Source organism: Micromonospora sp. AKA38 (genome assembly GCF_027925725.1).
Lineage (GTDB): Bacteria > Actinomycetota > Actinomycetes > Mycobacteriales > Micromonosporaceae > Micromonospora.
This window is the reverse complement of the sequence record NZ_BNEI01000002.1, coordinates 57672-114728: the sequence shown is the minus strand read 5'-3', so window position 1 is coordinate 114728 and position 57057 is coordinate 57672. Positions and strand designations below refer to the sequence as shown.

Below are 57057 nucleotides of genomic sequence, written 5' to 3'. Positions count from 1 at the left end.
GTCCGCCGCGACCACGTACCGGCGGTGGGTCAGCGCCGCCCGGCGGCCCAGCGCCGACGCGACGTCCGCGAGCAACACCCCGGGGTGGGCGTCGAGGTGGTCGCGGAGCTGCCGGGTGGCGGTCTCCAGCGCCGCCGGGGTACGCGCGGACAGCATCAGCAGGCGCGGCCCCGGCGCGGGCGGGGCGACCGGGCCGGACGGCGCCGGCGGCTCCTCCAGCACCACGTGCGCGTTCGTGCCGCCCATGCCGAACGAGCTGACGCCGGCCCGGCGTGGCCCGTCGGCGACCCATGGCCGCGCGGCGGGCTCGAAGCGGAACGGGCCGGTCCCGACGTCGATCGCCGGGTGCGGCCGGTCCAGGTTCACGGCCGGCGGCAGCGTCCGCGTCCACAGGGCCATCACGGTCTTGATCAGACCGGCCACCCCGGCCGCCGCGTCGGTGTGCCCGATGTTGGCCTTGACCGAGCCGAGCGCGCAGAAGCCGCGCTCGTCGGTGCCGCGCCGGAACGCCTCGGTCAGCGCGGCCACCTCGATCGGGTCGCCCAGGCTGGTGCCGGTGCCGTGCGCCTCCACGTAGCCCACCGAGCGTGGGTGCACGCCGGCCGTGGCCAGCGCACGACTGATCACCTCGACCTGTCCGGCGACGCCGGGCGCGGTGTAGCCGGTGCGGCGGGCCCCGTCGTTGTTGATCGCCGAGCCGCGGATCACCGCGTAGACCGTGTCGCCGGCGGCGACGGCGTCGGCCAGCCGCTTCAGCACGACGACGCCCACGCCGCTGGACTCGATGCTGCCGCGTGCGTCGGCGCTGAACGGGCGGCAGTGCCCGTCGGGGGAGTAGATGCCGCCGTCGTGGAAGAGGTAGCCGCGCCGCTGGGCCGGGAAGACACTCACGCCGCCGGCCAGCACCACGTCGGACTCGCCGGCCAGCAGGCTCTGCCGGCCCAGGTGCACGGCCACCAGCGACGTGGAACAGGCGGTGGCCACGGTGACCGCCGGCCCGGTCAGGTCGAGCTGGTATGCGACGCGGCTGAGCAGGAAGTCCTTGTCGTTGCCGAGCGAGAGCTGGTGCTCGCTGAGCCCGCCGGTCAGCTCCGGATGGCCGCTGAGGTGGTCCAGCAGGTAGGAGCTGCGACCGGAGCCGGCGAACAGGCCGACCCGGCCGGGGTGGCGGGACGGGTCGTGGCCGGCGTGCTCCAACGCGTGCCAGGCGCACTCCAGCAGCAGCCGGTGCTGCGGGTCCAGCGTCTCCGCCTCACGCGGCGTGAAGCCGAAGAACGCCGCGTCGAACTCGTCGACGCCGGGCAGGAAGGTGCCGGTCCGGACGTACGCCGGGTCGTCGATGCGGGCCGGGTCCGCGCCGTCGGCGAGCATCTGCTCCACGGTGAACTCCTCGACCGACTCCACGCCGTCGCGGATGTTCGCCCAGAACTCGTCGACGGTCCGGGCGCCCGGGAACCGGCCGGCCATGCCCACCACCGCGATCGGCCCGTCCGCCGGGCCGGCGGACTCGGTCGCCGCGTGCACCGGCGGGGCCTGCGGCGCCACGCCGGTCGTGGTGACCGTGACCAGGTACGCGGCCAGCGACTCCACGGTGGGATGGCGGAACAGGTCGGTGGCGGTCAGCACGTCACCGAGCCGGGCACGCAGCCGGTCCAGCACGGCCAGCAGCCGCATCGAGTGGCCGCCCAGGTCGAAGAAGCTGTCCCGGGTGCCGACCTGCTCGACGCCCAGCACCTCGCGCCACACGTCGCCGACCAGGCGTTCCAGGCGTACCCGGTCGGCGTCCCACCGGTCGGGCGTCCCCGCCGTCGCGGTGCTCGTGCCGATCCGGTGGCCGGCCGGGGCGGCGCTGCCCGGGGCGGCGGGACCGGCCGGCGTGGCCGGTCCGACGGGGCGACGGGTGGCCGGGGCGTCGGCCGGCGCGGGCAGCGCGTCGGCGTCCACCTTGCCGTTGCCGGTCAGCGGCAGCGCGTCCAGCCGCACGAACGCGGCCGGCACCAGCCAGGACGGCAGCTCGGCGACGAGCGCGGCGCGCAGCTCCGCCGGGTCTCCCGGGTCGCCGGCCAGGTACGCGACCAGCCGCGGGTCGGTCGGGTCGTCCCGGCGCAGGTGGACGGTCACGTCGACGCCCGGCCGGTGCCGTCGGACCGCCGCCTCGATCTCGCCGCACTCCACCCGGTAGCCGCGCACCTTGACCTGCCGGTCGGTGCGGCCCAGGTACTCCAGGACGCCGTCCGGACGGCGACGGGCCAGGTCGCCGGTGCGGTAGAGGCGCGCGCCGGGCACCCCGGAGAACGGGTCGGGCAGGAACCGCTCGGTGGTGCGGTCGGGCTTGCCCAGGTAGCCCCGGGCCACCCCGGCCCCGCCGACGTACAGCTCGCCGACCACGCCCACCGGCACCGGGTTGCCCCAGTCGTCGAGCACGTGCAGCGCGGTGTTCGCGATCGGCCGGCCGATCGGCACCGAGCCGTCGGCCGGCGTGTCCGGCTCCACCTCGTACGCGGCGCAGCCGACCACGGTCTCGGTCGGCCCGTACTCGTTGACCAGCGCGGTCCCTGGCGCGTGGGTCCGCCACGGCGCGACCTGGTCGGCGCGCAGGTTCTCGCCGCCGATGACGAAGCACCGGGTGCGACCGGCCAGCTCGTCCGGGCGGAGCTGGTGGGTGACCAGTTCGAGCTGGGCGGGTGTGATCTTGACCAGGCCGAACGGCGTGGTGGTGTCGCGCAGCGCCTCGCCCAGCGCCGCCGGGCCGAGGTGCTCGCCGATCATCCGGACCGTGGCGCCGGCGGCCAGCGGCACCAGCAGGCTGGTCACGGTCAGGTCGAACCCGACCGAGGAGTGCAGCGGGACCACGTCACCGGCGCGCAGCCGGTACGCCTGGGTCGCCCAGCGCACGTAGTTGGCCACTCCCCGGTGGGTGACCATCACGCCCTTCGGCCGGCCGGTCGAGCCGGACGTGTGGATGACGTACGCCAGGTCGTCCCCGGTCGGCGCGGGCCGGCGACGCGGCCGACGCCGGGGTCCACCGCCGACGCGCGTCGCGCCGGCCCCGGGCATCGGCGCGTCCGGCCCCGGCACCAGCAGCGCCGTGTCGCCGGGCACCAGGTGCGCCAGTTCGGCGCAGGTGAGCACCACCGACGCGGCGGTGTCGTCCATCAGGTGCCGCAGCCGGGCCGGCGGGTTCGCCGGGTCCATCGGCACGTAGGCCGCGCCGGCCCGGAGCACCGCCAGCACCGCCACGGTGAATCCGACCGCGCGGGGCAGCAGCACGCCGACCAGGCCACCGACGCCGACGCCCCGCGCGCGCAGCGTCTCCGCCAACGCCTCGGCCCGCGCGTGCAGCTCCCGGTAGCTCAGCGTGGCGTCGCCGTCGGTCACCGCCACCCCGTCGGGGGTACGCCGGGACTGCTCCTCGATCAACGCGTGCACCAGCTCGTCCGGCTCGGCCGGCGTGGCGGTCCGGTTCCACTCGCCGACCAGTCGCCGGTGCTCCGCGGGGGTCAGCATCGCGACCGAGCCGACCGGCGCGTCCGGGTCGGTCAGCAGCCCCGCCAGCAGCGTCCGGAAGTGGCCGGCGAAGCGGGTCACCAGGTCGGCGTCGAACAGCTCGGTGCGGTACTCCAGCACGGTCCGCAGACCCCTGTCGTCCTCCCGGACGGCCACCGTGAGATCGAACTTGGCGGTCTCGACCGGCACCTCGACGGTGCTCACCTGGAGGCCGTCCAGGCGGGGCGGGGCGGTCTCCCGGCCGTACACGAACATCACCTGGAACAGCGGGCTGAAGCCGGCCCGGCGGGCCGGGCGCAGCGTCTCCAGCACCGTCGAGAAGGGCAGTTCCTCCCGGCTCAGCGCGTCGAGGACGGCGGCGCGTACCCGCTCCAGCAGCGTGGCGAAGGACGGGTCGTCGTCCAGTCGGGCCCGGATCGCGACGGTGTTCAGCAGCAGGCCGACGAGCCGCCGCGTCTCGGGGCCGCGCCGGCCGGACACCGGCGTGCCGACCACGACGTCCCGCGCGCCGGTCCACCGGGCCAGCAGCACGTGCAGCACCGCCAGCAGCACCATGTACGGCGACACCCGCGCCCGCCGGCAGTACGCGGCCAGTTCCTCGGTGGGCACGTCCAGCGGCACCGACAGCGTGCCGCCGACGCCGGACGGCGCCGCCGGGCGGGGACCCCGGGTGGGCAGGTCCAGCGCGGCGGGCGCGCCCGCGAGCTGCTCCCGCCAGTAGTCGAGCTGGGCGGACGCCTCCGGGCCGGCGAGCCACTCCCGCTGCCGGCGGGCGTGGTCGCGGCAGTCGCCCTCGACCGGGTCGAGGGCCGCCGGTCGTCCGGCCCGGTGTGCCGCGTAGAGCCGTTCCCACTCCTCGTGCAGCAGGCCCAGCGACCACTCGTCGACGGCGACGTGGTGGAACGTCAGCAGGAGCACGTGCTCCTCCGGCGCGCAGCGCACCAGGTCGGCCCGGAGCACCGGCCCGCGGGCCAGGTCGAGCGGCTCCCGGGCGGCGGCGCGCAGCCGGGCGTCCACCTCCCGGTCCCGCTGCCAGCTCGGCAGTCCGCTGAGGTCGTGCACCCGCAGCAGTCCCGGGCGCGGCTCGTGGACCACCTGGACGAGCCGGGTGTGCGCGCCGTCGTCGCCCGGGTCCGGCGTTCCGGCACCCGCCGCGGGTCGGTCGACGGCGGGGGGCGGCTCGGCTGCGAGCGTGGTCCGCAGCGCGGCGTGGCGGGCCACCAGGTCGTCGAGCGTCGCGGAGAGCGCCGCCACGTCGAGCGGGCCGTGCAGCCGGTAGGCCAGCGGCACCAGATAGCCGGCCGAGCCCGGGTCGAGGCGGTCCAACTGCCACATCTGGCGCTGCGCGGCGGTCGCCGGCGCGGGGCCGCCGGAGTGGGGCCGCGCCGGTGGGACGGGCACCGGCCGGGCCCGCAGGACGTCGGTCATCGCCTCCGCCTTCGTCGCTGCCGGCCGTCGCGTGGGTCGCATCCGGGCGCGGGCGGTCGCCGCGCCGGACCGTCCGGTCGGCCGGGGTGGTGGAAAGATCAGGATTCCTCGATGGGGAACCGGGTTCATCATGTCACCGACGATCTTTGTCCGCCGATCCCCGAATCGTGCCGCCGGTCGATGCTTTCGGTGTCGGGCGCTGCACGTTCGGCCAGTTCCCGGAGGCCGGTAAGAAATGTGATTGCGGCGGCTCGACGCGCACTCCGGGGCGGTCCCCGGGGTGATGTCGCCCGTATCGGTCATCGGGAGCTTCCGCCGCCTCGACACCATTGTGGAGGGATATGCCGGATGCGGTCGGCGGGCGGCGGCGAGCCCGTACCGACTGCTCATTGTGGCTGTTGACGGCGTCGTTGACAGCGTGATCTTCGATGGAATACGGTTCCTGGCGTAGCTGGCGCGGTTTCTGGCCGCCGACAATCGGTGTGCGCGTTCCGGCGTCGGCGTGCCGAATTTCCGCGACCGATTCGGTAATTGCTCCGACGCGCCCGCTGCTGTCGGATGTTCGGCGTTCGCCGAAAACGGTTTCCCCGCTCGGCGCTTTGTGTCGGCAGGTGACGCCCGACCGTCGTCCGCCGGTCACCGCCCCGCCCTCCGCCGCCGCGTCGACGACGGGATCGATCATGGCGGACGGGCCGGACGGCGCGGGACGGGCCGAAAGGCGCGACGGGGGCCCGGGCGGTAGGCGGGCGGCCAGCCGATCGGTGGAGCGGGGTCGCCGTGTGGCCGGAATTGATGACGAGCGGTCGATTACCGGTGCGGCAACGTATCGCGAGAACTCCTTGCCTCCTACGGTGACGTCCGGCACGCGGACGGAGGGAAGTCGGGAGCCACCCGAGGGGCGCCGTCCGGGCGGACAGGGAGAGTTGTCTCGATGCGAGTTTGGAGTCGCGCGGTAGCGGTGCTCGCCGCCGGCGCGGTCGTGGTGGCGGGGGTGCCGGCGTTGGCCGGCGTCGTCACCGTCACCGACGCCGGTGTCACCGGGCGCACCGGCGCCCAGGCGACGGGGGGCCGCGCCGCGCTCGGCGCCGCCCGTACGGTCGTCACCAGGGCGCAGGTCACGCCGGGGGACACCCGGCTGATGCCGAGCACGCCCCGCACCGACACGCCGCGGATCACCAACGGCGAGATCACCGACATCGAGGTGATCGGCAACCGGGTCTTCATCGCCGGCACGTTCACCTCGATCGCGAACGTCGGCGGCACGGCGATCGCGCAGAAGTCGCTGGCCTCGTACAACCTGGACACCGGCAAGGTGGACACCGGCTTCAAGCCGACCATCGACGGCGCTGTGGCAGCCGTCGAGGCGTCGCCGGACGGCACGTCGCTCTACATCGCCGGCTCGTTCAACACGATCAACGGCGTCACCAAGCGCAAGATCGCCCGGCTCAACCCGACCACCGGCGCGCCGGTGGCCGCGTTCACCGCGACCGCCAGCGCGCGGGCGACCGCGCTGGCCGTGAGCCCCACCGCCGTCTACGTCGGCGGCCAGTTCGCCACCGTCAACGGCGTCGCCCGCAGCGGCCTGGCCGCGCTGAACCCGACCACCGGCGCCGTCGACACCGCGTTCAACCTGCCGGTCACCGGTGGCATCGGCGTCGGCGGCATGCTCACCGTGCAGCAGCTCAAGCTCACCCACGACCGCAGCAAGCTGCTGGTCGTGCACACCGGCCGCCAGATCGCCGGGCAGGACCGCTACGGCGTGGCCCTGATCGGTACGGCCAGCAAGGCGCTGCTGCCGTGGCGGACCCGGCTGTGGGAGGACAACCTCTCCTTCGTCGGCGGCATCCAGCGCGTCTTCGCCGGTGACATCGCGCCGGACGACTCGTACTTCGTGGTCACCAGTGGTTCGGGCGGCGACCGGCCGCCGATCAACGACACCGCCATCGCGTACTCGCTGACCGGAAACGACCACGTCGAGCCGCTCTGGATCTCCCGGCACTTCGACAGCATCTACTCGGTCGCGATCACCGACACCGCCGTCTACGTCGGCGGTCACTTCAGCTGGCAGGAGTCGCCCACCTCGAACGTGCCGTGGCCCGGGCTGGACAACGTCGGCTACGGCACCGGCCAGGGCCTGAGCGGCTACGGCCTCGGCGACCAGGTGGTCCGCCGCGACCACCTCGGCGCGCTGGACCCGCTCACCGGCACCGCGCTGGAGTGGAACCCCGGCTCCAACTCGTACGAGGGGGAGAAGGCGATGCTGGCCACCGCGCGCGGTCTGCTGGTCGGCGGCGACGGCAACGTCAAGGGCGGCAAGACGACCGGTCGGGTCGCGTTCTTCGACCTGTCCAAGGAGCCGGCGCCGTCGGCGCTGGACACCACGGTCACCACGCCGATCGAGGGCGCGGTGAAGCAGGCCGGTGAGTCGTTCGACCTGGGTGGCCAGGCGCTCGCCCCGGCCGGCGTGTCCAAGGTCCAGGTCGAGGTCATGGACCGCAACAGCGGGCAGTACCTCCAGGCAGACCTGACGACCTGGGGTGCGTTCAAGTCGCTGAACGCCACGGTCGCCGCGCCGAACGCCACGTCCACCACCTGGAAGCTCCCGGTGTCGCTGCCGGCCGGCGTCTACCAGATCCAGGCGAAGACGGTCGGCCGCGACGGGGCCGGCGACACCACCAAGGCGATCAAGAAGATCGAGGCGTTCCGCTTCGACGACCTGCCGCCGGCCACCCGGATCACCGCGCCGACCGCCGGCCTGATCGCCACCCAGAGCTTCGTCGCCACCGGCACCGCGACCGACGACAAGGGCGTCAGCTCGATGATCTACTCGTTCCGCACGCCGGACAACCGGTACCTGCAGGACGACGGCAGCGTCGCGGCGGTCTACAACACGTTCCGGGGCGAGCCGGACGTGCTCGGCGCGACGTCCGCCACCTGGCAGTACGAGGTGACGCTGCCGACCGAGGGGCAGTGGCGGATGACCGCCACCGCGGTCGACACGGCCGGGCAGAGCGACCTGCGCGGCGACACCCGGGACTGGACCGTCTCGGCGACCGGTGTCCCGCCGACCGTGGCGATCACCGCGCCGGTGGCGATGACCCCGCCCACCGCCGCCGCGCCGTTGACCGTGGCGCCGGGCGCGACGGTCACGTTCGCCGGCACCGCCGCCGACGAGGACGCGCTGAAGTCGGTCGAGATCTACCTGCGCAACAACACCACCCGCGAGGCGCTGGCCGCGGACGGCACCTGGGGCGCCGACTCGGTCGCCGCGTACCACCGGATCTCCCCGACCAACCTCGACGCCGCCACGTTCGACTGGTCCTTCACCACGGTTCCGCTCACCCCCGGCGTCTACGACTTCCGGGTACGCGCCACCGACAGGCTGGGCCTGACCACGTCCAACACCAACCTGGGCCGGCTCACCGTCACCGCGCAGGTGCCCGGCGACGCCTTCCCGAACGGGCTGCTCAGCTTCACCGGGACCGACCAGAACGTCGACCGGCTGCACCTCGACCTGGCCGGCACGGCGACCGACGACAAGGGCGTGAAGGCCGTCCGGGTGGCGCTGCGCGACCTGGACACCGGCCGGTACGTCCAGCCGAACGGCACGATGGCCGCGGCGTTCGCCACGCTCGACGCGACGCTCGCCGCCCCGAACGCCACCAGCACCACGTTCACGCTCCCGGTCGACCTGCCCACGAAGGGCACCTACAGCGTCGAGGCGTGGGCGGTGGACACGGCCGGCCAGCAGGACGGCTCGACCAGTGGCGCCACCGCGAAGTACCTGGTCTACCCCGGTGACCTCGACCCGACGCTGGAGCCGAGCATCACGCCGGTCGAGGGCGAGGTCTACACCGGTGGCCGGATCGTGGTGACCGGCCGGGCGGTCGACGACGTCGGCATGCAGAAGGTGGAGTTGCAGATCACCAACGCCGCCGGGCAGGGCATGAACGCGGCCGGCACGTTCGGCCGGGCCGGCACGTGGATCGCGGCGTTCCTCACCAGCCCGGGTTCGCCGGGGTCGAACTTCGCGTACACGTCGCCGGTGGTGCCGGCCGGCACGTACACGGTGACGATCCGGGGCATGGACAACTACGGGCAGTACCAGCAGCCGGTCCGTACCGTCTCGGTGACCGTCGCCGACTGATCCCGGTCGGCCGCGGGCCGGTCCGCGTCGGTTCTCCCGACGCCGGGCCGGCCCGTCGCCGTCAGGGGCGGACGAGCCGCATCCCGGCGGTGGCCGGCCGGTCCATGGTGGCCAGCGCCGCGGGCGCGTCGGCCAGCCCGATGACGCCGGTGACCAGCTCGCCGGGGCGCAGCACCCCGGCGGTGACCAGCCGCAGCAGCTCGGGATAGGCGTGGGCGGGCATCCCGTGGCTGCCCCGCAACTCCAGCTCGTGGGCGATCACCAGGTCCATCGGCAGCGCGGGCCGGCCCTGCGCGGCGGGCAACAGCCCGACCTGCACGTGCCGGCCGCGCCGGCGCAGGCCCTCGATCGAGGCGACGCAGGTGGCGTGACTGCCCAGCGCGTCGAGCGAGAGGTGGGCGCCGCCGCCGGTCGCGTCCCGGACCGCGGCGGCCACCTCGCCGGGTCCGCCGAGCGCCGACCCGTCCAGGCAGACCGCGGCGCCGCTGCGCCGGGCCAGCGCCAGCGCGGCGGGCGTGACGTCCACGGCCACCACCCGGGCGCCGCTCGCCGCCGCGATCATCACGGCGGACAGGCCCACCCCGCCGCACCCGTGTACGGCCACCCACTCGCCCGCGGCCACCCGGCCCTGGGCGACCACGGCCCGGAACGCGGTGGCGAACCGGCAGCCGAGCGCGGCGGCGGTCCCGTCGTCCACCTCGTCCGGCAGCCGGACCAGGTTGACGTCGGCGTGCCGCACCGCCACGTACTCCGCGAACGAGCCCCAGCCGGTGAAGCCCGGCTGGGTCTGCCGCTCGCAGACCTGCTGGTCGCCGGCGAGGCAGGTGGGGCACCGCCCGCAGGCGCAGACGAACGGCGCGGTGACCCGGTCGCCCGGCCGCCAGCCGCGTACGTCGGCGCCGACCGCGGCGACGACACCGGCGAACTCGTGCCCGGGCACGTGCGGGAGCCGGATGTCCGGGTCGTGGCCCTGCCAGCCGTGCCAGTCGCTGCGGCACAGCCCGGTCGCGCCGACCCGGACGACCACCCCGTCGCGCGCCGGGACGGGGTCGGCCACTTCCCGCACCTCGGGCCACGCGTTGAACTCTTCGAACACCACCGCCCGCATCCCGCCATCCTCCCCGGCCCTGATGTGCGGAGGGCAAGGGGCAGGGCGCAAGTTGCGGGAAAGCGGCAGAAATATATTGATGCCGGCAAATCTTGACGCGTGTTCGTGTGGTGGCGCACGGTAAGGAAAGCGGCCGGTAGTGCAGGAGGCGGTCATGCGGTTGAATCCGTTCGCGGGAGCGTATCTCACCGATCCGGCCGGCGTCTGGGCCCGCCTGCTGGCCGCCGACGGCGGCGTGCACCACGACGACGAACTCGGATTGTGGCTGATCACCCGGCACGCCGACGTCCGGCGGGCGCTGGCCGACGCGCGGACGTTCGGCAACGCGCTCACGCTCGCCCCGGTGTACGACATCTGCCCCGAGGCGCTCGCCCTGGTCGCCGGCATCGACGCGCCACCCACCACCGCCGCGGCCGACCCGCCGGTGCACCCCCGCACCCGCCGGGCGCTGCGGGTCACGTTCGCCAACACCCCGGAACGGGTGGAGCAGCGCTACGGCCGGATCGTGCGTCGCCGGGTGGACGAGCTGGTGGCGCGGCTGGCCACCCGGGTCGGCGACGAGGTCGACCTGGTCCCGGCGTTCACCGCCGAGCTGCCGCTGCTGGTGCTGCTCGACATCCTCGGCGTGCCGGCGTGCGACGTGCCGCGCATCCGGGCCTGGGCGGACGGGCAGATCGCCCTGATCTGGGGCAGCCCCGACCCGGCCGAGCAGGTCCGGCTGGCCGGCGGGCTGCTGGAGTTCTGGCACTACTGCCAGGACCTGGTGCGGCGCCGGCTGGACGGCGGCGGTGACGACTACGTCGCCGAGCTGCTGGCGTACCGGGGCGGCGACGACGAGGTGCTGACCGTCGCCGAGGCGTCGAGCATCGTGTTCAACCTGCTGGTGGCCGGGCACGAGACCACGGCCGGGCTGCTCGCCCACGCGGTGGACCGGGCGCTGTCCGAGCCGGGCCGGTGGCGCTCGCTCGCCGAGCGCCCGGAGCGGGTCCCGGCGTTCGTCACCGAGACGCTGCGCTTCGCGCCCGCCATCGACGGCTGGCTGCGGGTCACCAACCACCCGGTCACGCTGGGCGGCGTGGCCATCCCGGCCGGGGCGCGCTGCCTGTTGCTGATCGGCGCCGCCAACCGCGACCCGGCGGTGTTCGGCCACCCGGACCGGTTCGACCCGGACCGGCCGGACGCGCACGACCACCTCTCCTTCGGTCACGGCCCGCATTTCTGCATCGGCGCGGCGCTGGCCCGGCTGGAGGCGGGCACCGCGCTCACCCGTCTCGCCGCGGCCCTGCCGGACCTGAGGCCGGCCCCGGGGCATCCCCGCGTCTTCCGGCCCAACCTGGCGTTCCGCGCGCACCGCGGGCTGCCGGTGACCGTCGCGCCGCCGGTGCCGACCGACCGCCGTCCGGTCGCGCGGCCGGTGGCGTGACCGGGCGGCGTCGGCGGACACGCAGCGCAGTCACGTCTTCACACCCGTACGCCGGTGGGTTAAGAATGACCCCCTGCGAACGCCCAGTCATCGCCCGTCCTCGATCTGCTGCCGATGCCGGTCCGGCGTCGCGAAGGTGAGCACATGGATCGCACGCCCGCGTCGAGCGCCGCTCCCTCCGCCGCCAGCCGCCAGTTCCGTGCCGAGCTGCGCCGCTGGCGGACCCGGCGTGGCCTGACCCAGCGGGCGCTGGCCGAGCGGGTGCGGTTCAGCCGGGAGACGGTCGCCGCGGTCGAGTCCGGCCGGCGGTTCGGCAGCCAGGAGTTCGCCGTCCGGTGCGACGAGGTGCTCGCCACCGGCGGGCGGCTCGCCGAGCTGTGGCCGCAGGTCGCCGTCGAGCAGTTGGCGGCGGACGGCCGGCGGGGGCCCCGGCTCGGCGAGGTGGACCCGGTCGGTCCACCGGCCGCGCGGCGCGATCCGCGCGATCCGCAGGCGGTGGTGGCGGCCATCGACGAGCTGCGGGAACTGATCGGTCAGGTGCTCGCACAGCCCGAACCGGAGGGCCCGCCGCCGTCGGCGGCCAACCGGCACTGATCGGGGTCGATGCCCCGTCCGGGTGTGCCGTCGGCGTCGCCAACTCTGGGTACAGATGCTGGTACGGCCTGTTTGTACCACGGTCGGGTCTGGCCTCGGCGCGTGGCTTCCGGCGGAATGAGACGTGCAATCCGCAAGTGCAGATAGAAGTTTGCCGATCAGCGCGGGGAGTCAGCAGTGGCGTCGAGCACGAGGTCCCACGCGGCCCGACCCTACCCGCCCCGCCGCCGTCGGTGGCGCATCGGCGGCCGGATGCGCCTCATCGTGGCGGCCCCGCTCGTCGCCGTGATGGGTTTCGCCGGACTGGCACTGACCGAGAGCGCCCGACAGACCGCCCGCGCCAGCGATCTCGGCCAGCTCGCCCAGCTCGGCGCCGAGGCGGGTGGCCTGGCCCACCGGTTGCAGTACGAGCGGATCGTCGCCGCCGACCTGCTCACCCGGGGCGCCCCCGACCAGCAGGACGCGTTCGCCGACGCCACCACCGCCACCGACGCGGCGGTCGCCGGATACCGCCGGCAGCGGGCCCGGGTGCCCGCCGGCGCCGCCGCCGAGCAGGCCGTCCTGCCGCGGATCGACGCGGCGCTGGCCAACCTCGCCCCGCTGCGCGCGCAGGTCCGCACCGCCGAACGCGCCTCGGTCTCGGCGATGACGTTCAGCTACCGCATCGTCATCGCCGACCTGCTCGGCCTCCGGGAGAGCGTCACGCTCGGCGTGGTCGAGCCGCGGATCGCGGACGGCATCCGCGCCTCCGCCGCGTTGTCCAAAGTGGCCGAGGCGGTCGGTCAGCAGCAGGTGGCCGTGCTGCGCGCGGTCACCGCCGGCCAGGTGACGCCCGCGCTCCAGCAGGACATCACCGCCGCCCGGACCGGCGTCACCGAGGCGTCGCTGGCCTTCCAGGCGCTCGCCCGGCCGGCCTGGCAGGGCTGGTGGGAGCAGGCCGGCAGCGGCGAGAACGCGCTGCGGCTGCAACGGCTCCTCGACCAGGTGGCCCGGACGGCGGCGGGAGACCGCCTCGAACTGGACCTCGGCACCTGGCTCACCGCCACCCAGCAGTGGGCGGTCCGCCTGGCCGAGCTGCGCCTGCGGGTCGACGGGGCGGTGCTCGACGACATCCGGGCCGCGCACGCGGACCAACGTCGCCGGACCGTGGTGGAGGCGGCGGCGGCCCTGCTTGCCCTCCTGCTGACCGCGCTGGTCACCTGGGCGGTGGCCCGCCAGATCACCCGGCGGCTGCGCCGGCTGCGGGACGCGGCCAACGCGGTCGCGTTCGAGCGGCTGCCCCAGGTGGTGGCCCGGCTCCAGGAGCCGGACAGCGCCTCGGTCGACCCGGACGACCTGGCCCGTCGCCAGGCCGTCGACGCGCTGGAGGTCTCCGGCGACGACGAGATCGGGGAGGTCGGGCAGGCGTTCAACGCGGTGCACCGGGCCGCCGTGCGGACCGCTGCGGAGCAGGCCGTGATGCGGGCCAACACGGCGGAGATCTTCATCCACCTGAGCCGGCGGGAACAGCGCCTGGTCGACGCCGTGCTGGCCCAGGTGGACCGCGTCGAGCGGGACGAGACCGACCCGGACCGGCTGCACCAGCTCTACGCGCTGGACAACCTCGCCACCCGGATGGGCCGGATCAACGCCAGCCTGCTCGTGCTGGGCGGGGTGGGCGTCGGTCGGGTCCGCCACCACGACGTGCCGCTGCCGCAGGTGCTCCAGGCCGCGCAGAGCCAGATCGAGCACTACGCCCGCATCCGTCTCGGCCTGGTCGACGGCGACGTCGCGGTGGCCGCCGAGTCGGTCGACGAGGTGGTGCACCTGCTGGCCGAGCTGATGGAGAACGCCACCGGCTACTCGCCGCCGGCGACCGAGGCGTGGGTGACCGGCCGGAGCCTCGGCGACCGGGTGATCGTGCAGATCAGCGACGAGGGCGTCGGCCTGCCCCCGCTCCGGCGGCAGCAGCTCAACGACCTGCTCGCCCAGCCGCCCGCCATCGACGTGGCCACCGTGCGGGCGATGGGACTGGTCGTGGTGGGGCAGCTCGCCACCCGGCTGGGCGCCGCCGTGCAGCTCCGGTCCGGGCCGCGGCGCGGCACCATCGCCGAGGTGGCCCTGCCGGCCGCGCTGCTCCGGCTGCTGCCGCCCGAGGAGTTCCTGCTCACCCCCGAGCGACCGTCCCGCCGGGCGGCCCGCGCCACGGTCGCGTCCCCGGTCGTGCCGGCCACCGTCGTGCCCGCCGGCGCGCGGCCCGCTGTGGCGCCCGCCGGCGCGCGGCCCGCCCCGCAGCCCTGGGCCGGTGGTCCGGCCGCCGACCGGGCGCTCCCGGTCGCTCCGGTGTTCCAGCCGGCGTCGTCGGCCGCCGCCGCCCCCACCGAGGAGCTGATCATCTTCGACCAGGTCAACCACTGGTTCCAGGCCGACCGGCCGGGCGACGACGCGTCCTGGGCCGGCCCGGCGGACGACGCCTGGCGCACCGCGGCGCGCGCCGACGAGCCCCGGGTCGCCGGCACCACCACGTCCGGGCTGCCGCGCCGGCAGCCGCAGGAGCACCTGGTGCCCGGCGGTGTCCCGGCGCCCCGGCAGGCCACCGAGCACCGGGACCCGGCGCGGGTGGCCACCGCCATGGCGGCGTACGCCCGCGGGGTCGCCGGCCGCCGGACCAACCTGATCACCAACTGACCCGACAGGGAGTGCACGTGACCGACCACCAGGATCTCGGCTGGCTGCTGGACGCGTTCGCCGAGCGCGCCGCCGAGGTCACCCACGCGATCGCCATCTCCAGCGACGGTCTGATGGTGGCCGCCACCCGCGGCCTCCCGCCGGACCGGGCCGACCAGTTGGCGGCCACCGGCAGCGGGCTGGTCAGCCTGCTGCGCGGCGCGGCGGCGTTCTTCGACGCCGGCGCGGTGATCTCCAACGTCACCCAGCTGGAGGGCGGCTTCATGTTCTCCATGGCGTTCAACGACGGCGCCTCCCTGCTCGTGCTCGCCGATCCGCGGTGCGACGTCGGCAAGGTCTCCTACGAGATGGCCGAGTTGGCGAACCGCATCGGCGATGCGCTCACCCCCGCGGCCCGGGCGGCCCTGAGCCGCAGCCGCTGACCGCCGGCGTCCCGCCGGACTCCGCACCCCTGACACCAGGAGAGACACCATGTCCCTGAACCTGACCCGGCGCAGCCGTGCCCGCACCGCGGCGTTGCTCGCGCTCGTCCTGCTCGCGGCACCCGCCTGCGCCGACGACGGCCCGACCGCCGGTCCCGGCGGCACCGTCAAGATCGGCCTGCTCGCGTCGCTCTCCGGCACCTACCAGTCGGTCGGCAAGGACATCCGCGACGGCTTCCAGCTCTACCTGTCCGCCCACGACGGCAAGCTCGGCGGGCGGACGGTCGAGGTGGTCGTCGCCGACGAGGGCAACGGCGCGGCCACCGCCGTGCCCGCCGCCACCAAGCTGCTCAAACAGGACCGGGTGGTGGCGCTCACCGGCATCGTCGGCGGCGGCTCGGTGGCCGCGGTCCAACCGCTGCTCACCGAGACGAAGGTGCCGTTCGTCGGCTCCAACGGGCGGCCGGAACTCAAGGACGTGTCCCGGGTCTGGCACACCTCCTACCTCTCCGACGAGCCCGGCGAGGCGATCGCGGCGCACGTGCGCGAGGACGTCAAGGGCAGCGTCTACGCGATCGGCCCGGACTACCAGGGCGGCTGGGACGAGCTGCGGGGCTTCACCGAGGCGTACGCCAAGGCCGGCGGGAAGCTGGCCAACCCGGACGGCAAGACCACGTTCACGCCGTTCCCGGCGACCACCAACTTCACCCCGTACTTCGCCCGGATCAAGGCGTCCGGCGCGGACGCGGTCTACACGTTCTACGCCGGCAGCGCCGCCATCGACTTCGTCAAGCAGTACGCCCGCTCGGAGATCAGGGACGTACCGCTCTACGCCGCCGGCTTCCTGACCGAGGGCGGTGTGCTCGACGCGCAGGGCGACGCGGCGCGGGACATCTACTCGGTGCTGAACTACTCACCGGACCTCGACAACGCGGAGAACCGGGCCTTCGTGGCCGCCTGGAAGGCCGAGCACGACGGCTCCCCGACGACGTACGCGATGGCCTCCTACGACGCGGCGGCGGTGCTGGACCGGGCGATCGCGGCGGCCGGCGACGACGCCACCCCGGACCGGATCAACGCGGCCATCGGTCAGCTCGGGCAGATCGCCAGCCCGCGCGGCACCTGGCAGTTCTCGCCGACCACCCACGCCCCGGTGCAGAAGTGGTACCTGCGTCAGGTCCGCCCGGACGGGCGGGCGCTGTCCAACACCGTGGTCGGCGACCTCGCCACCGTGGGCGGCTGAGACGTGCCGGTCGACCCGTACGTCGTCCCGGCCGTGGACGGGGTCGCCTACGGGCTGCTGGTGTTCGTCGCCGCGTCCGGGCTGGTGCTCTGCTTCGGCGTGGCCGGTATCCTGAACCTGGCCCACGGCACGCTGTTCGCGATCGGCGGCTACACCGCCGCCGCGCTGCTGGACGGTGGCTGGGCCAGCCTGGCGCTCGCGCTGGCGGTCGGCGTGCTCGCCGCCACCGCCGCCGGCGCGCTGGTCGCGGTGCTGCTCACCCGCGTCGCGGCGGCCGGGCACCTCACCCAGGCGCTCGTCACCTTCGGCGTCGCGCTGGCCGGCGGCAGCCTGCTGGTGGCCGCGTTCGGCCCGGACGACCCGCCGGTCCGGGTACCGGCCGCGCTGGACGGGTCGGTGGCGGTGGCGGGGCACCGCTACGCCGCGTACCGGCTGGTCTTCATCCTGGTGGCCGCGTTGCTCGCCGGCCTGCTGCACCTGGTGGTGCGTCGCACCCGGGCCGGCATGCTGGTGCGGGCCGCGGTCGACGACGCCGAGATGGTCGCCACGCTCGGGGTGAGCCCGGCTGTGGTGCGGGTCGGCGTGCTGGCCGCGGCCGGTGCGCTGGCCGGGGCCGCGGGCGTGCTCGGCGCGCCGATCATCGGTCCGGGGCCGGGCACCGCCGACGCGGTGCTGCTGCTCTCCCTGGTCGTGGTGGTGCTCGGTGGCCTCGGCTCGATGACCGGCACGCTGCTCGCGGCGCTGGCGGTCGGGCAGATCCAGACGCTCGGCGTGGCGCTCGTCCCGTCGGCCGCCCCGTTCCTGCTCTTCGCCGCCATGGCGGTGGTGCTCGCGGTCCGGGCGCGCGGCCTGGCCACCGCCCGGAGGGCGACATGAGGGACCGGGCCGTGCGGGCGCTGCGGGTGACCACGTGGTCCGGGCGGCGCGCGGTGGACGACGTGCGGGAGCGGGCCGTCCGGCTGCTGCGTGTGACCGTCGCCGCGGCGGTGCTGGTCGGCCTGGTCGCCGCGCCCTGGACGGTGGACGACTACACCGTGGCGTTGCTGGCCCGCACGCTGGCGTTGGGCCTGGTCGCGGTGAGCGTCGCGCTGCTGACCGGCGTCGCCGGGCTGCCCACGCTCGGCCAGACCGCGCCCTACGCGGCCGGCGCGTACGCCGGCGCGGTGGTCGGCGGCCAGCTCTCCGACGTCGGGCCGGTGCACCTGCTCGTCGCGGCCGGGGCGGGGGCGGCGCTGGCCGTGGTGGCGCTGCCGCTGGTGCTCCCGGCCCGCGGGGTGGTGCTCCTGATGATCACGCTGGCGGTCGGTGAGCTGGCGGTGGTCCTCGCCGGCCGGTGGACGTCGGTGACCGGCGGCACGGACGGTCTCGCCGGCATCGCCGCGACCCGGCCGCTGTGGGGGCTGCCGGTGCTGGCCACCGACCGGGCCCGCTACCTCTACACGCTGGTGGTGGTGGCGGTGCTGGCCGGCCTGGTGCTGCTGGTGCTGCGCGGCCGGGTCGGGCTGCTGCTGCGGGCCGGCCGGGACGACGAGGCGCGGCTGCGGGCCAGCGGGCACCGGGTGGCGGCGCACGTGGCCGGCGTCCACGTCGCCGCCGGCGCGATCGCCGGCGCCGCCGGCTCGCTGCTGGTCACCGCGCAGCAGTACGTCTCGCCGGCCGACTTCGGGTTCGACACCTCCGCGCTGCTGCTGCTCGGCGTGGTCGTCGGCGGGACCGCCTCGGTCGGTGGCGCGCTGGTCGGCGGCGTGCTTGTGGTCGCCGCCCGGGACTGGCTGTTCGGCGCGTTGCCCGGGCAGGCGCCGCTGGTGCTGGGCCTGGCCTTCGTCGTGGTCGCGCACCTGCTGCCCACCGCCCGCCGCACCCGGCGGGCCGGGCGTGCACGGCCGCCGTCCGCCCCGGACGACGCGCGTCCCGGCGACGTCCGCCGGCCACCCGCGGTGACCGGGGTACGCGCATGACGCCGCTGCTCACCGCCGAGGCGGTCACCGTGCGGTACGGGTCGCTGACCGCGCTGGACGGCGTCGACCTGCGGCTGCCGCTCGGGCAGCGGCACGCGCTGATCGGGCCGAACGGCGCGGGCAAGACCACGCTGCTCGACGTGGTGGCCGGCGCCACCCGGCCGGCCGCCGGCCGGATCAGGCTGGGCGGGCACGACGTCACCCGGCTCGGGCCGGCCGCCCGGGCCCGGCGCGGCCTCGGCCGGATCCACCAGCGTCCCGCCGTCTGGGGTTCGCTTACCGCCCGGGAGAACGTGCTGGTCGCCGCGCTGCCCCGGCGGGCCGGCCGGTGGCAGCCGGCGGCGCGGCGGCGGGCGGCCGGGCGCACCGCGGACGCGCTGCTGGACCGGGTCGGCCTCGGCGACCTCGCCGCGACGCCGGCCGGGCAGTTCGCCCACGGGCAGCGCCGGCAACTGGAGATCGCGGTGGCGCTGGCCGGGCGGCCCCGGCTGCTGCTGCTCGACGAGCCGGCCGCCGGGCTGTCCGCGGCGGAGGTCGGCTGGCTGGCGGAGTTCCTGCGCGGGCTGCCCCGCGCGGTCGCGGTGCTGCTGGTCGAGCACCGGCTGGACCTGGTCTACGCGCTCTGCGACACGGTGACCGTGCTGCGCGACGGCCGGACGCTCGCCACCGGGTCGCCCGCCGAGATCCGCGCGTCCGGCCCGGTCCGGGAGGCGTACGCGGAGGGAGTGACGTGATGCTGCGCATCGACCGGCTCTGCGCCGGCTACGCCGGTGGCACCGTGCTGCACGAGGTGAGCCTCGACGTGCGGCCCGGCACGGTGCAGGTGGTGGTGGGCCGCAACGGCGCCGGCAAGAGCACGCTCGTGCACTGCGTGGCCGGCCTGGTCCGGCCGCACGCCGGGCGGGTCGAGCTGGGCGGCGTACCGGTCACCGGACGGCAGCCGCACCGGATCGCCCGCGCCGGGGTGGGACTGGTGCCGCAGGGCCGGCGGGTCTTCTCCCGGCTGACCGTGGCCGAGCACCTGGTCCTGGCCGCCGCGCCGTGGCGGGCGGCGACGCCGGGCGGCGAGGGCTGGACGGTCGCCCGGGTGCTGGAGCTGCTGCCCCGGCTCGCCGACCGGCTGCGGCACCGCGGCGACCAGCTCTCCGGCGGTGAACAGCAGATGCTGGCGATCGCCCGGGCGCTGCTCGGCCAGCCCCGCGTGCTGCTGCTCGACGAGCCCTGCGAAGGGCTCGCACCGGACCTGGCGCTGCGGGTCCGCCACCTGGTCCGGTCGCTGGCCGGGGCCGGGCTGACCGTGCTGCTGGTGGAGCAGCAGATCCGGCACGCGGTCGAGGTCGCCGACCGGGTCGCGGTGCTGGAGTACGGCCGGGTGGTCTACGACCGGCCGGCCGACGAGGCCCGGGCCGACCCGGGCGCGGTGGCGGCGCTGCTCAGCGTCGCCGCGGTCGCGGAGCCACCGGCTCCCCGGCCCCGGCCCGGGCTGCCCACGCCCTCGGGCCCGTGAACCGACCGACCACGAACACAGGAACGAGGAACGATGCCGACCGACGTCCCCGAGACCGAGTCCGCCCCCGGGAGCGACTACGCCTTCGACACCGGCGCCGCCGACGCGGTGCCCCAACTGCAGGCGCTCGAAGCCTTCCTCGACCCGATCACCACCGGCCGGCTCGCCGCGCCGCTGCTCGCCCCCGGTGTCCGGTGCTGGGAGGTCGGCGCCGGCGGCGGCTCGGTGGCCCGCGCCATGGCCGCCGCCGTCGGCCCGAGCGGCCGGGTGCTCGCCACCGACCTCGACCTGACGCATCTGCGGCCGGCCGGCAACCTCGACGTCCGCCGGCACGACGTGCGCCGGGAGCCGCCGCCGGGGGACGGGTTCGACGTGATCCACGCCCGGCTGGTGCTGCTGCACCTGCCGGAGCGGCGCCGGGTCCTGCGCACGCTGGCCGGCGCGCTCGCCCCGGGCGGGTGGCTGGTGGTCGAGGAGTTCGACTGCACCGCGCCGCTGCGGGTGCTCACCGCGCCGAGCGACGACGCGGCGAAACTCTTCGCCCAGGTCACGGACGCGATGCTGAGCATCCTCCAGAGCCACGGCGCGGACCTGGCCTGGGCGCAGGACGTGCACGCCGAACTGGCCGCCGCCGGCCTGGTCGACGTCGACACCGTCAGCCACGCGCAGAGCTGGGCGGGCGGCTCGCTCGGCATCTCGCTGTACGGCACGAACTCCCGTCAGCTCGAGCCGGAACTGCTCGACGCCGGGCTGTCGCCGGGCCAGCTCGACGCGTTCCGCCGGCTCCTGCGCGACCCCGGGTTCGCCGCGATGTCGTACCAGTTCGTGTCGACCCGGGGTCGGCGTCGGGGTCCGGTGCGGCGGTGACGCGCGGGCCTCGGCGTAGTGGACCCCCGCCGAGGCCCGCGCCACCCGGTCTGGTGGTGCGGGTCGGCCAGGGCGGGTGCTTGGATGGACGGCATGCCCAACCCCGCGATCCTCACCGTCGACGACGACCCGGCCGTCTCCCGGGCGGTCGCCCGCGACATCCGGCGTCGCTACGGCGACCGCTACCGGGTGGTCCGGGCCGACTCCGCCGAGGCGGCTCTGGACGCGCTGCGCGAGTTGAAGTTGCGCGGCGAGCAGGTGGCGGTGCTGCTCGCCGACTACCGGATGCCGCAGATGAACGGCATCGAGTTCCTCGAGGCGGCGATGGACCTCTTCCCCGCCGCGCGCCGGGTCCTGCTCACCGCGTACGCCGACACCGACGCCGCGATCAACGCGATCAACGTGGTGGACCTCGACCACTACCTGCTCAAGCCGTGGCACCCGCCGGAGGAGAAGCTCTACCCGGTGCTGGACCAGCTCCTGGCGGCGTGGACCGCGGAGGGCGCCACGACCACGCCCGAGCTGCGCGTGGTCGGGCACCGCTGGTCGGCGCCGTCGTTCACGGCGCGTGACTTCCTGGCCCGCAACCTGGTGCCGTTCCGCTGGGTGCTCGCCGACGAGCCGGAGGGCGCCGGGCTGCTCAGCGCCGCGGGCGTGACCGCTGACGACGTACCCCTGGTGGTGACCGCGGACGGCACGTCGCTGGTGCGGCCGACGACGGCCGACCTGGCCGCGCGGGTCGGCCTCGCCACCACGCCGGCCGCCGAGTTCTACGACCTGGTGGTGGTCGGCGCCGGCCCGGCCGGGCTGGGCGCGGCGGTCTACGGCGCCTCGGAGGGGTTGCGGACCGTGCTGATCGAGCGGCGGGCGACCGGCGGGCAGGCCGGGCAGAGCAGCCGGATCGAGAACTACCTCGGCTTCCCGGACGGCGTCTCCGGCGCCCAGCTCACCGACCGGGCCCGCCGGCAGGCGCTGCGGTTCGGCGCGGAGCTGCTCAGCGCGCGCGAGGTGGTGTCGCTGGAGAACGCGGGCGGCGCGCGGGTGCTGCGGTTCAGCGACGGCAGCAGCGTCGCCGCGCACACCGTGGTGCTGGCCACCGGCGTCTCCTACCGGATGCTGCCGGCACCCGGGCTGGCCGAGCTGACCGGGCGCGGCTGCTTCTACGGCTCGGTGGCGAGTGAGGCGCCGAGCTGCGCCGGGGAGGACGTCTACATCGTCGGTGGCGCGAACTCGGCCGGCCAGGCCGCGGTGCACTTCTCCCGGTACGCCCGCCGGGTGCACCTGCTCATCCGCGGCGACGACCTGTCCCGGTCGATGTCCAGCTACCTGATCGACCAGATCGCCCGGATCGACGCCATCGAGGTGCACCCGTGCACCGAGGTCGTCGGCGGCGCCGGTCAGGAGCACCTGGAGCGGGTGACGCTGCGGGACATGCGCACCGGCGAGACCCGGGACGCGGACACCTCGTGGCTGTTCGTTTTCATCGGCGCGGAGCCGCACACCGACTGGCTCGACGGCGCGGTGGTCCGGGACCGTCGGGGCTTCGTGCTGACCGGGCCGGACCTCACCCGGGGCGGCCACCGGCCGGCCGGCTGGTCCCTGCCGCGCGACCCCTACCACCTGGAGTCCAGCATGCCGGGCGTGTTCGCCGCCGGGGACGTGCGGGCCGACTCGGTGAAGCGCGTCGCGTCGGCGGTGGGGGAGGGCGCGATGGCGGTCTCACTGGTGCACCGGTACCTGGAGGCGCAATGAGTGCTGATCGGCTCACCACCGACGAGCTTCGCGGGCTGTTCCTGTTCGAGTCGCTGACCCAGGAGCAGCTCGCCCACCTGGCCGAGCACGGCCGGGTGGAGCGGCGTCGCACCGGCGAGGCGGTCTACGTCGAGGGCGAGCCGGCGAGCTGCTTCTACGTGCTGCTGGACGGCACCGTGGCGATGCACCAGCGGGTCCAGGGCGACGAGGTGGAGGTGAGCCGCACCAGCCAGCGCGGCGTCTACGGCGGCGCCATGCAGGCGTACGTCGGCGACCCGGCCGAGCAGCGCTACCGCAACAGCCTGCGCGCGGTCACCGACTGCGCGGTGTTCGCGCTGCCTGCGGCGATCATCGCGGACGCCATGCGTGGCTGGTTCCCGATGGCCACCCACCTGCTGGAGGGGCTGTTCATCGGGATGCGCAACACGCAGACCATCGTCGGTGAGCGGGAACGGCTCCTGGCGCTGGGCGCGCTCTCCGCCGGGCTCACCCACGAGCTGAACAATCCGGCGGCGGCGGCGGTCCGGGCCACGTCGGCGCTGCGCGGCCGGGTGGCCAAGATGCGGCACAAGCTCGCCATGATCGCCGACGGTCGGCTCGACGGGCGGCGCCTGCACGACCTGGTCGCGTTGCAGGAGGAAGCGGTGAAGCGGGCCGCCGCCGCGCCCACACTGTCGCCGCTGGCGGCCAGCGACGCCGAGGACGAGCTGGCCGACTGGCTCGACGAGCACGGCGTACGCGGGGCCTGGGAGCTGGCCCCGACGCTGGTGGCCGGCGGGCTCGACACCGGCTGGCTGGCCCAGGTCGACGCCGCGGTCGGCGGCGACGACCTGGAGTCGGCGGTGCACTGGATCACCTACACCATCGACACCGAGCTGCTGATGGGCGAGATCGACGACGCGGTCACCCGGGTGTCCGGGCTGGTCGGCGCCGCGAAGCAGTATTCCCAGCTCGACCGCGCGCCCTTCCAGACGGTGGACGTGCACGAGCTGCTCGACGCCACGCTGGTGATGCTCCAGGCGAAGATCCCGGCGGGTGTCCGGGTGGTCCGGGAGTACGACCGGAGTCTGCCCACGGTGTCGGCGTACGCGGCCGAACTCAACCAGGTCTGGACGAACCTCATCGACAACGCGCTGGGCGCGATGGCCGGCGAGGGCACGTTGACGGTGCGCACCGGCCGCACCGACGAGCGGCTGACCGTGGAGATCGCCGACACCGGTCCGGGTATCCCGCCGGCGGTCCGGCCGCGCATCTTCGAGCCGTTCTTCACCACCAAGGCGGTCGGCGAGGGCACCGGTCTCGGGTTGGACATCTCGTACCGGATCGTGGTCAACAAGCACCACGGCGACATCCGGGTCCGGTCGGAGCCCGGCGACACCCGGTTCACGGTGCTGCTGCCGCTCACGCCGGCCTGACCGGGCGCGGGTAGAGGGTCGGCCGATGCCGGCCGGGCGGCCCGCGACGGCGGTCAGAACAGCGTGGCCGGGCCGACCGGGGCCGGCTCGGGCGGCGGCGCCAGCTCGGGCAGGCGGGCGCGCACCTGGTCGTGGAAGCGCCGGGCCAGCTCGGGGGCGTCCGCGTTGTCCGGCGTGTGCACGAACACGGTCGGCGAGCGGCCCTCGCGCAGCCAGCCGACGACCACGTCCAGCCACGGCTGCCAGCCCTCGACCGTCGCGGCCGGGTCGTCCCGGCCGAGGTAGCGCACCACCGGCCGGTCGGTCAGCGCCCCGGTGCGTCTCGGCAGGCGCGGCTTGCGCGTCCACGCCTCCCGCTCCGCGTCGCTGGTCGGCGGCGTCCGGAAGAACGCGGTGGTGTCGAACGGGACCCACTCCGCGTCGGCCCGGCCGAGCATCCGCTCCAGCAGCCGGATTGCGTCGGCGTCGGTGAAGAAGGCGGGGTGTCGGACCTCGACCGCGTAGCGGTGGGTGGCGGGCAGGGTACGCAGGAACCGGTCGAGGTCGGGCACGTCGGTCGGGCCGAACGAGCCGGGCAGTTGCACCCAGAGCATGTGCGCCCGCGGGCCGAGCGGTTCCATCGCGTCCAGGAACGCCCGCAGCTCGGCCTCGCCACCGGTGAGGCGGCGCTCGTGCGTGACCACCTTGGGCAGCTTCGCCAGGAAGCGGAACTCCGGGTCGGTCTGTTCCGCCCAGGACGCCACCGTGTCCCGGCCCGGGGTGGCGTAGAACGTGGTGTTGCCCTCGACCGCGTCGCACCAGCCGGCGTACGCGCGCAGCCGCTCGCCGGCCGGCAGCGGGTGCGGCAGGAACCGGCCGGCCCAGGACCGGTGCGTCCACATGGCGCACCCGACGTGCAGCCGCATCCGGTCTCCTCCCGCACGGCGTCGGACGGGACCGCCCGAACCGCGCCCACCGTATCCGGCTCCCGTCGACGGGTCGGATCGGGCCGCGCCTCGCCCCCGGTCACGGTGCGTGACCTCGCCGAAGGAACAATCAGGTGTGAAGGGGTATACCTCAGCGTCATAATTATGACGCTGAGGTATACCGCGTCAGACGTCCCATTGCCGCCGGCTCCGACACGCCGGGAACAGCCCGGGGCGCCGACTCGCAGCCGCGGGTCAGAGCGCGGCGGTGCGTGTCACGGCCGCTCCACTCGCGTCGGGTCGCCGCGGACCAGCTCGTCGTGGGTCCGCCAGCGGGCCGTCGCGCCGTCGCGCCGGGCGGCCCCGTCGTCCTCGGCGACCCGCCGGCGCAGCAGCTCGACCGCGATCCGGCGGTTGAGGTGCAGGTGCCGTTCGGTGTCCACCACCACGGTCCGGCCGGAGGGCCGGTGGGTGGCCCGGACGGCCGTGCTGGCCTTGTTCCGGTGCTGCCCGCCGGGTCCGCCGGTGCGGCAGGGCACGAACGCGACGTCGCTCTCGTGGAACGGCGTGGCCTCGGCGTCGGCCCGGTACGGGCGGGCGGTGACGAACCAGTTCTTGCGCCCGTGACCCGGCCGGTAGGGGCTGGGCGCCTGCCAGCAGAGCGTGCCGGTCCAGCCGGCGGCGAACTCCTCCGCGCCGGGACCGGTGATCCGCAGCCGCACCGACCGCCAGGTGCCCGGCCGGTCACCCGGCACGCTCTCCACCCGGGTCGTGCCCAGGCGGTGCCGGGCGGCGTCGGCCTCCAGGCGGGACAACAGCCGGGCCAGCGCCCACGCGCACTCCGCCGGGCCACGCCCGGCGGACAGGAACAGGTCCGTCACCGCCGCCCCCGGCGGCGGCCCGGCGCGACATCAGGCGTCTTGTAGGTGACCAGGGGCACCGTGGTGGTGACCGGCGTGGCCAGACGGTGCGCCACCAGGTCGCCGATCACCTGCTCGATCCGCTTGTACGCGGTGGGCGCCTCCTCGAACAGCAGTTGCCGGTCGCCGCACACCACGATCGAGCCGACCGGCGTGCGGCGCAGCTCCTCGACGGTGTGCTTGGCCTTGCCCCGGCGCAGCGCGTCGGCGCGGGACATCTTCCGGCCGGCGCCGTGCGCCACCGAGTGGTTGGCGTCCGCGTCGGCATGCGCGGCCACCAGGTAGGACGGGGTGCCCCGGGTGCCGGCGACCAGCACGTCCCGTCCGTCGCCCGGGGCCGCGCCCTTGCGGTGCAGGTAGTGCCCGTCACGGAGCTCCACCAGGTTGTGGCACTGGTCGACGACCGGCTCGGTGGGCTCGGCGCCCAGCGCGTACGCGACCCGGGCGGCCAGCAGTCGCCGGTTGAGCGAGCCCCACCGGACGGCGTCGTCGTGTCGGGCCAGGTAGGCGTCCGGCTCGGGCGCGGGGCCGGCGCCGTGCGCCTCGGTGTGCTCGCGCAGGATCCGTTCGCCCAGCCCGCGTGACCCGGAGTGCACCACCAGCACCAGGTCGCCGGTGGCCAGCCCGAGCCGCTCGGCGTGCTCCGGCGCGTCGAGCGCGCCGACGCGGGCCAGCTCGACGAAGTGGTTGCCCCGGCCGACCGTGCCGAGGCCGTCGAGGTGGCCGGCGGGCACGTCGCCGGTCAGCACCGACCAGGCCGGGTCGTCGGCGTCCCGCTCGGGGTGCAGCGCACGGTCCAGGTCGGGGAAGCGGGCGGCGAGCCGTTCCGGTACGGCCCGGCGCAGCGCGATCGGGAACACCGCGATGCCGCACCCGATGTCGGAGCCGACCAGGAACGGGTAGAGCACCGTCGAGGCCATGGCGGCGCCGATCGGGGCGCCCTTGCCGGGGTGCAGGTCGGGCATGGCGGCGACGTGCGTCATGCCGTCCAGCGCGGCGACCTGGTGGCACTGGTCGAGTGCGGCGGACTCGATCCAACTGCCGGGGGAGGAGAAGACGGAGACGGAGGCAGGCACGGACCGACACCCTCCCGGACCCCGCCGCGCCCGGCAACCGACTTTCGTCGACATCGGGTCACCGGCTCCATAGACTCCGGTCGTTCTGGTACCACGAGTCCAGGGAGGACCCACGTGTCGAGCGAAACCCGACCGCACGCCGCCCCGCTGCTGGCCCGCCTCGCCGGGGTGACGGTGGCCGCCGTCGCACTGGTCGCCGGCTCCGCCGTCGCCGCGACCGCGGCCCCGGCCGCCGACCCCGCACCGACCAAGGGGCCGTGCGCGTACACGCCGACGCCGGACGAGCCGGCGGCCCGGCCGGTGCCGCTGCCGCCGGACCCGCGCCGTACGCCGGACCGGGGCACGGTTCGGGTCACGCTGCGCACCAACCAGGGGCCGATCGGGCTGACCCTCGACCGCGAGCAGGCGCCGTGCACCGTGCAGAGCTTCCTGCACCTGGCCCGGCACCGGTTCTACGACCGGACGCCCTGCCACCGGCTCACCGCGTACCCGACGTTGACGGTGCTCCAGTGCGGTGACCCGTCCGGCACCGGCGAGGGCGGTCCGGGTTACCGGTACCGCGACGAGCTGCCCACCGACCTGCCGCCCGCGCCGACCGACCCGACCGGCGTACGCCGCCTCTACGCCCGTGGCACGTTGGCCATGGCGAACGCCGGCCCGGACACCAACGGCAGCCAGTTCTTCCTGGTCCAGGCCGACTCGGCGCTGCGCCCGAACTACACCGTCTTCGGGCGGGTCGACGCGGCCGGACTGGCCACGCTGGACCGGATCGCGGCCGGCGGCATCGCCGCCACGCCGGAGGACCCGGCGCCGGTGGACGGCGCGCCCGCCCAGCCGGTGGAGATCTGCAAGGCGACCCGGGGCCGCTGACGACGCCGGCCCGGTGGGACGGCTGACGTCCCGCCGGGCCGCCGGGCGGCTGTCGTCGTCCCGTCGTCCCGCCCGGTAGCCTGCGGCGGTGACGCACGAGCGGGAGATCACCGAGCCGGTCGACCTGTGCCGCCCCGACGGGCGGTTGAACCCGGCGGCGGTCGGGTGGAGCCGCCGCCCGCTGCACCGGTCGAACCTGCGCGGCTGGGGTCGGGCCAAGCGGTGGGAACACTGGGGCGTGGTCACCCCGACGCACATCCTCGGCCTGGTCGCGTCCTCGCTGGACTATGCCGGCGTGCAGAGCCTCTACCTGCTCGACCGGCGGACCGGCCGGGAGACCGTCACCGAGGCGGTGGTCCCGTTCGCCCGGGGCGCGGTGTTGCCGCCGGTCAGCGGCGCGGGGGCGGTCCGGGCCCGTGGTGGCGGACTGGTCATCGAGGTGGACCAGGGCCCCGACGGCAGCGCTGTCCGGGCCACCGCGCCCGGTGTCGAGGTCGACCTGACGGTGCCGCTGCCACCGGGGCACGAGTCGCTCGGCGTGGTGGTGCCGTGGAGCACCCGCCGGTTCCAGTACACGGTCAAGGACGTGGGCCGCCCGGCGCACGGCACGCTGCGGGTGGACGGCACCACGTACCCGGTGGGCGTGGGGTCGTTCGCGGCGCTGGATCACGGTCGCGGCAAGTGGCGGTACGCGGTGCGGTGGAACTGGGCGGCGGGCAGCGGGCCCGGCCGGGCGATCCAACTCGGCGGCACGTGGACCGACGGGACCGGCTCGACCGAGAACGCGGTCTTCGTCGACGGTCGGCTGCACAAGATCGGGGACGACCTCGCCTGGCGGTACGACCGGGCCGACTGGCTGCGGCCGTGGCGGATCACCGGCGACCGGGTGGACGTCACCTTCCATCCGTTCCACGAGCGGGTGGGGCGCACGAACCTGCTGGTGCTGGCCGGCGAGACCCATCAGTGCTTCGGGCACTTCACCGGCTGGGCCGCCACCGACGACGGTGCGCGGGTGGACCTCGACGGCCTGGTCGGCTGGGCCGAGGAGGCGCGTAACCGCTGGTGACACGCGTCCCCGCCGGGGCCGGCGGGGACGCGTGGCCGGGCGGTCAGGCCGGCAGTCGCCAGACCTGGTTGGCACCGCCGAAGCAGTCCCAGATCTGCAACCGGGTGCCGTCGGCGGAGCTGTTGTCGGTGGCGTCCAGGCACCGGTTCGACACCGGGTTGCGCAGCGTGCCGTTGCTCTGCGCCTGCCAGACCTGCGCGCCGGTGCCGTTGCAGTCCCAGAGCTGGATCTTCGTGCCGTTCGCGGTGCCGGCGCTTGTCACGTCGAGGCACTTGCCCAGCGACCGCAGCGTGCCGTCGCCGCCCACGGTCCAACTCTGCGCGGCGGTGCCGTTGCAGGTGTAGAGCTGGATCGCGGTGCCGTTGGCGGTGCCGGCGGCGGCGACGTCGACGCACTTGCCGCCGATGCCGGTGATCGGCCCGGTACGCCCGGACGGCGGTGGCGTGGTGCCGCCGCCGGTGACCGTGTCGTAGATCGCGCTGACCAGCGACGTCGCGCCGGTGGTGTCCTGGGACAGCTCCCAGTTCATCATGCCGCCGGCGTTCGCCAGGGCCCACTGCGTCTTGCGCTTGACCGTCGGGATGCCGTTGTAGCACTGCTGCGCGCCGCCGGCCGTGGTGCAGTCCCGGTTGGCGTTGGCCGGGTCCATGCCGACCAGCGCCGCGTACGTGTAGTAGCCGGGCCGGCTGTAGAACGGCACGCCGAGCACCGCCTTGGCGGCGGGCAGGCCGCGCGCCTTCCACCCGTTCACGGCGGCGATCGACCAGTCGTAGTTGGCGTGCGGGCTGCCGCCGTCGTACGCCATGATGTTGAGCCAGTCCACCGAGCCGAAGACCGCGGTGGGTACGCCGTTGACGTAGTAGCCCTCGGCGACCACGGCGGCGGTGAGCAGTTTGCCGCGGCTGTGCAGGGCGCTGCCGAGTTGCTGCATCAGCAGCGTGTAGTTGCTGGCGGACGCGCCCGGGTCGGGGTACTCCCAGTCGATGTCGACCCCGTCGAGGTTGTACTGGTTGACGAAGGCGACCACGTTGTTCACGAACGCGCCGCGGGCGCCGGAGTTGGCGGCGAGCGCCTCGAACGCGGAGTCGTCGCCGTCGTTCCAGCCGCCGATGGCGATGGAGACCTTGACGTTGTTGGCGTGCCCGAGTGAGACCAGCGAGGAGAGTTTGCTCGGGTTCTCCACCGCGCGCAGGCTGCCGTCGCCGTTGGGCAGCACGAAGGCGTAGTTGACGTGGGTGAGTTTGCCGTACTGGATGCTGGTGACGCTGCCGCTCCACGACGGCATGTAGCCGACGCTCTTGAAGCCGTTGGGCAGCACCACCGCCTCGGCGGCGGAGGGGGTGAGGGCGAGCGTCGCGGCGGCGGTGGCCAGCGCGAGCGCACCGGCGGCGAGGCGGCGCCGGAGGTGGGGTGTGGGCATCGAGGGCCTTCCCGGGGGACGGGGGCGGACAGGGGGTGTTCCTCGAGGTGGACCAAATATTAAAGACTATTAACTAAGCCGTCAATGATGGACTTCGATGAGTCAGGCGGCGTACGCGGAGAGTTGCGCGAGCTGTCCGGCGGGCCAGCCGGTGTTGCCGGTGAACCGCACCCGCAGGTACCGGACCGGGGTGGCGGTGAACGTCAGCGTCGCCTGGTTGCCGGTGGCCGGGTCGAACCGGACGCCGACCGGCCCGGTCAGCGTGGTGAACGTCGTGCCGTCCGTGCCGCCCTGCACCGCGAGCGTCTGGGTCCGGGCCTCCCAGCCGGCCGGCAGCGCGAGCACCAGCCGGGCCACCGGCCCGGTCGCGCCGAGGTCGACCTGCCACCACTGCGGGAACGCGCCGTTGGCCGACTCCCAGTACGTGCCCCGGTCGCCGTCGACCGCGTTGCCGGCGCCGAACGGCCCGTTCTGCTGGCTGCTCGCCGACGCCGGCCGACCGGCCGCCAGGTCGCCGCCGGGCGGCTGCCCGCCCCCGGTCACCGGCGGCGTGGGCCGCACCGCCGTGAGCGCCAACTGGCCCTTGAGCATCCGGCCACCGTCGGCGGTGATCCGCAGGTAGTAGTCCGCCGAGCAGGCGGTGCCGTCCTCGTCGAGCGCCCGGATCCCGGTCCCGGCCGGGGTGGCCGCCGCCGTCTCGCTGGTCTTGGCGATCTGGTTGCCCTCGTTGAACTCGTCGAACATGGACACGTAGAGGCCCTGCGCGCCGAGCCGCACCATGTTGTAGAGGTGCCGCCAGTAGAAGTCACCGTGCCGCCGGTGGCCGGCGGACAGGTCGCCCGGCATCACGCAGGGCTGGTAGTCGATGCCGTGCGCGGCGCAGTCGGCCAGGTCGGGCGCGTTGACGTTGGTGAGGAACCAGTCCAGTCCGTCGAGCGTGCCGGTGCGCCCGACCATCCACGGCGACAGCATGTCGAACGCGTGGTAGACGTCGGCGAAGCCGGGGCGGGAGTCGTTGATCCCCTGCCGCCAGTACGTCGGCACGCCACCGATGACGTAGCAGCCCTGGGCCTTGAGCCACCGCACCACGTCCAGGCAGGCGGCGGGCGCGAACGGCCGGCCGTCGTCGGCGAAGCCGAACCCCCACACGCAGACCACCGGCTTGCCGTTCTGCCGGGCGTACGCCGGTGAGGCGGTGTGCGCCGACATCTTCGTCGACCAGTCCTCCTTGAGCTGCGACTGCATCGCCGTCCAGCCGGTCACGTCGTACATCACGTAGAACTTGCGGCCGAACCGCTCCGCCGCCGAGCGGACCTTCACCGCCATCGCGTCGCGGGTCGGCCCCTCGTCGCCGAACGGGTTGAACCGTTGCAGCGCCGCGGTGTCGCAGCCGTACTCCTGCATCCAGCGGAAGTGGGTGTCCACGGTCTGCTGGTCGTAGGAGGAGAAGAGCGTGGCCGGCCGGCCGTCGCCGAGATTCGGATAGGCGGTGGGGTAGCCGCGGGCGTACTCCCGCATGTCCGGCCAGGACACGATCGTGGTGTTCGCCGGCGAGGGGGACTGGAACCGGTCCCGGCTCCAGTGCCACCAGCCGCCGATCGGGGCCCCGTCGCCGGGGCAACTGAACCAGCCCTGGTAGCCGACGGAGACCTTGCCGACCACGTCGCCGGGGGGACTGGCGGCGGCCGCGGGGGCGGGGGAGAGCGCGAGGTCGGGCAGCGCGGCGAGCGCGGACCCGGCCACCACGGACCGGATCAGGGTACGGCGGGTGGGCGCCATGTGGACCGCTCCTTCGAGGGGGAGGAAGAAATTGACGGTCATCATGACAGCGCGCGACATGAAACTGCAATACTAAGACAGGTCGATGAAACAAACAGCGTGAGGGGCGGCCCGCCGGTGGCGGACCGCCCCTCGATCGTGCGTCGGTCAGGCGACCGAGGCCGGGAACCGCTCCCAGACCCGGTGCGCCGCCATCAGTTGCCGCACCGACTCCAGCGCCTGCGCGCCGGAGCCCGCGGTCACCACGCCCGGCGAACCGTCCACCCCGGTCAGTCGCAGCACCTCGGCGCCGGCGCCCCACGCGCCGATCGCCTTGGCGTGCCGCCAGGCCTCCTCGACCAGCAGCGACACCCGCGGGTCGACGGCGGTCGCACCCGGCGCGCCGGCCTTGGCGTCCCGCGCCGGCAACGCGTCCGGCGCCGGCGCCGGCGCGCCGGCCAGCAGGACCGCGTCGAACTCGACGGAACGGGCCGTGGCGAACGTACGCTGCACCGGCAGCCCGCCCATCGTGCCGCCGTGCGCGGCGATCAGCAGCGGCACCATGCCGGCCGCGAACACCGCGCGCTGGACCTGCGCGACGTCGTCGAGGTCACCGTCGGCGTCGACCACGATGCCCACCATCCGGCCGTCGGCCGGCCACTCCCGGCCGACCTGGGACAGCGCCGGGCTGGGCTGCACCTCGGCCAGCGGCACGGTCGGCTGCGGCGCGGGCAGCCCCAGGCCGGTGGCGACCCGCTCGCAGAGCACCGGGTCGATGTTGGCCAGGCACTGGAGCTGCCGCTCCTTGATCGCCTGGTGGTAGCACTTGCCCAGCTCGAACGTGTACGCCCGGATGATGTGCTCCTTCTCCACCGGCGACATGCTCGCCCAGAAGAGCCGGACCTGGCTGTAGTGGTCGTCGAAGGAGGCCGGCGCGGCCCGGACCTTCGGCGCCTCGGCCACCGTCACCGGCACGTCGACGAACGCGTGCTCCCGGTCACCGGCCGGGAACGGGTTGCCGCCGTCGAGCGAGTTCGGTCGGTAGGGCGCCACCCCGGCGTGCACCGCCTGCTGGTGGAAGCCGTCCCGGAGCATGTCGTTGACGTCGGCGTGCGGCCGGTTGATCGGGATCTGGGTGAAGTTCGGCCCGGCCAGCCGGGTGAGCTGGGTGTCCAGGTACGAGAAGAGCCGACCCTGCAACAGCGGGTCGTTGGTGACGTCGATGCCCGGTGGCAGGTGCCCCAGGTGGAACGCCACCTGCTCGGTCTCGGCGAAGAAGTTGCGCGGCGTCCGGTTGAGGGTGAGCGTGCCGATCGCCTGCACCGGCGCCAGCTCCTCCGGCACGATCTTCGTCGGGTCGAGCAGGTCGATCCCGGCGAACGTCTCCTCCGGCGTGTCCGGGAAGACCTGGATGCCCAGCTCCCACTGCGGGTACGCGCCGGCCTCGATGGCGTCGTACAGGTCGCGGCGGTGGAAGTCCGGGTCGATGCCGTTGATCAGCTGCGCCTCCTCCCACTCCAGCGAGTGCACCCCGAGCTTCGGCTTCCAGTGGAACTTGACGAGCACCGTCGCGCCGGCGTCGTCGACCAGGCGGAACGTGTGCACGCCGAAGCCCTCCATGGTCCGGTAGGACCGCGGGATGCCCCGGTCGGACATGTTCCAGATGGTGTGGTGCTGCGCCTCGGTGTGCAGCGAGACGAAGTCCCAGAACGTGTCGTGCGCGCTCTGTGCCTGCGGGATCTCCCGGTCCGGGTGCGGCTTGGCAGCGTGGATGATGTCCGGGAACTTGATCGCGTCCTGGATGAAGAAGACCGGCATGTTGTTGCCGACCAGGTCGAACGTGCCCTCGTCGGTGTAGAACTTGGTGGCGAAGCCCCGGGTGTCGCGGACCGTGTCCGCCGAGCCGCGCGAGCCCAGCACGGTCGAGAAGCGGACGAAGACCGGCGTCTCGCGCCCCTTCTTCAGGAAGCCGGCGCGGGTGACCTGCTCGGCCGCGCCGTTGGCGACGAAGACACCGTGCGCGCCGGCGCCGCGGGCGTGCACCACCCGCTCCGGGATCCGCTCGTGGTCGAAGTGCATGATCTTCTCGCGCAGGTGGTGGTCCTGGAGCAGCACCGGGCCGCGCGGACCGGCCTTGAGCGAGTGGTCGGTGTCGCGCAGCCGGACGCCGTTGGCGGTGGTGAGGTACGCCCCCTGCTGCCCCTTGGCGATCTTCGGCACGCCGGTCTCCGCGCCGGTCGGGGTACGCGTGTCCGGCGCGCCCTGCTCGCTCTTGGGCGGCAGCGGGCCGTGCGGCGCGGTCGGCTCCTCGATCGACGGTGGGGCGCTGCCCGGCGCGCCCGGCACGTCCGGCGTCAGCGCCTCGCCGACCTTCTCGACAGCGGCCTCGACGACACCTTTGACGACCTGGGCGGGCTTGCTGGAGTCCATCAGGCTCTGTCCTCCCTGCGGCGTTTTGACCTAGCCTTCAGGGCCCTACCCTGGACGGGGGAGGACAAACACGGATCACCCGGACGGAGTGGTCAGCGGTGCGGCACGACCACCGCGGTCACCACCAGCCCGCGCTCCACCAGCCAACGGCCGTCGAGCACGTCCAACGGCGGCCCGCCGTCGGTCCGCGTACCGTCGATCAGCACCCGGGCGGTGAACCGGCCGGCCGGGTCCAGCGTCAGCTCAGCCTCCTCGAAGCCGAGCCACCGGCTGGTCAACGGGTACCACGCCTTGTAGACGGACTCCTTCGCGCTGAACAGCAGTCGGTCCCAGTGCACGCCCGCGTCGGCGGCGCGCAGCCCGGCCAGGTGCGCCGGCTCGCCGGCGACGGTGACCGCGTCGGCCACCCCCTCGGGCAGCGGCCCGTGCGGCTCGGCGTCGATGCCCAGCCCGGCCAGCGCGGCGGCCGGGGCCACCACCGCCGCCCGGTACCCGGCGCAGTGGGTGATGCTGCCCACCACACCGGCCGGCCAGAGCGGCTCCCGCCGGGGGCCGGGGCGGATCGGGGCCGGCGGGTACCCGAGCCGGGCCAGCGCCTCCCGCGCGCAGCGCCGGGCGGTGACGAACTCCTGACGGCGGCTGGCCACCGCGCGGGCCACCAGGTCCTCCTCCCCGGGGTACGGCTCGTCGCCGGCCCGGTCGGTGAACGCCTCGACGGCCACCGCCGCCGACGGCAGCAACGCCTCGATCACGGGGCGCCGCCGAGGATCCGCCGCATCGGGCGCGGCTCGTCGCCCCGGCGGCCCCACTCCCGCGGGTAACCCAGCGACACCTCCTCGAACCGCACCCCGTCGTAGTGGGTGGTGCGGGGGATGTGCAGGTGGCCGTAGACCGCGACGGCGGCCCGGTGCCGCACGTGCCAGTCGGCGCTGCGCTCGGTGCCGCACCACTGCGCGAACTCCGGGAACCAGAGCACGTCGGTGGGCTGACGGACCAGCGGCCAGTGGTTGATCAACACGGTCGGCAGCGCCGGGTCGGTCGCCGCCAGCCGCCGTTCGGTCGCCGCCAGCCGCGCCCAGCACCATGACTCCCGGTCCGGGTACGGGTCGGGATGCAGCAGCATCTCGTCGGTGCACACCACCCCGGACTCGTACGCCACGCGCAGCGACTCCTCCTTGGTGGACGTGCCCGGGGCGCGGAACGAGTAGTCGTAGAGCAGGAACAGCGGGGCCACGGTGACCGGCCCGTCCGCGCCCTGCCACACCGGATAGTCGTCCTCCGGGGTGAGCACGCCCAGGCCCCGGCACATGGCGACGAGCGCCTCGTAGCGTGCCACCCCGCGCAGCGTCACCGGGTCGGTGGGATGGGTCCACAGCTCGTGGTTGCCGGGCGCCCAGACCACCCGGGCGAACCGGTCGCGGAGCTGCGCCAACGTCCGCTCGATGTCGGCGAACAGCTCACCGACGTCGCCGGCCACGATCAGCCAGTCGTCCGCCGACTCCGGTCGCAGGCCGTCCACCACCGCCCGGTTCTCCGGGTACGACACGTGGAGATCACTGACCGCGTACAGCGCACCCGTCATTCGGCCGATCTTGCCAGCGACGGTCCCGAATGGCCAGGCGCGGGAGGGCGGTGTTCAGCCGATCAGGTCGGCGACCCGGTCGACGGCGCGCAGCAGCTCCCGCGCGATGCCCGGCTCGGCCGCCGAGTGGCCCGCGTCCGGCACGATCCGCAGCTCCGCCTCCGGCCACCGGCGGGCCAGGTCGTACGCGGACACCGGCGGGCAGCACAGGTCGTAGCGGCCGTTGACGATCACGGCCGGCAGGTGGCGGATCCGGTCCACGCCGTCGAGTAGTTGCCCCTCCGCGAGGAAGCCGCCGTGCACCGCGTAGTGCGACAGGATCCGGGCGATCGGCAACGCCTGCGCGTCGGCGGTGAAGTGTTCGAGCACCGCCGGGTCGGGGCGCAGCGAGGAGTTCACCGCCTCCCACCGCCCCCAGGAGCGCGCGCAGGCCCGCGCCACGTCGGCGTCCGGGCCGTGCAACCGCCGGTGGTAGGCGGCCAGCACGTCGTCGCGTTCGGCCGGCGGGATCGGGGCGACGAACCGCGCCCACTCCTCGGGCTGGAGGTGACGCAGGCCGCCCTGGTAGAACCAGTCCCGCTCGCTGCGCCGCAGCAGCAGCACGCCGCGCAGCACCAGGCCGGTCACCCGGTCCGGGTGCGCCTGCGCGTACGCCAGGCCGAGCGTGACACCCCACGAGCCGCCGAACACCAGCCACCTGTCGATGCCGAGCCGCCGCCGGATGGTCTCCAGGTCGGCCACCAGGTGCTCGGTGGTGTTGGCCCGCAACTCGCCGAACGGGGTGCTGCGGCCCGCGCCGCGCTGGTCGAACAGCACCGCGCGGTAGCGCCCGGGATCGAAGAACCGCCGCGCCGCCGGCACCAGACCACCGCCGGGCCCACCGTGCAGGAACACCACGGGTACGCCGTCCGTCCGGCCGACCTCCTCCACGTGCAGGACGTGGCCGTCACCGACCGGGACCCGGTGGGTGGCGTACGGCTCGACGGGCGGGTGGAGGGCGACTCCGGTCATGCCCGGTGATTCTGCCCGCCCGACCCGCGTCGCGTGGGCCCGCTCAACAGGCGACGTTGCCGCCGAGGTTGTCGAGCAGCGCGTCGGCGACCCAGCCGGAGACACCGGTGGTGGTGTCCCGCAGGTAGGTCCAGGTGTAGGTGGTGTGCCCGTTCGCGCTGACCCGGTCGCCGCTGGCGAAGCAGTGGAAGTCGACGTTGTGGCTGAGCTGGCCGTAGCCCAGGGAACCGCAGGTGGTGTGCGGGCCGCTGCGGATGTTGACGTTGGTGGCGTTGAAGAGCTGGCCGAACTTGGTGTCCACGTTGGAGTGGGAGTGGCTACAGCTCGCGCTGGCCGGCGCCGCCGCGCCCACCACCGCGACCGTCGCCGCGGCGACGGTCAGGAGCGCCGCCGCGCCGATCGAGGATGCCTTCCGCATGTCGAACCCCCGAAGTCGAGACGGCAAATTGATCCACATATTTGCATATCGCAAACGCGGGTGGCAAGGGTGTCGGGGATCAGCGCTCCGCCCGCGCCCGGGCACGCCGTAGTCGCAGGTGCCGGCGTACCGCGTCCCGGCTCAGGCTCATGCACGCGATCCGATCGTCGAGGCGGGCCAGTTCGGCGGTGAAGAGCGCGACCATCTCGCCCTCCTCGTCGCCCGGCCCCCCGCCGGCCACCGGGCCGTACGGGTCGCGGAGCAACGGCAGGATCAGCCGGGTCGGCAGCCCCGACCTGATCAGGCTGCTGACCAGCGTGGCCCGGTCCACGTCCGCCTCGGCGTACCGCCGGTAGCCGCTCGGGGCGCGCGCCGGCGTCAGCAGCCCGCGCTCCTCGTAGTACCGCAGCATCCGCACCGGAATTCCGGTCCGCCGGGACAGCTCACCGATCCGCACGGCGACTCCTTGACTCTCACATCGATGTAAGACTTTACGGTGCTGGCCATGACCACTCAACCCTCCGGATCCGCCGCCCCGCCGGGCCCGCCGCCGCCCGGGCCCGACCTGATCCGCGCCGGCGTCGTCACCCGGTTCGGTGGACCCGACGTGCTGCGCACGGTCCGGCTGCCACGACCCGTCCGGGCGCCCGGACACGCCCTGGTCCGGGTGCACGCGGCGTCGGTCAACCAGGGCGAGACGAAGATCCGCCGCGGGCTCGTGCCCGAACTCGGTCCGCCGCCACTGGTCCTCGGCTCGGACCTGTCCGGCACCGTCGTCGAGGCCGCGCCGGACGGCCGGTTCCGGGTCGGGGACGAGGTCTACGGCATCCACTTCATCGGGACGTACGCGGAGGTCGTCTCGGTACCGGAGGCGAGCCTGGCCACCCGGCCCGCCACAGTGGACCACCCGACGGCGGCCGCGCTGCCGGTCGCGGCGCGCACCGCGCTCCTCGCCGTCGTCGAGTACGCGGACCTGCGCCCCGGCCAACGGATCCTGATCCACGCCGCCGCCGGCGGGGTCGGCCACCTCGCGGTCCAGCTCGCCCGGCAACGCGGCGCGTACGTGTTCGGCACGGCCCGCGCCGCGCACCACCGGTTCCTGCGCGACCTCGGCGTGCACGAACCCGTCGACTACACCCGCACCGACTTCCGCCGCGTCGCCCGCGACGTGGACGTCGTCCTCGACCTGGTCGGCGGCGACTACGGACGACTGTCGCTCGACGCGCTCCGCCCGGACGGCCTGCTGCTCGGCGCCGCGCTGGACCCGGGCGTCACGGAACAGCAGGCCCACCGACGGGGCCGACGCTACCGTTGGCTGGGCGGGACACAACTGACCCGGCCGCTCGACACGATCCGCGACCTCGTCGACGCGGGACAGCTCACGGTCCACATCGAGCGGAGCTATCCACTGTCCGAGCTGGCCGCCGCGCACGCGCGCGCCGACACCGGCCGGGTCACCGGCAAGCTCGTCGTCACGCTCGACGACGAGCCCGCCGCGGACGGCGTCGCCTGACCGTCAGGCCGGGGCGCGGACGCCGGTGTCCGGCCCGGTGGTCTCCGCCTCGGGCACCGCGCGGGGCGCCGGCGTCCGCACCGCGAACGCGTCGAAGCTCGGCCCGTCCAGCCGCTCGATGAACGGCTCGGCGCGCGGCCGGTCGACGTCGTCCCGCTCGGCCTCCGCGCGCCCGGCCCGGGGCCGGTCGTGCTCGTCCCGCTCGACCTCCGCCCGCTCGACCTCCGCCCGCTCGACCTCCGCCCGGTCGGTGTCGGTCCGCTCGACCGGCACCGGCTCGGTCGCCGCCGCGACGGTCCCCATCAGCCGCGCCGCCACCTGCGGATACTCGGCGGTCTCGCCGCCACCCGCGGCGGCCGCCATCACCGCCGCCGCAGCCAGGTCCGCCACCCGCTTGGCCTCCCGCTGCACCCGGGCCCGCGTCTCCTTGGCGTGCTGCTCGGCCAGCTCCGCCGCGCGCCGCGCCTCGTCCAGCCGCTTGGTCTCGGCGGTCAGGTCCCGGCGTACGCCGACCAGCCGCTCCTCCAGCTCGGCGCCGGCCCGCTCGATCGTGGTGATCTCCCCACGGGCCTGCTCCAACTGCTTGCCGACGGTCTCCAGCTCGCCCTTGAGCTGGGCCAGCGCCTCCTGCCGCTGCTGGATCTCCCGCTGCACGGCGGTGAGCCGCACCTGGTGCGCCGCGGTCTCCTCGTCGGCCCGCTCACGCACCTCGGTCGCGTACTGCTGGGCCTCGGCGACCAGCGCGGCGATGTCCCGCTCGGCGGCCGTCGCCCGGTCGGCCAACTCCTGCTCGGCCGCGGCCCGCCGCTCGTCCAGCTCGCGGGCCATGGTCGCCTGCCACTGGGCCAGCTCCTGCTGGGCCTTGCTCCGGTTGGCCTGCACCTCCTGCTGGATCTGGGTGCGGGCGGCCTTCACCAGCGCCTCGGACGCGGACCGGGCCTGCTCGACCTGCTGCGTGGTCTGCTCGCTGATCCGCTTCGCCTCCTGCTGGGCCCGGTCGTGCACGGCCTGACCCTCGGCGCGCAGCTTCTCCGCCAGCTCCCGGACCGCAGCCAGTTCCGCCTGCGCGGCGACCCGGCGCTCCTCGTCGGCCCGCTCCTGCTCGGCCCGGCGGCTGGACAGCTCCTCCTCCAGCTCGCGCCGGTCTCGGGCGGCCTGCTCCTGGGCCGCGGTCAGCACCCGCTCGGCCTGGGCCTGGAAGTCGTCGGCGCGCTTGGTGGCCATCTCGGTGATCTGGCCGGCCTGCTTCTCGGCCAGGTCGAGGATCTGGTCGACCATCGGGCCGAGGTCGCGGAACGACGCCCGGTCCACCGCCGTCGGACGGTCCCGCAGCTCGACCGTCTCGGCCTGCGCCCGCTGCACCTGCGTGGTCAGGTCACGGATCTGGGCGTACGCCCGGTCCCGGGCGGCGGTCAACGCGCCGATCTCGCCGTCCATCTGCTCGACGTACCGGTCGACCTGCCGTTTGTCGTAGCCACGCAGCGCCGGGTCGAACCGCGGTCGCGCGGACACGTCGTCGTGGGGTGCGAACGGTTCCTCACCGTTGGACATGCGCCATCCTCCGTCGGTTCGCCAGCGCCAGGCCGCGGGGCACGATGAGGCGCAACGGTACCGTGTGCGCGCGCGGCGCTCGCCCCGCCCCGCCCCCGGCCCGCCGGTCGGTCCGACGGTCAGACCGGGAAGTGCGGATTCCCCGCCGTCAGGCGGATGGTGAAACCGTCGACGTCCCGGTGGTGCGTCACGTGGTCGCAACTCTGGTGGCTGATCCACAATCCCAGGCCACCCTCGGTGCCGTCACCGGCCGGCAGCAGCCCGGCGTACGGGTCCTTGGGGCCGGCGCCCCGATCGTGGACGCTCACCACCATCCGGTCCGATGCGGACCACAACCGCAGGCGCACCGGCGGCGTCCCGTGCCGCGTCGCGTTGCACACCACCTCGCTGACGGCCATCACCAGGTCCTCGACGCCGTCGGGCGGAAGGTGCCCGGGGTCGGCGGCGCGGACCGCCTCGCGGGCCTGGGCCGGTGTCGGGTCGGTCAGCTCGACCAGCGGCGTCGTGTGCTGAACCGGGTCCAGCGGGGCCGGCCGGCACTCCGCCAGATAGGTCGACGGCGCGGTGTAGGCGCCGGTCGGCTCGTGGCTGCCGTCCGGCCGGGCGATCCGGGGATGGGTACGCACCACGTCGGCCAGCACGTGCGGCGGCACGAATCGCCGGTCGTAGGCGCAGATGCCCCAGATCGGGAAGTCGTCGTAGGCGTGGTTGATCGCCGACTCGTAACGGGCCCACGCGTCCCAGGTCGCGCCGAGCAGCGCCGGTGGCAGCTCGCCGACCATCCGGAGCTGCGCCGTGCCCACCGTGACCGAACCGAACCACTCCCGGTAGGCCCGGATCGCCGCGGCCGGTCGGGCGTAGACGTCCCCGCCGGGCAGGTAGGTGACCTCCGCGTCGGTGGGCAGCGCCCGGCGCACCAGCTCGGCATGGTGCGCGTCGAGGCTCACCGCCACGCGTTCGCCGGCCTTGATGCCGCCCAGCAGGAACGGCAGCGCCACGGCCAGCAACTCGTCGTCGGAGTCGTAGAGGAGCGCCTCGTGGAAGTAGCCCACGTGGCCGGCGGCCGCGCCGGTCCTCACCGGACCACCTCCACCCGTACCTCGGTCAGGCCCAGCAGCTCGACCAGCCGGGCCGTGGCCGGCCGGCCGGTGCGCAGCACCGCGACCGCGTCGTGCCGACGGGCGTGGTCGCGCAGGTGCAGCAGGCTGCGGTGGTCGACGAAGCGCAGCCGGGTCGCGTCGACCACCAGCCGCCCGGCCGTGGGGCGCGGATCGGCCCGCTCCAGCGCGGCGGCGAAGAGCCGGTGGTCGGTCGGGTCCAGCTCGCCGCCGAGCGCCACCACCGCGTCACCGCCGCCGGCGTACAACCGGAACGGCACGTCGGTGTTGGTCTCCGGATGCATGCAGGCCAGCTCCGCGATCGCCGCGTCGCCGAGCACCCGCCAGTCGTAGGCGCAGACCGCCGACATCGGCCGGTGCCGCAGCCAGTGGTCGATGCGGTGCTCGTAGCGGGCGAAGGCGTCGCGCTGCGCGACGGTGCGGACCAGGCTGGTCGCCTCGGCCAGCACCCGCAGGCCGGTGTGGCCGGCGGCCAGCGCCTCGGTGGTGGCCCGCGCGTACGCCTGCACCTGCCGCTCCGGGTCGACGACCTCGTCGTGGCGGTAGGCGTGGCCGACCGGGAACAGCCGGACCGCGCCGCGTCGCCGCGCGGCGTCGAAGCCGGGCACCGAGCCCAGTCGCCGGGCCACGGTGTCGGCCTCCTCCGGGCCGACCAGCCAGACCTGCTCGCCCGCGGCGAGACCGGTGGTGACCTGCTCGACCGCCCAGGCGTGGAACACCACCGGGTCGTCGTAGACGAGGCAGGCATGGCCGTGGCCCGGGTCCGTCACGCCCCCGTCGGTCACCGGCTCCGCCTCATCGACCCATCCTATGCCGCGACGAACTGGAGATCGCGCCAGGCGGTGGCGTCGAGCGGCGGGTCACCCAGCGCGAAGTCGGCCCAGTTGTTCCAGTACGCGATCGCGTCCACGTCGGTCTGCTGACGCAGCCAGCCGACGTGGTCCCGGACCGCCTGCGCCCGGCCGGCGCCGGTGGTGTCGGCGGTGGTCCGGCTCAGCCCGTACTCGGGCACCAGCAGCCGGACGCCGGGACAGGCGGCGCGCACCTTGCCGAAGGCCACCCCGAACATCCGGGAGGCGGGCCAGTACGCGGCGGTGTCCCGCGAGAAGCAGTCCACGCCGTAGTGCGTCATGCCCGGATAGGCCCAGTCGGCCGGGTCGCCGCCGCCCTCGTCCAGCCAGTAGCGGGTGACGATCGGGCCGTGCCCGAGCACCCAGCGCCGGTTGGGGTGCCCGGCCACGAGCTGGGTCACCCGGCCCGCGGTGGCCCGGTACGTCGCCGGCGTCACGTCGCCCATCGGTTCGTGCCACCAGGTCAGGTAGATCGGCCGGCGCACGCCGTCGAGCCAGCCCGCCAACTGCTCGACGTCGTCCTTCCAGGAGACGTGCATGACGGCCGACGGCGCGTCGACGAACTTGCCGGCGTCGAGCGCGGGCAGCTCCGGCAACGCGTCGGCGTCCGGGCCGTCGGTGCCGTAGTCGCGCATGTAGCGGATGCCCGGATAGTCGGCGACCACCTGCCGGGTCCGGGCCCCCTTCTCGGCGCTCATCCCGACCAGCAGCGGCACCGTCAGCGTGAGGGTGCCGGCGCCGGTGCGGCCGACGCCGTCCCGCGCCGTCGCGGTCACCGTGACCGGACCCCGGCCGGCCAGGACGGTGACCGTGAAGGTGGTCGGGTCGGTCCCGCTCGGGATGACCGTCACGCCGGGCGACATGCTGGTGAGCTGGATGGTCAACGGGACGCTCAGGTCCACCCGGACCGGAGCGTCCCAGGCGGCGCCGGTGGGGTCGCTGACCCGGCCGGCGACGGTGAGCAGCCGCGAGTCGGGGTGGTAGGCGTCGACCCGTACGGTGGTCGACTGCCCGGGCAGCAGGACGGTCCGGGTGGCGGTGACGGAACGGATCACGGGTGCGGCCATCGCGGTCTCCTTCGGTGGGCTCGTACGCGCTCCGGCCGCACGTCCTCGGGTGGCCAGAATGGCTCTGACCTGCGCTTTCCTCAGCTTGCTCCGGTTCGGCGCGAATCGCCACAGGTAGGCGCAGATGGCGCGAAACCCGGTCTCCGGGCCGGTCGTCCGCCGGCCGGTGGGATCAGGGAAGGGGCCGGGCGATGTCGCGGGCGTGGTCGGTCACGGCGGCGCCGACCACGGTGGCGGTCAGCGGCAGCACCTCCAGGCAGCGACGCACCGCGGCGGCCATCAGCGGGTTCGGCACCCGCATGGAGAGCGTGCAGTGCGGCACCCAGCGCCCCGGCCGGTAGTGCTCCACCACGCCGACACCGGCCCGGGTCAGCCGTTCGTGCACCCCGGCGTGGTGGGCCAGCAGCTCCGACGTGGGCGCCGGCCCGAGCCAGAGCACCCGTCCGACGAACTGGCCGGCGTGCTGGAACTCCAGGCGCAGCGGCGCGGCCACCACCGTCCCGGCGAGCGCCGCGGCCACCCGTTCCGGGTCGAGGCGGGGCGCGACGGCCAGCGAGACGTGCGGGCGGTGCCGCTGCGCCAGCAGCGACCGCATGCTCGGCACCCCCTCGGACTCCAGCAGGTCCCACAACACCCGGATCCGCCGGGAGGCGTCGGTGTCCAGATACAGCTCCAGCGCCGCGACCACCCGACCACCCTAGGCGGCGAGGTTTGCCGCCCCCGCTGGGCGGTACTGCCCCGGGGACGACACGAGACGGTGGGGGAGTGAGGCGCACGTGGACGTGAACGACCTGCTGACCGAGGCGTACGGGCGACTGCCGGACCTGGTCGCCGGAGCACTCGACGGGCTCGACCCGGATCAGCTACGGCAGGCCCCGGCGGACGGGGCGAACCCGGTGGGCTGGCTCGTCTGGCACCTGACCCGGATCCAGGACCACCACGTCGCCGACCTGCTCGGCGAGCGGCAGCTCTGGGTCACCGGCGACTGGGCGGGCCGGTGCGGCCTGCGCCCCGATCCGGACGACACCGGCTACGGCCACGGGCCCGAGCAGATCGCCGCCGTGCGCCCGGAGAACGGTGACGTGCTGCTCGACTACCACCGGGCGGTGGTGGAGCGGAGCGTGGCGTACCTGCGCGGGCTGCGTCCGGCCGACCTGGACCGGGTGGTGGACGAGAACTGGGACCCGCCGGTCACGCTCGGCGTCCGGCTGGTGAGCGTGCTCGACGACGACCTCCAGCACGCCGGGCAGGCCGCCTACGTGCGCGGGCTCATCCGGCGGCGCTGACCACCGCCCGCGCCCGACCCAGTGCGGCCTGCCCGAGCAGGAAGCACGCCTGCGCCTCGGGGGAGGTGCCCGGCCCGGCGAAGTCCGGCGCGCCGCTGACGCCTGTCACCCGCCCGTACCGGTCCACCCGCCGGGCGGCGGCGGCCAGCAGCTCCGCGCCGGTGTCGAACCACGACGGCGGCAGCCACCCGTCGGCCACCCCGGTCAACGCCGCGTAGCCGAGCAGTTGGGCGGTGTTCGCCTCGCGGAACGTGCCGGGGTCGTCGAGCACGTCGGGAAAGAGGCCGTCGTCGGTGCGGTACCGCAGGCAGGCGGTCAGCACCTCCGCGGCGTGCCCGGCCAGCTCGGCGCGCGTCCCCGCCGGCCAGCCCGACGCCAGGCGCAGCGCCCGGGCGATCCCGGCCACCACCCAGCCGTTGCCGGTGCCCCACGGCTGCGGGCGGTCCAGCTCGCCCCGGTCGGCGTCCCAGCGGGCCGCGTAGAGGCCGGTACGCGTGTCGTGCAGCCGGCGCCGGTGCCCCGTCACCTGGGCGGCGGCCAGCTCCGTCCGGCCGGTCAGCGCGAGCAGCGGCACCACCATGTAGACCGTGTCGGCCCACACCTGGCGGCCGTCCAGCAGGTGGAACAGCGTGCCGTCGGCGTCCCGGGGGGCCCGGCGCGTCAGCCAGTCGAGCTGGGCGTCCAGCGCGGCGGCGTACCTCGGATCGCCGGTGCTGATCGCGGCGTGCCGGACCACCTCGCCGCAGGCGGCGCCGTTCACCGCGCCCACCGACCCGGCCAGCTCACCGAGCCGGCCGTCGGGCCGTTGCCGGGTCACCGCGGCGTCCGCGACGAGCGTCGCCGCGTCGAGGCGGCCCAGGTCGAGCAGCGCCTGCCCGGTGATCCCCTGCTCCCAGGACTCCCGCTGCATGGTCAGCAGCGCGAGCAGCACCCGGTCGGTGGTGGCATCAGCGGTCGTCGACATGAACGTTCCGTACCCGGTGCGCCGGCCCGTCTCACCCGGAGCGGGTGAGTTGGTCTCACCCGGGCGGCGGGAACGCTGCGCCCACGGGCGGAGCCGCACGTCGGGCACCCGCGAGGACGGACAAAGGAGGCAGCGATGACCACCTCGGCCGCGGAGCACCTGGCCCGGGGAGCGGCCGGCCGGCACCCCGAACTGCCGGAGACCACCTCCGGCACCGTCCGCCTCGACCTCCGGGACGGCGGCCGGACGGAACACTGGTATCTGACCATCGACCGGCAGGACGTCCGGGTGGCCCGCTCGGCCGAGGAGGCGGAGCTGATCGTCCACGCCGACCGGGAGGTGTTCGACCGGATCGCCGCGGGCCGCCTGCACGTCGCCGCGGCGCTCCTGAGCAACGCCATCACCGTGCACGGCAACCTGAGACTGCTGATGACGTTGCGCCGGATCTTCCCCGGCCCACCGGACGCCCGGCACCCCCGGGACGTGACCGGCTCCCTCCACCGGCCGGCGGCCCGATGAAGCAGGAACTGGTCTCCGTCCTCACCGGCAACGTGTTCGCCATGGGCGACGCGCAGGGCGACATGGAGGCCCACCCGTGCGCGCCGATCGGCCTGTTCTCCTTCGACACCCGGTTCCTGTGCCGCTGGGTGCTGACGGTCGACGGCGAGCGGCTGCACTCGCTCTCCCGGGACGACCTGACCTACTACGAGACCCGCTACGTGCTGGTACCCGGCGCCGCCAGCCACTACGTGGACGCGGACGTCTCGGTGATCCGTTACCGCTCGCTCGGGGAGACGTTCCACGAGCGGATCACGGTGCTGAACCACGCCGCCGAGCCGGCCGACTTCATCGTGCGGATGGAGATCGGCAGCGACTTCGCCGACACCGCCGAGATCCGCCATCCCGCGCCGCGCCGGCCGGTGGCCACCGCCGACCCGGAGCAGCGCGAGCTGCGGATCCGCTACCAGCGCGGACGGTTCACCCGGGAGACCCGCGTCTCCAGCACCGCGCCGGTCGAGGTCGACCAGCGGGGGATGACGTTCCGCATCCGGGTCGACCCGAACGGCGCGTGGCACACCGACCTGCACGTCCGGATGATCATCCAGGGCGCCGGGGAACGGGACCTGCGGGCCGACATCGAGGCGCACCGCAAGCGGGTCCGGCAGGGCATGCACGACGACCTGGCCCGTTGGCGCGACCAGGCGCCGCAACTCGTCGCCGAACGCCAACCCCTGGCCGCCGCGTACCGGCAGGCGCTGACCGACCTGGCCGCGCTGCGGTACACCCCCCTGGCGTACGCCGAGCGGGTGCCGGTCGGCGGGTTGCCCTGGGCGATGACGCTGTACGGGCGCGACGCGCTGATCACCTGCCTGGAGACGCTGCCGTTCACCCCCGAACTGACGCCGCCGACGCTGCGGATGCTCGCGCTGTTGCAGGGCGGTCAGCTCGACGACTACCACGACGAGGAGCCCGGCAAGATCCTCGGCGAGCTGCGGTACGGCGAGGCGGCCGCGTTCGACGAGGAGCCGACCGCGCTCTACTACGGGGCGGCCGACACCACGCCACTCTTCGTCGTCCTGCTCGACGAGTACGAACGCTGGAGCGGCGACGCGGACCTGGTCCGGCAACTGCGTCACCCGGCCCGGATGGCGCTGGACTGGCTGACCGAGTACGGCGACCCGTACGGCGACGGCTACCTGCGCTACCAGCCGCGCAACACGGTCAACGGGCTGGCCAACCAGACCTGGCGCAACTCGCCGGAGGCGATCGTCGACCGGCACGGCGTCGAGCCGCCGTTCCCGCGCGCCACCGCCGAACTCCAGGGGTACGCGTACGACGCGCGGATCCGGGGCGCCCGGTTGGCCCGGGAGTTCTGGGACGACCCGGAGTACGCCGAGCGGCTGGAGGCCGACGCGGCGCGGCTGCGGGAACGGTTCAACCGGGACTTCTGGCTCCCGCAGCGGGGCTACTACGCGCTGGCGCTCACCCCCGACGGGGAGCCGGTCGACGCGCTCACCTCCGCCCTCGGGCACCTGCTCTGGAGCGGCATCGTGGAACCCGGGCGGGCCGACTCGCTCGCCGCCCACCTGTGCGGGCCGGATCTCTTCTCCGGCTGGGGCGTGCGCACGTACGCCGAGGGGCAGCGGCCGTACAACCCGGTCGGCGCGCACCTCGGCGCGGTCTGGCCGTCGGACAACGCGCTCGTCGCGGCCGGTCTGCGCCGCTACGGGTACGACGCGGAGGCCGCCCAGATCGCCGCCGGCGTGCTCGGGGTGGCGGAGACGCTCGGCGGGTCGGTGCCGGAGGTGATCGCCGGCTACCCGCGCCGGGTCACCAAGTACCCGGTGCAGCTCCCGGCCGCCGGCCGACCGCAGTCGTGGGCCTCCGGCGGCCTGCTGATGCTGGTCGCGGTCATGCTGGGATTGCGTCCGTGCGGCGACAACCTGCTGGTGGACCCGGCCATCCCGGCCGGCTACGGCCGGATCGAGCTGCTCGACGTGCCGGGCCGGTGGGGGCGGACCGACTCGTACGGCCGGGAACGGGCCAGCCGCCGACGGCTGCGGGCCGGCACCCGGGAGGCGGCCTGACCCCGCTGTCAGCCGCCGCGGTCAGCCGGCGCCGTGGCTCGCCGGTGTCGTCGGCTCGGTGGCCGGGGACGGCGGGCCGCCCACCGGGGCCGCCGGTGCCGCACCCGCCCGGGCGAGCAGCCGGTCGACGCCCACGAACAGGAGGCCCAGCAGCCAGAACACCGCGGCGAACCCGAGCGCGCTGAGCCCGACGCCGTCGTAGCCGAGCTGCCCGGCGTCGAGGAACGGGTACGGGTAGCGGTGCACGACGAGCCCGCGCACCAGCGCGAACCCGAGGTACGCCAGCGGGAACACCAGCCACCAGGCGGCGTACCGGGGGCGCAGCCGGCCACGCCTGTCGAACAACGCCCAGTCGGCGACCGCGAGCAGCGGCACCACGGTGTGCAGGAGTTGGTTGCCCCACCACTCGCCCGGCTCGCGGTGCGGCTGGGCCATCGCGAACGGGCTCGCCGGATTGGCCAGCACCAGGTGGTAGACCGTGCCGGTGATGGTGATGTAGAGCGTCACCGCGCCCTTGAGCACGCTTGGCGGCTCCGGCCGGCCGCGCGCCGCGCACCAGGCGGCATAGCCGGCGAGGACGCCGACCGCCACGTTGCTCTGGATGGTGAAGTACGGCAGCAGGCCGGTCACCGTGGCCGGGCCGAGCGCGGTGAGCACGATGCCGGCCACCACACCGAGCACCACGGCCAGGCGGAGGAGGATCGCCGGTCGGCGACGCCGCGGGGTCACCGGGGCAAGTTACCAGCCGGTCGTCAACCGGCGCGCCGGCCGGTCGGGTCGGGCGCGGCGTCGTCCGGTGACCGGTCGGGGCCGGGGCCGCCAGGTGTCCGCGCGGCGTCGGAGCCGGGACCGCCCGGCGTCCGCGCGGTGTCGGCGGTGGGGCTGACCAGCGGTCCGGTGGTGGCGGGGGCGGTCGGTGGCCGTGCGGTGCCGGCCGGGGGGCCGGACGGGGCCGAGGTGGGAACGACACCGGTCGGTGGGCCGCCCGTCGGATGCTCCGGCCGCCCGCTCGGGTCACCCGGCGTCGGGGTGCCGGACCCGGTCGGCGCGCCGGTGCCGTCGAGCAGGGCGGCACAGTAGCCGACCACCCGGTCCGGGCCGCCGGCGGCGGCGACCAGCCCGGCGAAGGCCGGGGTGCCCAGCGCGCGCCGTCGCTCGGCCCCGGCGACCGCCTGGTACGCGGCGCAGAGCCCCGCCGGGGCGGACGGATCGGGGGCGCCGACGGTGGGACCGGGGATCGGACGGCTCGGGCGGCCCGGGGGCGTGGACGCGGCCGTGGGTCGGGTGCCGGTGCTGGTGGTGGTGTCGACGGGTGGCGCTTCGTCGCGGGTGGTGCCGGGCAGGTTGCCGGTCACCGCGGCCAGCGCGACACCACCGGTGAGCGACGCGGCCAGCGTGGCGACGGCGAGCTTGACGCCCAGCAACCCGGCGAACCGGCGGGCCGGCCGCCCGCCCGCGGCGGGACGACCCGCCGCCGGCCGTCGACCGGGGGCGCCGGCCGCCGGCCGCAGCTCCGGGACGCCGGCCGCCCGACCGATGGTCGGGATGCTCGCCCGGAACGCCGCGACGGCGGCGGCCTCGCCGTCGAGCTCGCCGACGTCGGGCCCCGCCCGGACGGCGTCGAGGAACCTGACGAGCGCGGGGGGAGCGGTCTGCGCACCGTCGGCGGAGCCGGCGAGCAGTCGCTCGACGGTTTCCTGGTCCAGGCGGGATGCGTCCATCTCGTGATCCTCAGCGCCGCCACCTGTGGGAGCGTCACACGTCGGACCCGGCGGACGGCGTGAGACCGGTCACCTCACCTGCGCCGCCGCCCCGCCTCGGGGACGGGGCGGGGGTCAGCCCATGGTCTTCGCGCCGTCGATCGACTCGCGGATGATGTCGGCGTGGCCGGCGTGCTGGGCGATCTCGGCGATCAGGTGCAGCAGCACCCGGCGGACCGTCCAGGCGGCGCCCGGCTCGAACCACGGCTCGTCGGGCAGCGGATGCGCGGCGTCCAGGTCGAGCGTGGTGACCAGCGCGTCCGTCGCGGCGGCCACCCGGTCGAACTCGGCGAGCAGCGCGACCAGGGTGTCGCCCTCGTCCATCCGGAACTGGCCGGCCCAGTCGACCGGCTCGCTCCGCATCGCCTCGGCGCCGCCCTCCGCGAAGCGCGCCCAGCTTCGCTCCGTGATCGCCACGTGCTTGACGAGCCCGCCGAGGCACAGCTCGCTGGCCGTGCTGCGGCGCGCGGCCTGCGCGTCGTCGAGCCCGGCCACGGTCTGGCGCAGGAAGCCGCGGTGCCGGCGCAGGGCGGCGAGCAGATCGGCCCGCTCGCCGGTGGGCACCCGGTCGGTGACAGCCATGCCGTTCGTCAGAGCCATGCCGTTCGTGAGAGCCATGCCGTTCGTCCCTTCGATCGTTCCCGGGTCACGGTACGACCCGGCACCGACAACTCCGGCGCTCCACACCGGAGCCTCCGGTTGCCGGTCCGTCCGGTTCGCGGTGAACTGAACGACATGGGTGTCATCAAGGTGGGCACGTCCTCGTGGGCCGATCAGATGCTGGTCCGTTCCGGCTGGTATCCGCGCGGTGCCAACACCCCCGCCGGCCGGCTGCGCTGGTATGCCGAGCACTTCGCTCTGGTCGAGGTGGACACCTCGTACTACGCCGTGCCGGCGCCGGAGACCACGACGGCGTGGGCGGACGCCACCCCGCCCGGCTTCACCTTCGACGTCAAGGCGTTCCGGCTCTTCACCGGCCACCACACGCCTGTCGACGCGCTGCCGAAGGACCTGCGGCCGAGCGGTGGACCGAGCCGGATCCGGTGGCGCGACCTGTCCGCCGGGGCGTACGACCAGCTCTGGGACCGGTTCCACGCGGCGCTGGCGCCGCTCGCGGCGGCCGACCGGCTCGGCGCGGTGCTGTTGCAGTTCCCGCCGTGGCTGGCCCGCGGCGACGCGGCCCGCCGGCGGATCCTGGCCGCCGCCGGGCGGTGCCGGCCCTTTCCGGTCACCGTCGAGCTGCGCCACTCCTCCTGGTTCACCGAGGACGCCGTGGTCGACACCGTGACGTTCCTGCGCGAGCACGGCCTCGGATACGGCTGTGTGGACATGCCGCAGGGGCACGTCTCCTCGGTGCCGCCGATCCTGGTCGCCACCACCGACCTGGCGGTGGTCCGGTTCCACGGGCACAGCGACGCCTGGTCCAGCGGCGACAAGCAGGAGCGGTTCCGCTACGCGTACGGCGAGTCGGAGCTGCGGCACTGGGCCGTGCTGCTGCGCGAGCTGGCCGACCAGTGCGCCGAGCTGCACGTGCTGACCAACAACTGCTGCGGCGACCAGGCCCAACGGGACGCCGCCCGGCTCGCCGAACTGCTCGGGGTGGTGCCCGCCGCCGTGCGTGCCTAGCGCCTGACCGGCCCGCGCCGTGGGACGGGCCCGGGTTTTCCCGGCCGCCGCACGGGTACCGGCCAGGGACGACAGCGAGGGGGCGAGCAGGTGGACGAACGGCGGGACGAGACGACCCCGGACGGCCGGGATCCCCGGGCGATCCGGGAGGCCGAGGAGGCGCACGGCGGCAGCATGGCCCCGGGCCTGGTGGACGACACCGGGCGACCGGTGACCGGGTCGCCGGTGCCGGACAACGAACCGTCCGCGCCCGGCGCGCCGGGGGAGGACGGCACCGGCTCCTGACCGGGCACCGCGCGGCCGGCGACCCACCCCGATGTGGGTCGCCGGCCGCGCGGTGGGCTCAGCGGCCGGACGCGACCAGATGGCGGCCGGCCGCGCCCACGGCGGCCATCTTGCCGAGGTTCTTCGGCGCGGACATCAGCCCACCGGCGCGGTCCAGCATGCCGCGGAACACCTGACCGGGCTTCTGCTGCTCGCTCATGTACGCGGTCATCACGACGAGCGCGCCGGTCAGCGCCGGCACCGCCCACTGGAGCAGCTTCATCTGCCGCTGACTGGCCGCGACGGTGGCCGGTGTGTGGTGGTTCGGTTCGGTGATCCCGTCGACGGGCGGCCCGCCCGCCTTCTCCAGCCGCATGCCGATCAGCCGGCTGTAGCCGGTCACCGCCAGCGCGCCGACGGTCAGCGCGGTCTTCACCGCGCTGGCCTTCCCCACCCCGGACTGCCGGGCCATCCGCGGGGTCTCGGTGACCAGTTCACCGACCGCGCCGGCCAGGTGGGCGCCGATCGCCGCCGCGTTCACCGGGGTCCACCGCGCCCAGCCGGCCGAGGCCACCGGCAGTCGCTGAGTCGTGTCGTCGATTCGTGCCGCCGCGCCGTTGACGCCGAGCGCCCCCATCAGTGAGCCGCCGAACCAGGCCGCCAGGCCCAGGTCGTGCATCGAGCGCAACGCGGTGTGCCGTTCGGACATCTGATCCCCCTCCGCCGTGTTCGGGCGGTGCGGCATACCCGTCCTCGGCCGGCTCACGCCCCCGGGATGCGTCCCGGCAGCGTGCCGGCGAACGCGGCCACCCGGGCGGCCAGCGGCGCCGCCGCGCGGACCCAGGTGAAGTGGTCCAGCGCGGCGCCCGCCTCGGCGACGGTGTAGCGGTGCCGGGTCACCGGCGCGCCGGTCAGCTTGTCGCAGAGGTGGTCCAGCGTCTCGTGCGGCGTGTACTGGTCGTCGTCGACGCTGACCGCGAGCACCGGCGTCCGGATCCGCCGCACGGCGGCCTCCGTGTCGACGCCGTCGAGCGTCGGGAACCGGCCGGTACGGGCGGTGTGCGCCCAGTCGCGGATCACGCCGCTCGCCTGCCGGCCGCCGAACCCCCAGCCGGGCCAGACCCCCAGCAGCCGGGCCGCCGCCGCGATGCCCTGGGTGTACGGCAGCACGCCCCAGCCGCGCCGTCCCGGGTATCGGCGCCACCACGGCAGGCCCACCGCCACCAGCGCCAGCCCGTCCACCCGGCCGGCGTCGTGCAGCGCCTGGTGCAGCACCGCCACCTGCCCGCCGAGGGAGTGCCCGAGCAGCACCCGGACGCGGCCGTCCAGCCGGGGCTTGAGCGCGTCCAGCACCGCGCCGACGTCGGTGGCCAGCTCGGCGTAGCCGTACCGGCAGGTGCGCGCCGGCGCCGGGGTGCTCTCCCCGGTGCCACGCAGGTCCGCCACGATCACCGCGAGCCCGGCGTCGCGCAGCGCGGCGGCGAACGGGCGGTAGTAGCGGGCCCGGACGCCCATCGCCGGCCAGATCACCACCACCGGCGCGCCGGGCGGCCCGGCCGGCTCCGGATAGACCTGGACGCCGATCCGGGCGCCGTCGACGTCCACGTACTCCTGCGCGTACTCGCCACTCACCGGCCCAGCCTAGCTACCGGCGGGTAGCAAGCGGTGGGTGGACCCGTCGCACCGACCCCGGCCGGTCAGCCCGGCAGCATCCCGGGGCCGAACACCTCGTAGGCGATCCGCCGGGCCGGCACGCCCCGGCGCAGCAGGTCACCCCGGACCAGGTTCATGAACGCGATCGGGCCGCACAGGTGGGCCGTGGCCCCGGCGGCGACCGGGATCCGGTCCGGCTCGACCAGGCCGGCGCGTACCTCCGCCTTCAGCGGGGGCAGTTCGGCGTCGGCGGTGTCCTCGTACCAGAGGTGGACCGCCAGGTTCGGCAGCCGCTCCTGCATCGCGGGCAGTTCGTGCCGCAGCGCGTGCGCGGCGGCGGCGCGGTCGGCGTGCACCAGGGTCACCTCGCGGCGGGGGTCCCGTTCGGCCAGGTGCGCCAGCGCCGCCATCGCCGGGGTGAGCCCGATGCCGGCGTTGACCAGCAGCAGCGGCCCGTCGTCACCGGTCGCGTCGACCTCGCCGAACGCCGGGCTCAACCGGAGCGTGTCGCCCACGGACACCCGGTCGTGCAGGTACCCGGAGACCAGGCCGTCCGGCGCGCCGGCCTGACCACGGACCCGCTTCACGGTGATCCGCCACTCGGCGGCGCCCGGTCGGCCGGAGAGGCTGTACTGCCGGATCTGTCGTCCCCGACCGTCGTCCAGGTCGACCGCGACCGAGACGTACCGGCCGGGCGTGAAGTCGGGGGCCGCGCCGCCGTCGGTTGGCGCGAGCGTGAACGAGACGACGTCGGCGGTCTCCCGGGCTCGGCCGGTCACCCGCCAGTCCCGCCACACCGGGCCGCCCTCCGGCACGCCCGCGCCGGCGTACAGTCGCGCCTCCCGGGCGATCAGTTCGCAGGCGAGCAGCCAGTAGACCTCGTCCCAGGCGGCGGCGACCGCGGGCGTGACGGCATCGCCGAGCACCTCGGCGACCGCGGCGAGCAGATGCCGGCCGACGATCGGGTACTGGGTGGCGGTGATGCCGAGCGAGGCGTGCTTGTGCGCGATCCGGTCCAGGACCGGCCCCCACGGCAGGCCGGCGGCGTCCCCGGTCAGGTGCCCGGCGTACGCGACCACCGCCGCGGCGAGCGCGGCCTTCTGCTGGCCGGTCGCCTGGTTGCCCCGGTTGAACAGGTCGAGCAGCTCCGGGTGGGCGTCGAACATCCGCCGGTAGAACCGGCCGGTGATCGCCTCGCCGTGGGCCCGGACGGCGGGCAGGGTCGCGGTCACCACGGCGGCGGAGGATTCCGAGAGCACGGCGTGTCTCCTTCTGGCGTCGAACGGGTCGACCACCACGAAACAGGAATCAAAGATTCCTCTTCAGGTCCAAGGTCCCGGAACGGGCGTGGCGCGGATCACCGTCGATCGGCCCGTGTCACGTACGGCGTCCAGTGACTAATGTCGAGGTGTGAGGCTCAACCGGTCGACCGACATGGCGCTGCGGATCGCCATGCTGACCGCGGCGTCCCCGGTACGGGCCACGGTGGACGAGTTGGCGACCCGGCTCGCCCTGCCCCGCAGCCACGTGGCCAAGGTGGTGCAGCGGCTGCAACGGCTCGGCGTCCTGGTCACCATCCGGGGCCGCTCCGGCGGGGTGGCCTTCGCCGAGCACGCCGGCGACGTGACAGTCGCTCAGGTGGTGCGCGCCTTCGAGGGCGACGACGAGGTGGTCAACTGCGCCGAACCGGCCTGTCCGCTGGTCACCGGCTGCCGGCTGCGCGGCGAGCTGCGCCGGGCCCAGGCCGCGTTCCTCGCCGTGCTCGACGGCGTACGCCTCGGCGACCTGGTCGACGGCCCGGCCGGCCCGCTCCTGCTCAGCCTCGGCGCCCGGCCGGCCATCCCCTGATGGGCGTCTCGCACCCGGTCTTCGCCCGGCTCTTCGCCCGGGCCAGCGTGGCGATGGACGCCGCCGGCGCAGCCGCGCACCGGGGTCGCCTGGTCGCCGGGTTGCCCGGCCGGGTGGTCGAGGTCGGCGCCGGCAACGGACGCAACCTGCCGCACTACCCGCCGACCGTGACCCGGGTGCTCGCGGTGGAGCCGGAACCCCGGCTGCGCGCCCTCGCCCGGGCCGCCGCGGCCACCGCCCCGGTCCCGGTGACGGTCGCCGCCGGCCTGGCCGAGGCGCTCCCGGTCGCCGACGGCGCCGCCGACGCGGTGGTGCTGTCGTTGGTGCTCTGCTCGGTGCCCGACCAGGCGGCGGCGCTGCGCGAGGCGCGCCGGGTGCTCCGGCCCGGCGGCGAGCTGCGCTTCTACGAGCACGTGGTCGCGTCGACACCGGGCCTGCGCCGGGCCCAGCGTCTCGCCGACGCGACGCTCTGGCCGCTGCTCTGCGCCGGCTGCCACACCGCCCGCGACACCGTCGGCGCGATCCGGGCCGCCGGCTTCACCGTGACCGGGCTGGACCGGTTCCGTTTCCCCGCCTCCGGGATCCCGGCGCCCGCCGCGCCGCACGTGCTCGGCACCGCGACCCGCGCCTGACCGTCCGCCTGCCCACGCGCGGGGACGCCGGCCGGTGACTACCGGCCGGCGTCCCCGGCGCACGCTGATCGGGTGGCGTCAGCTCACGCTGATCGTGCCGTCCGGGGCGCGGACGCAGGACACGGCGCGGGCGCCGGTCACCGCCGCTCCGCTCAGGCACCGGCCGAGCACCTGGTGGCCGGCGGCGCTCGGGTGCCACGACTCCTGGCAGGTCTGGAAGTAGGTGCCGCAGGCGTTCGCGATCCGCTGGATGTCCAGCTTGTCGTAGCCGGAGAGGCTGGTCACGAAGGTGCCGCTCGGGCCGTCCATCAGCCGGATCGGGGTGGCCAGCGCGTTGGCCGGGCTGCCCGCCGACTCGCAGAGCCGGGCGCCGTCGAACGCCCGCTGCACGTTCAGGTAGACCAGGTCGTCGGCCGGGAACTCGGCGGCCAGCGTGCCGCGCACGGAGCTGACCAGCGTGCCGAGCCCCTGGGAGAAGCGCTGGCCCGGGGCCAGGCTGGCGCGGTGGATGGGGCAGCCGGCCGCGTACCGCTCCGCGCCCAGCGCGCGGAACTTGTCCCGGGTGTCGTCCCGGCTGTCCTCGCTCCAGTAGCTCTGGTCCAGCTCGTACGGCAGCGGGTTGGTGTAGTCCTGGAACACCACCCGGTGCTGGCCGTCCGCGTCGACCTCGTCGAGCGTGGTGAGCAGTTGCCGCAGCGCCGCCGTGGTCTCCGCGGTGGCGGCCGAGAACTGCGCGGCGGTGCCCAGGTCGGCGTCGGTGCACGGCTTCTGCTCCACTGGCCCGCCCAGGTACGCCCAGAACTCCCACCAGCCCGTCCACGCGTCCGCGATGAACCGGTTGG

At 74.9% G+C, this 57057-nt stretch carries 50 protein-coding genes (2 of these 50 running past the window's edge); 23 read left to right on the top strand and 27 right to left on the bottom strand.

The features are described 5' to 3' along the window. Together TPA0908_RS04135 and TPA0908_RS04130 are read right to left on the bottom strand one after the other, a co-directional pair. Positions 1 to 4935 carry the 5' end (the start) of a non-ribosomal peptide synthetase/type I polyketide synthase gene (locus tag TPA0908_RS04135; RefSeq protein WP_281934809.1) on the bottom strand. 7002 nt of this gene lie to the left of the window's left edge, so 4935 of the gene's 11937 nt are visible here — the first part of the coding sequence; its start codon is at positions 4933 to 4935; the stop codon falls past the left edge of the window. 133 nt (positions 4936 to 5068) lie between these two features. After that, positions 5069 to 5617: a hypothetical protein gene (locus tag TPA0908_RS04130; protein ID WP_281934807.1), complete on the bottom strand. Its 549-nt coding sequence runs from the start codon at positions 5615 to 5617 to the stop codon at positions 5069 to 5071. 249 nt (positions 5618 to 5866) lie between these two features. On the opposite strand from TPA0908_RS04130, the gene TPA0908_RS04125 reads away from it, so the two are divergent. Beyond that, on the top strand, positions 5867 to 9082 hold the full coding sequence (locus TPA0908_RS04125) for an Ig-like domain-containing protein (protein ID WP_281934805.1): 3216 nt from the start codon (positions 5867 to 5869) through the stop codon (positions 9080 to 9082). 61 nt (positions 9083 to 9143) lie between these two features. On the opposite strand, the gene TPA0908_RS04120 is transcribed toward TPA0908_RS04125, so the two are convergent. Then, complete coding sequence (locus TPA0908_RS04120) at positions 9144 to 10190, bottom strand: zinc-dependent alcohol dehydrogenase family protein (RefSeq protein WP_281934803.1); 1047 nt, start codon at positions 10188 to 10190, stop codon at positions 9144 to 9146. A 154-nt stretch (positions 10191 to 10344) separates the two neighbouring features. On the opposite strand from TPA0908_RS04120, the gene TPA0908_RS04115 reads away from it, so the two are divergent. The 12 genes from TPA0908_RS04115 to TPA0908_RS04060 all read left to right on the top strand — a co-directional run bounded on the left by TPA0908_RS04115 (position 10345) and on the right by TPA0908_RS04060 (position 24038). After that, entirely contained in the window at positions 10345 to 11613 is a 1269-nt protein-coding gene (locus TPA0908_RS04115) for a cytochrome P450 (protein WP_281934801.1), read from the top strand. A gap of 144 nt (positions 11614 to 11757) precedes the next feature. Next, positions 11758 to 12207, top strand: a complete 450-nt coding sequence (locus TPA0908_RS04110; RefSeq protein ID WP_281934799.1) for a helix-turn-helix transcriptional regulator — start codon at positions 11758 to 11760, stop codon at positions 12205 to 12207. 252 nt (positions 12208 to 12459) lie between these two features. Further along, positions 12460 to 14874: a sensor histidine kinase gene (locus TPA0908_RS04105; RefSeq protein ID WP_281934798.1), complete on the top strand. Its 2415-nt coding sequence runs from the start codon at positions 12460 to 12462 to the stop codon at positions 14872 to 14874. A 17-nt stretch (positions 14875 to 14891) separates the two neighbouring features. Next, positions 14892 to 15296: a roadblock/LC7 domain-containing protein gene (locus tag TPA0908_RS04100; protein ID WP_107156703.1), complete on the top strand. Its 405-nt coding sequence runs from the start codon at positions 14892 to 14894 to the stop codon at positions 15294 to 15296. Positions 15297 to 15345: 49 nt separating this feature from the next. Further along, positions 15346 to 16539 carry an ABC transporter substrate-binding protein gene (locus tag TPA0908_RS04095; protein ID WP_281934796.1) on the top strand — a complete coding sequence of 398 codons (1194 nt, stop codon included), beginning with the start codon at positions 15346 to 15348 and terminating at the stop codon, positions 16537 to 16539. Positions 16540 to 16542: 3 nt separating this feature from the next. After that, on the top strand, positions 16543 to 17415 hold the full coding sequence (locus TPA0908_RS04090) for a branched-chain amino acid ABC transporter permease (RefSeq protein WP_281934794.1): 873 nt from the start codon (positions 16543 to 16545) through the stop codon (positions 17413 to 17415). Beyond that, on the top strand, positions 17412 to 18497 hold the full coding sequence (locus TPA0908_RS04085; RefSeq protein ID WP_281934791.1) for a branched-chain amino acid ABC transporter permease: 1086 nt from the start codon (positions 17412 to 17414) through the stop codon (positions 18495 to 18497). Before TPA0908_RS04090 ends, TPA0908_RS04085 begins: the two co-directional genes overlap by 4 nt. Next, positions 18494 to 19231, top strand: a complete 738-nt coding sequence (locus TPA0908_RS04080) for an ABC transporter ATP-binding protein (protein ID WP_281934790.1) — start codon at positions 18494 to 18496, stop codon at positions 19229 to 19231. Before TPA0908_RS04085 ends, TPA0908_RS04080 begins: the two co-directional genes overlap by 4 nt. Continuing rightward, positions 19231 to 20004, top strand: a complete 774-nt coding sequence (locus TPA0908_RS04075; protein ID WP_281934789.1) for an ABC transporter ATP-binding protein — start codon at positions 19231 to 19233, stop codon at positions 20002 to 20004. Before TPA0908_RS04080 ends, TPA0908_RS04075 begins: the two co-directional genes overlap by 1 nt. A gap of 33 nt (positions 20005 to 20037) precedes the next feature. Next, the gene (locus TPA0908_RS04070; RefSeq protein ID WP_281934788.1) at positions 20038 to 20871 is read left to right on the top strand and encodes a methyltransferase domain-containing protein; all 834 of its coding nucleotides are present in this window, start codon (positions 20038 to 20040) and stop codon (positions 20869 to 20871) included. 93 nt (positions 20872 to 20964) lie between these two features. Next, complete coding sequence (locus tag TPA0908_RS04065) at positions 20965 to 22623, top strand: NAD(P)/FAD-dependent oxidoreductase (protein WP_281934786.1); 1659 nt, start codon at positions 20965 to 20967, stop codon at positions 22621 to 22623. Continuing rightward, positions 22620 to 24038, top strand: a complete 1419-nt coding sequence (locus TPA0908_RS04060) for an ATP-binding protein (RefSeq protein WP_281934784.1) — start codon at positions 22620 to 22622, stop codon at positions 24036 to 24038. The genes TPA0908_RS04065 and TPA0908_RS04060 overlap by 4 nt, the downstream gene beginning before the upstream one ends. A 53-nt stretch (positions 24039 to 24091) precedes the next feature. Here TPA0908_RS04060 and TPA0908_RS04055 read toward each other — a convergent pair whose 3' ends face one another. The 3 genes from TPA0908_RS04055 to TPA0908_RS04045 form a co-directional block, all read right to left on the bottom strand. Further along, entirely contained in the window at positions 24092 to 24919 is an 828-nt protein-coding gene (locus TPA0908_RS04055) for a DUF72 domain-containing protein (protein ID WP_281936233.1), read from the bottom strand. A gap of 299 nt (positions 24920 to 25218) precedes the next feature. Continuing rightward, the gene (prfH, locus tag TPA0908_RS04050) at positions 25219 to 25824 is read right to left on the bottom strand and encodes a peptide chain release factor H (protein WP_281934782.1); all 606 of its coding nucleotides are present in this window, start codon (positions 25822 to 25824) and stop codon (positions 25219 to 25221) included. Beyond that, a complete protein-coding gene (locus tag TPA0908_RS04045) occupies positions 25821 to 26993 on the bottom strand; it encodes an RNA ligase RtcB family protein (protein WP_281934780.1) in 1173 nt (390 codons plus the stop codon). Before TPA0908_RS04045 ends, prfH begins: the two co-directional genes overlap by 4 nt. 60 nt (positions 26994 to 27053) lie before the next feature. Between TPA0908_RS04045 and TPA0908_RS04040 the strand changes: the two genes are divergently transcribed. Together TPA0908_RS04040 and TPA0908_RS04035 are read left to right on the top strand one after the other, a co-directional pair. Next, the gene (locus tag TPA0908_RS04040; protein ID WP_107156618.1) at positions 27054 to 27809 is read left to right on the top strand and encodes a peptidylprolyl isomerase; all 756 of its coding nucleotides are present in this window, start codon (positions 27054 to 27056) and stop codon (positions 27807 to 27809) included. Positions 27810 to 27897: 88 nt separating this feature from the next. Next, positions 27898 to 28875: a DUF2804 domain-containing protein gene (locus TPA0908_RS04035; RefSeq protein WP_281934778.1), complete on the top strand. Its 978-nt coding sequence runs from the start codon at positions 27898 to 27900 to the stop codon at positions 28873 to 28875. Between the two features lie 43 nt (positions 28876 to 28918). Here the strand turns inward: TPA0908_RS04035 and TPA0908_RS31690 are convergent, their stop codons facing one another. From TPA0908_RS31690 to TPA0908_RS03990, 8 genes are all read right to left on the bottom strand, one after another. Then, positions 28919 to 30295 (bottom strand): glycosyl hydrolase family 18 protein, encoded by a 1377-nt coding sequence (locus TPA0908_RS31690; RefSeq protein ID WP_308447808.1) that lies wholly within the window; start codon positions 30293 to 30295, stop codon positions 28919 to 28921. A gap of 102 nt (positions 30296 to 30397) precedes the next feature. Continuing rightward, the gene (locus TPA0908_RS04020) at positions 30398 to 32074 is read right to left on the bottom strand and encodes a discoidin domain-containing protein (RefSeq protein WP_281934777.1); all 1677 of its coding nucleotides are present in this window, start codon (positions 32072 to 32074) and stop codon (positions 30398 to 30400) included. A 147-nt stretch (positions 32075 to 32221) separates the two neighbouring features. Further along, a complete protein-coding gene (locus TPA0908_RS04015) occupies positions 32222 to 34483 on the bottom strand; it encodes a catalase (RefSeq protein ID WP_281934775.1) in 2262 nt (753 codons plus the stop codon). A 92-nt stretch (positions 34484 to 34575) separates the two neighbouring features. After that, positions 34576 to 35235: a 4'-phosphopantetheinyl transferase family protein gene (locus tag TPA0908_RS04010; RefSeq protein WP_281934773.1), complete on the bottom strand. Its 660-nt coding sequence runs from the start codon at positions 35233 to 35235 to the stop codon at positions 34576 to 34578. Next, positions 35232 to 36065, bottom strand: a complete 834-nt coding sequence (locus TPA0908_RS04005; protein WP_281934771.1) for a metallophosphoesterase family protein — start codon at positions 36063 to 36065, stop codon at positions 35232 to 35234. The genes TPA0908_RS04010 and TPA0908_RS04005 overlap by 4 nt, the downstream gene beginning before the upstream one ends. Before the next feature lie 54 nt (positions 36066 to 36119). Beyond that, complete coding sequence (gene pip / locus TPA0908_RS04000) at positions 36120 to 37076, bottom strand: prolyl aminopeptidase (RefSeq protein WP_281934769.1); 957 nt, start codon at positions 37074 to 37076, stop codon at positions 36120 to 36122. Positions 37077 to 37119: 43 nt separating this feature from the next. Beyond that, positions 37120 to 37494, bottom strand: coding sequence for a hypothetical protein (locus tag TPA0908_RS03995; protein ID WP_281934768.1), 375 nt, complete (start codon positions 37492 to 37494; stop codon positions 37120 to 37122). A gap of 79 nt (positions 37495 to 37573) precedes the next feature. Next, positions 37574 to 37951, bottom strand: coding sequence for a MerR family transcriptional regulator (locus tag TPA0908_RS03990; protein ID WP_281934767.1), 378 nt, complete (start codon positions 37949 to 37951; stop codon positions 37574 to 37576). 48 nt (positions 37952 to 37999) lie between these two features. On the opposite strand from TPA0908_RS03990, the gene TPA0908_RS03985 reads away from it, so the two are divergent. After that, positions 38000 to 39007: an NADP-dependent oxidoreductase gene (locus TPA0908_RS03985; protein WP_281934765.1), complete on the top strand. Its 1008-nt coding sequence runs from the start codon at positions 38000 to 38002 to the stop codon at positions 39005 to 39007. Between the two features lie 3 nt (positions 39008 to 39010). On the opposite strand, the gene TPA0908_RS03980 is transcribed toward TPA0908_RS03985, so the two are convergent. From TPA0908_RS03980 to TPA0908_RS03960, 5 genes are all read right to left on the bottom strand, one after another. Further along, positions 39011 to 40558, bottom strand: a complete 1548-nt coding sequence (locus TPA0908_RS03980) for a hypothetical protein (RefSeq protein WP_281934764.1) — start codon at positions 40556 to 40558, stop codon at positions 39011 to 39013. 119 nt (positions 40559 to 40677) lie between these two features. Next, complete coding sequence (locus tag TPA0908_RS03975) at positions 40678 to 41637, bottom strand: sensor histidine kinase (protein WP_281934763.1); 960 nt, start codon at positions 41635 to 41637, stop codon at positions 40678 to 40680. Then, entirely contained in the window at positions 41634 to 42461 is an 828-nt protein-coding gene (locus TPA0908_RS03970; RefSeq protein ID WP_281934761.1) for an MEDS domain-containing protein, read from the bottom strand. The genes TPA0908_RS03975 and TPA0908_RS03970 overlap by 4 nt, the downstream gene beginning before the upstream one ends. 23 nt (positions 42462 to 42484) lie before the next feature. Beyond that, the gene (locus TPA0908_RS03965) at positions 42485 to 43594 is read right to left on the bottom strand and encodes a hypothetical protein (RefSeq protein ID WP_281934759.1); all 1110 of its coding nucleotides are present in this window, start codon (positions 43592 to 43594) and stop codon (positions 42485 to 42487) included. A gap of 172 nt (positions 43595 to 43766) precedes the next feature. Next, positions 43767 to 44282 (bottom strand): 2'-5' RNA ligase family protein, encoded by a 516-nt coding sequence (locus TPA0908_RS03960; RefSeq protein WP_281934757.1) that lies wholly within the window; start codon positions 44280 to 44282, stop codon positions 43767 to 43769. An 88-nt stretch (positions 44283 to 44370) separates the two neighbouring features. Between TPA0908_RS03960 and TPA0908_RS03955 the strand changes: the two genes are divergently transcribed. Next, entirely contained in the window at positions 44371 to 44880 is a 510-nt protein-coding gene (locus TPA0908_RS03955; protein WP_281934755.1) for a mycothiol transferase, read from the top strand. Here TPA0908_RS03955 and TPA0908_RS03950 read toward each other — a convergent pair. Further along, positions 44864 to 45844 (bottom strand): glycoside hydrolase family 88 protein, encoded by a 981-nt coding sequence (locus TPA0908_RS03950; protein WP_281934753.1) that lies wholly within the window; start codon positions 45842 to 45844, stop codon positions 44864 to 44866. The genes TPA0908_RS03955 and TPA0908_RS03950 overlap by 17 nt on opposite strands. 135 nt (positions 45845 to 45979) lie before the next feature. Between TPA0908_RS03950 and TPA0908_RS03945 the strand changes: the two genes are divergently transcribed. Beyond that, entirely contained in the window at positions 45980 to 46363 is a 384-nt protein-coding gene (locus tag TPA0908_RS03945) for an SCP2 sterol-binding domain-containing protein (protein WP_281934751.1), read from the top strand. Continuing rightward, entirely contained in the window at positions 46360 to 48432 is a 2073-nt protein-coding gene (locus tag TPA0908_RS03940; RefSeq protein WP_281934749.1) for an amylo-alpha-1,6-glucosidase, read from the top strand. The genes TPA0908_RS03945 and TPA0908_RS03940 overlap by 4 nt, the downstream gene beginning before the upstream one ends. 21 nt (positions 48433 to 48453) lie before the next feature. Here TPA0908_RS03940 and TPA0908_RS03935 read toward each other — a convergent pair whose 3' ends face one another. From TPA0908_RS03935 to TPA0908_RS03925, 3 genes are all read right to left on the bottom strand, one after another. Then, positions 48454 to 49161 (bottom strand): Pr6Pr family membrane protein, encoded by a 708-nt coding sequence (locus TPA0908_RS03935; protein WP_281934748.1) that lies wholly within the window; start codon positions 49159 to 49161, stop codon positions 48454 to 48456. A 23-nt stretch (positions 49162 to 49184) separates the two neighbouring features. After that, entirely contained in the window at positions 49185 to 50153 is a 969-nt protein-coding gene (locus TPA0908_RS03930) for a hypothetical protein (RefSeq protein WP_281934746.1), read from the bottom strand. Positions 50154 to 50267: 114 nt separating this feature from the next. Beyond that, positions 50268 to 50810, bottom strand: a complete 543-nt coding sequence (locus TPA0908_RS03925; protein ID WP_281934744.1) for a DinB family protein — start codon at positions 50808 to 50810, stop codon at positions 50268 to 50270. A gap of 117 nt (positions 50811 to 50927) precedes the next feature. Between TPA0908_RS03925 and TPA0908_RS03920 the strand changes: the two genes are divergently transcribed. Next, positions 50928 to 51818 carry a DUF72 domain-containing protein gene (locus TPA0908_RS03920; RefSeq protein ID WP_281934742.1) on the top strand — a complete coding sequence of 297 codons (891 nt, stop codon included), beginning with the start codon at positions 50928 to 50930 and terminating at the stop codon, positions 51816 to 51818. Between the two features lie 90 nt (positions 51819 to 51908). Further along, positions 51909 to 52103: a GTPase activator gene (locus TPA0908_RS03915; RefSeq protein WP_281934740.1), complete on the top strand. Its 195-nt coding sequence runs from the start codon at positions 51909 to 51911 to the stop codon at positions 52101 to 52103. Positions 52104 to 52161: 58 nt separating this feature from the next. Here the strand turns inward: TPA0908_RS03915 and TPA0908_RS03910 are convergent, their stop codons facing one another. From TPA0908_RS03910 to TPA0908_RS03900, 3 genes are all read right to left on the bottom strand, one after another. Beyond that, a complete protein-coding gene (locus tag TPA0908_RS03910; protein ID WP_281934738.1) occupies positions 52162 to 52791 on the bottom strand; it encodes a hypothetical protein in 630 nt (209 codons plus the stop codon). Between the two features lie 53 nt (positions 52792 to 52844). Next, positions 52845 to 53714, bottom strand: coding sequence for an alpha/beta hydrolase family protein (locus tag TPA0908_RS03905; RefSeq protein ID WP_281934737.1), 870 nt, complete (start codon positions 53712 to 53714; stop codon positions 52845 to 52847). 65 nt (positions 53715 to 53779) lie between these two features. Next, positions 53780 to 54994 carry a globin domain-containing protein gene (locus TPA0908_RS03900; RefSeq protein ID WP_281934736.1) on the bottom strand — a complete coding sequence of 405 codons (1215 nt, stop codon included), beginning with the start codon at positions 54992 to 54994 and terminating at the stop codon, positions 53780 to 53782. Positions 54995 to 55145: 151 nt separating this feature from the next. On the opposite strand from TPA0908_RS03900, the gene TPA0908_RS03895 reads away from it, so the two are divergent. Both TPA0908_RS03895 and TPA0908_RS03890 read left to right on the top strand, forming a co-directional pair. Further along, complete coding sequence (locus tag TPA0908_RS03895; protein ID WP_281934734.1) at positions 55146 to 55583, top strand: RrF2 family transcriptional regulator; 438 nt, start codon at positions 55146 to 55148, stop codon at positions 55581 to 55583. Then, positions 55583 to 56215 (top strand): class I SAM-dependent methyltransferase, encoded by a 633-nt coding sequence (locus TPA0908_RS03890; RefSeq protein WP_281934732.1) that lies wholly within the window; start codon positions 55583 to 55585, stop codon positions 56213 to 56215. The genes TPA0908_RS03895 and TPA0908_RS03890 overlap by 1 nt, the downstream gene beginning before the upstream one ends. Positions 56216 to 56293: 78 nt before the next feature. Here the strand turns inward: TPA0908_RS03890 and TPA0908_RS03885 are convergent, their stop codons facing one another. Further along, positions 56294 to 57057, bottom strand: partial view of an SGNH/GDSL hydrolase family protein gene (locus TPA0908_RS03885; RefSeq protein WP_281934730.1) — the 3' portion only. 493 nt of this gene lie beyond the right edge of the window; only the last 764 of its 1257 coding nucleotides appear in the window; the start codon falls outside the window, past its right edge — the gene reads right to left on this strand; it ends in the stop codon at positions 56294 to 56296.

Bases quoted from the DNA above. Each gene is read 5' to 3' on its own strand.
- TPA0908_RS04130 (WP_281934807.1), bottom strand. From the start codon at position 5,617: ATGATCGATCCCGTCGTCGACGCGGCGGCGGAGGGCGGGGCGGTGACC.
- TPA0908_RS04125 (WP_281934805.1), top strand. From the start codon at position 5,867: ATGCGAGTTTGGAGTCGCGCGGTAGCGGTGCTCGCCGCCGGCGCGGTC.
- TPA0908_RS04120 (WP_281934803.1), bottom strand. From the start codon at position 10,190: ATGCGGGCGGTGGTGTTCGAAGAGTTCAACGCGTGGCCCGAGGTGCGG.
- TPA0908_RS04115 (WP_281934801.1), top strand. From the start codon at position 10,345: ATGCGGTTGAATCCGTTCGCGGGAGCGTATCTCACCGATCCGGCCGGC.
- TPA0908_RS04110 (WP_281934799.1), top strand. From the start codon at position 11,758: ATGGATCGCACGCCCGCGTCGAGCGCCGCTCCCTCCGCCGCCAGCCGC.
- TPA0908_RS04105 (WP_281934798.1), top strand. From the start codon at position 12,460: ATGCGCCTCATCGTGGCGGCCCCGCTCGTCGCCGTGATGGGTTTCGCC.
- TPA0908_RS04095 (WP_281934796.1), top strand. From the start codon at position 15,346: ATGTCCCTGAACCTGACCCGGCGCAGCCGTGCCCGCACCGCGGCGTTG.
- TPA0908_RS04085 (WP_281934791.1), top strand. From the start codon at position 17,412: ATGAGGGACCGGGCCGTGCGGGCGCTGCGGGTGACCACGTGGTCCGGG.
- TPA0908_RS04080 (WP_281934790.1), top strand. From the start codon at position 18,494: ATGACGCCGCTGCTCACCGCCGAGGCGGTCACCGTGCGGTACGGGTCG.
- TPA0908_RS04075 (WP_281934789.1), top strand. From the start codon at position 19,231: ATGCTGCGCATCGACCGGCTCTGCGCCGGCTACGCCGGTGGCACCGTG.
- TPA0908_RS04070 (WP_281934788.1), top strand. From the start codon at position 20,038: ATGCCGACCGACGTCCCCGAGACCGAGTCCGCCCCCGGGAGCGACTAC.
- TPA0908_RS04065 (WP_281934786.1), top strand. From the start codon at position 20,965: ATGCCCAACCCCGCGATCCTCACCGTCGACGACGACCCGGCCGTCTCC.
- TPA0908_RS04060 (WP_281934784.1), top strand. From the start codon at position 22,620: ATGAGTGCTGATCGGCTCACCACCGACGAGCTTCGCGGGCTGTTCCTG.
- TPA0908_RS04055 (WP_281936233.1), bottom strand. From the start codon at position 24,919: ATGTGGACGCACCGGTCCTGGGCCGGCCGGTTCCTGCCGCACCCGCTG.
- TPA0908_RS04045 (WP_281934780.1), bottom strand. From the start codon at position 26,993: ATGTCGACGAAAGTCGGTTGCCGGGCGCGGCGGGGTCCGGGAGGGTGT.
- TPA0908_RS31690 (WP_308447808.1), bottom strand. From the start codon at position 30,295: ATGCCCACACCCCACCTCCGGCGCCGCCTCGCCGCCGGTGCGCTCGCG.
- TPA0908_RS04020 (WP_281934777.1), bottom strand. From the start codon at position 32,074: ATGGCGCCCACCCGCCGTACCCTGATCCGGTCCGTGGTGGCCGGGTCC.
- TPA0908_RS04015 (WP_281934775.1), bottom strand. From the start codon at position 34,483: ATGGACTCCAGCAAGCCCGCCCAGGTCGTCAAAGGTGTCGTCGAGGCC.
- TPA0908_RS04005 (WP_281934771.1), bottom strand. From the start codon at position 36,065: ATGACGGGTGCGCTGTACGCGGTCAGTGATCTCCACGTGTCGTACCCG.
- pip (WP_281934769.1), bottom strand. From the start codon at position 37,076: ATGACCGGAGTCGCCCTCCACCCGCCCGTCGAGCCGTACGCCACCCAC.
- TPA0908_RS03995 (WP_281934768.1), bottom strand. From the start codon at position 37,494: ATGCGGAAGGCATCCTCGATCGGCGCGGCGGCGCTCCTGACCGTCGCC.
- TPA0908_RS03985 (WP_281934765.1), top strand. From the start codon at position 38,000: ATGACCACTCAACCCTCCGGATCCGCCGCCCCGCCGGGCCCGCCGCCG.
- TPA0908_RS03980 (WP_281934764.1), bottom strand. From the start codon at position 40,558: ATGTCCAACGGTGAGGAACCGTTCGCACCCCACGACGACGTGTCCGCG.
- TPA0908_RS03965 (WP_281934759.1), bottom strand. From the start codon at position 43,594: ATGGCCGCACCCGTGATCCGTTCCGTCACCGCCACCCGGACCGTCCTG.
- TPA0908_RS03950 (WP_281934753.1), bottom strand. From the start codon at position 45,844: ATGTCGACGACCGCTGATGCCACCACCGACCGGGTGCTGCTCGCGCTG.
- TPA0908_RS03945 (WP_281934751.1), top strand. From the start codon at position 45,980: ATGACCACCTCGGCCGCGGAGCACCTGGCCCGGGGAGCGGCCGGCCGG.
- TPA0908_RS03940 (WP_281934749.1), top strand. From the start codon at position 46,360: ATGAAGCAGGAACTGGTCTCCGTCCTCACCGGCAACGTGTTCGCCATG.
- TPA0908_RS03930 (WP_281934746.1), bottom strand. From the start codon at position 50,153: ATGGACGCATCCCGCCTGGACCAGGAAACCGTCGAGCGACTGCTCGCC.
- TPA0908_RS03925 (WP_281934744.1), bottom strand. From the start codon at position 50,810: ATGGCTCTCACGAACGGCATGGCTCTGACGAACGGCATGGCTGTCACC.
- TPA0908_RS03920 (WP_281934742.1), top strand. From the start codon at position 50,928: ATGGGTGTCATCAAGGTGGGCACGTCCTCGTGGGCCGATCAGATGCTG.
- TPA0908_RS03910 (WP_281934738.1), bottom strand. From the start codon at position 52,791: ATGTCCGAACGGCACACCGCGTTGCGCTCGATGCACGACCTGGGCCTG.
- TPA0908_RS03890 (WP_281934732.1), top strand. From the start codon at position 55,583: ATGGGCGTCTCGCACCCGGTCTTCGCCCGGCTCTTCGCCCGGGCCAGC.